Origin of the sequence: Bradyrhizobium sp. 17 (genome assembly GCF_023073515.1) — a bacterium.
Classification (GTDB): domain Bacteria; phylum Pseudomonadota; class Alphaproteobacteria; order Rhizobiales; family Xanthobacteraceae; genus Bradyrhizobium; species Bradyrhizobium canariense_D.
Genome location: NZ_JADPJQ010000124.1, coordinates 58,732 through 114,979, shown reverse-complemented (window position 1 = coordinate 114,979; position 56,248 = coordinate 58,732). Strand labels below are relative to the sequence as shown.

The window sequence follows — 56,248 nt, the reverse complement described above, 5'->3', positions numbered from 1 at the left end:
TGGAAGATTTGGAGGCGCAGATGTTCAAGTCCATCCTCGTGCCCATCGACCTCGCCGACACCGATCTGGCCAAGCCGGCGATCGCGACCGCCGCAACGCTGTCGCAGACCTGGAGCGGCGTCGTGCGCCTGCTCAACGTGCTGCCGATGACGCCGGTGATGCTGGCCGAATACGTGCCGGCCGATTTCGACGAGCAGCAGCGCCAGACCTCGGAAGAAGCCCTCGCCATCGTGGCACGCGAGTCCGGCATCGAGCCTTCCCGCATCTCCAGCGTGGTGCGCCAGGGCGGCATCTATCACGAGATCCTGGAGGAAGCCGTTCACATGAAGGCCGAGCTGATCGTGATGACCTCGCACCGGCCGGCGATGCGCACCTACTTTCTCGGCTCCAATGCCGGGCACGTCGTGCGCTACGCAAAATGCTCCGTGCTGGTGGTCAGGCACTGAGCTCGGAGCAATGTCGTGAAGCAATGGTGGCGGAGATGGACGTACGAGATCCCGCTCGCGATCGGCGATGCTTTGTGGGAGGTGCTGGTCGTGCAACTGGCCGCACTGCTGGACAGGCTGACGGTGCGGAAGGTGATCGCCTTCATCCCCGTCGTGATCCTCGTACTGGCTTACTACCACAGGGTCCCAATCCCGCCGGAATTGATGCTGGTCGGCGACTTCCTCGCCTATATCGACATCTTCTCGGTGCTGATCCTGCTCGGCGCGCTTAGCCGCGTCACGACGATGCTGTTCGTCCTTAAACAGGCCGCCGCACGTATCGCCAAGTTCGCGGGCAACGTCGCTGCACATTTGCCGCGTCGGGATGTCCGGCATCGGCGCCAACGCGGCGCAGCGACACGACCTCACCGCAAGCCCGAGCGCTCTGAAGACGATCGAGCTCTCGGCGGTGTTTGGGACCAGGCCGCTTTCGCCTGAGCCATATACAAGCTCGTAGCCCGGATGAGCGAAGCGATACCCGCGACGACTCGTATCACGATTCCCGGATATCGCTTCGCTCATCCGGGCTACGAGCCCTTGCATTGCCCGTCGGGCAAAACACCCAAGCTGTCGGTCAACGCCCGCCGCTGAAAATATTCCACTTTACCGAAATTCGGAAACGACGTATGTGTCGCCGCAACCCGGCCCAAGGAAGAGGGGCGTATCGCGATCGTCACGAACGCGGGCCGGACAGCGGCGGACGCTGGGCCACACCGGCGCGAATGGTTTCGCAGGGCGGGCAACCGTGAGCGAAGGCGTCGCGCACACGACCGGTGCTGACAGCGTACGGCAAAACCGTGTCGTCCTGACGCCCGGGGTCTGTGCGTCAAGTCTTGTGGTGATGTGGCGGCCCGACCGGGTTCGCGCATCAGCCATCCATGAGGCGACGGGGGCAATAGTGCATCGCTCCCCGGGGAGAGCACGGCATAAGCCGTAAAACCGCTGCGCAGGGAAGGCCGGACGTTTGGGCTTCACCTGTATGCCGCTGTGCAGATTTTTTACTGCAACTTCGCACAGTGGACCGCGGGTGCCAGCCGGCGCCCGGTCTTCCCTGCGCCCTCTTTCATTCGAGGGTGAGGCGATCAAGCAAAGCTCGGGCGAACAAGCCGCGAGAGGGCGAAGGTGTGTCTGCAATGAAAGCGCGAGCTAAAGGAGCGACAGTGCTACCCACAAACGCCGTCATTGCGAGCGCAGCGAAGCAATCCAGGGTCTTTCCGCGGTGGGATTCTGGATTGCTTCGCTGTGCTCGCAATGACGATGTCGAAGCAGGTATGCCAGAAGCTCCAGTCTCGTCGGCTCTGCGCAGCAGCGTCAGAACGCTGCTGCGCGTCCGGGACAAGAGCGAAGCGCTTACAAATACCGCGTCAGCTCTGCTTTGGCCTGACCGTAGACCGCGTCCTCGATCTGGCTGCGCGTGATGCCGATGTCGCGCAAGGCGCGGTCATCGAGGTCGTTCAGCGTCTTGACGGCGGAGCGTTGCTCCAGACTGTCGAACAGCGCATAGGCGCCGTTGGCCAGCTTGCGGAAAAATCCGTTTGACGAGGATGAGCGTAAACTCCGCCCGGCGTTCTGCGAGATCGTGGTCATTGTCCTTCTCCGGCCTGTTGTCCACGCGGCGAAGCGGATGCCGTTGGCGCAAGCGCCTGAACGCATGCACCTCATTTGCCGTCGGATTGCTCTCGCTCTCCTCGGCTCAATCGTGAAGCTTGATGGAACTTAAATGCTCCAGTACACTACTCGGAGCAAGTGAAACATTGCTCTCGGTGCAATAATGTCCAAGTTCGAGTACGTGAAGCTTGCCGATGCCATTGCCTCGGATATCTCTAACGGTACGTTAAGGCCCGGCGACCGGCTGCCGCCGCAGCGCAATTTTGCCTATGACCGCGGCATCGCGGTCTCGACCGCGAGCCGGGTTTATACGGAGTTGCTCCGCCGCGGCCTCGTCGTCGGCGAGGTCGGCCGTGGCACCTTCATCTCCGGCGACATCAGGCGCGAGGTCGAGGCGCTGAGCGAGCCGCGCGACGCGCGGATCGATTTCGAGGTCAATTACCCGCTGCTGCCGCAGCAATGGGCAATGATCGCCAAAAGCCTTGCGGGCCTCGAGCGTGTCGACGCGCTCGAATCCGCATTGCGCGTCTCCACCAGCACCGGCACCAAGAGCGCGCGCAATGCAGCCGCCGCCTATCTCGCGCGCAAGGATTTTGCGCCGCAGGCCGAACAGATCGTCTTCACCGCCAACGGCAAGCAGTCGCTCGCGGCCGCCCTCGCAGCCCTCGTTCCCACCGGCGGTCGCTGCGGCGTCGAGGCGCTGACCTATCCTTACGTCAAGAGCATCGCCGCGCGGCTCGGCGTGACGCTGGTCCCGATACCGATCGACGAATTTGGCGCGCGCCCCGACGCCATCCAGAAGGCGCATCGCGAGGCGCATCTGTCGGCATTGTATCTCCAGCCCATCATCCAGAACCCGCTCGGCGTCACCATGAACGCCACGCGGCGCGCCGACATCATGCGCGTCGCCGAGAAGCTCGATCTCACCATCATCGAGGACGCCGTCTACGGCTTCCTGGCCGATGACACGCCGCTGGCCGCGCTCGGCCCCGACCGCTGCATCGTGATCGACAGCCTGTCCAAGAAGGTCGCCCCTGGCCTCGCGCTCGGCATCCTGGTCGCGCCGCCGCGATTGCGCGAGAACGTGATGAGCGCGGTCCGCACCGGCGGCTGGATCGCGTCCGGTCATGCGCTGGCATCCGGACAGCGACTGATGGCAGACGGCACCGTCGCCGAGCTGACGCGGTTGAAACGCATCGACGCCGCGCGCCGCCAGCAGACCGCGGCAAGGCTGCTCGCCGGCTACCAGCTCGCCGCGGATCCGCGCTCCTATCATCTCTGGCTCACGCTGCCGGCGCACTGGCGCTCGCAGAGCTTCGTCGCCGCGGCAGCCCGGCGCGGCATCGCGCTGACACCGTCCTCGACCTTCGCGATCGCCCATGGCCACGCACCGAACGCAGTGCGGCTCGCGCTCGCCCCGCCTTCGTTCGAGCAGCTCGATTCCGGCCTGCGCACGATCGCATCGCTGCTCGGCACCAAGGAAGAGGATTTCGACTCGACGGAGTAATGCGGCGCTTGCCCCAAGCTCAGGCCTCCGGCCATTCCGCGATGAAGCCCCTCGCCTTGTAAGGCTCGATCTTGTCCCATTCGTGCAGCATGCGGCGGCGAAATTCGGGATCGGTGTGCCAGAGCGCGCGCGGCGTCGCAAAGCTGTCGACTGTGAGCAGCATTTTCTCGACCTCCGGCCAGTGCCGGTGCAGCGTCATCGGATAACGCCGCGCGGTCCAGGTGTTGCCGAGGCAGATCACGCTGCGGACATTGTGCAGCCCGAGCGCCGCGTCAATGATCGGCAGCGAGAGGATCACGTTCTCGCCGGTGTTTTGGGCACGATGTTCCTCGAGAATTCGGTCAGCCGGAATGCCCGCCGCGACCATCGCCGCCTTGATGATCGTGCACTCGGATTGCTCCGAGCCCGCCGTCACGCCGCCGCTGACAATCGACCAGCGGAACAAACCCTCGTGCCACAGCCGGGCTGCTGTGTCGGCCCGCAGCGTGACGTCCTCGCGGGTGCCGAACATGAACAACAGGTCGGCCGGCCGAAGTCGCGTATCGATCAGGTGCGCGCAGTTGATCCTGGCGATCTCATCCGCCGAAGGCCTCCGCGTGCTGCGATCCAGGGTTGACATGGCAGCACGATGCGACACTGCCGCAACGGCGCGAAGTCACGTTTGATTGCGGCCCGTTGCACCTAGGGCAGCAAGGCGCTCGGCACGCGATCGAAGCTGTAGCTCCGCGGCTGGTTACGCCGCACGAAGCCGCCGATCTGCCACGCGAACAGCGCGGCAAAACCGATGATGAACAGCGCGCCGGCGAATTCGCCGATCGCAAGCGCCCGGATCAGGAGCCCCGTCATCGCCACTGCAAGCACCGCAAGAAAAGCCAGCATTGTCGCGTAGGTCCTGCGGCCAAGGCCCGCGGTCAACTCGGCGTGGCTGCCGGCCTGCGCCATGCGCGCATGCAACGCGACGATGAAATTGCGAAAGCCATTGTCCTGCGGCGCCATCAGGGCCGCGGTCTGCCAGCTCGTCGAGAGGATTGCGATACGGCCGCCACCGATGTGGCTGACATCGGCGCGAAAGCGGTGCTGCTGCATCGAGACGGGGCGGAACGACAGCCGGATTGCACTGATCTCGTCATAACGCCACAGCGAGGTGCGGCCGGCGATGTGCCAGGACAGCCCCTCCTCGGTCAGTTCGAAGCGATGCGCCGAGCCGATCAGCGACGCCTTGTAGGCATAGCTCGCACCCGCAGCCGGCTCAACTCCCGAATCCCGCATCTTCACAATCGATCCTATCCGGGCAATCCAGTCTGCGACCCGCTTGCGTGAGCGCCCTGCCCCATCCTACAAGCGAGACATGGCTGAGACGATTTTTTTTCCGCGCCGCCTGATTCTCGGCGCCGCCGTGATCTCCGGCGTGCTGCTCGCGCTCGCCGTGCACATGCTGGGCGCGCGCTACGGGCTCGATCTCGGCGGCCTCTGGCACTCGGACTCGCACGAGTTCATACCGGCGGGCGCGGCGATCGCCTGGTGGCTGATCGCCTCCGTCGGCTTCTCCGGCGGCTATTTCACGGCGACGTTGATGCAGAGCGCCGTCTCGGGCCAGATCCCGCAACGGATGCGGCAATTCCTCATCGCGGTCGGCGTGCTGCTGCTTGCGGGGGCTGGCCAGGTGGCCTCGGCGCCGAGCCCGGTCCCGACGGTCTCAGGCGTGCTGGCCGGGATTGCCGCGCTGGGCCTCGGTGCCGTGATGGCGTTCTGCGGCGCGCATTTCGCACTGCGCCGCGGCTAATTCCTCCGCACAATTCATCCGCGCGACGGCGCGCCGATCCCGATCACGGCGGCGGCGAGCACGAGGACGGCGGCCGATACCACCAGCGATGCGTGCAGGCCGGTCATGAACGTGCCTTCCGAGGCCACCAGCGAACCGAACAGCGCAACGCCGAGCACGCTGCCTGTCTGCCGCGTCGCGTTCAGGACGCCCGCCGCGATGCCGGAGCGTGCCTTCTCGACGCTGCCCAGCAAGGTCGAGGTCAGCGGCGGCACCAGCAGCCCAAGCCCGCTGCTGATCGCGATCATCTGCGCAAAGATCGCCCAATAGCTTGTGCCGGCCTCGATCCACAGCAGGCCGAGACAGCCGAGCGCCGAGACGCAGGCGCCGACGACGATGGTCGGGCACGACCCGATGCGCTCGGCGAGACGCGGCGCCAGCAGATTGACCGGCAGCACCACCGCCATCATCGGCACGAAGGCGAGACCGGTCCACCACGCCGACAGGCCGTTGATCCTCTGGAAGTAAAGGCTGAGCACGAAGATCAGCCCGTAAATCGCGACGTTCACGAGCAGGCCGACGAGCGCGGTCAGGCTGAACAGCCGGTGATCGAACAGGGACAGGGGCAGCATCGGCTGCCTCGCGCGGCTCTCGCGCCAGACGAACAGCACCGCCAGGAAAGCGGCTGAAGCGAACGCCGCGAGCACAGCCGGATGCTGCCAGCCAAGCGCGCCCCCCTCGATGATCGCGCCGGCGAGCGCCCCCAGCGCACCAATTGCCGCGAGCTGGCCGGGCAGATCGATCTCGCGTGAGGGCGCGCGCGTGGTCTCGGTCGCATAGCGCCAACTCAGCCAAAGGCCGATGAGGCCGATCGGAAGGTTGACGAGAAAGATCGCGCGCCAGCCGACCAGCGTGATCAGCGCGCCGCCGACGAAGGGGCCCGCGGTGAGCGCGAGGCTCGCACCGGCGGCCCAGATCGCGACGGCGCGGCCGCGCTCGCGGTCGTCCGGATAGGCATGATTGAGCAGGGCAAGGGAATTCGGCACCAGGATCGCCGCCGCCAGGCCCTGGACCAGGCGCGCCCCAATCAGCACGGTTGCATTGGGCGACAACGCACAGGCGAGCGATGCGGCGGTGAAGATTGCGAAACCCGCCATGAAGACGCGCTTGGCGCCGATGCGGTCGCCGAGCGCGCCCGCCGTCAGGATGAAGGCGGCAAACGCAATGGTGTAGGCGCTGACAACCCATTGCAGCTCGGCGACGCCGCCGCCGAGCGTCCTGCCCATCGCGTCGAGCGCGGTGTTGACGATGGTGACGTCAAGCTGCACCACGCCATAACCAAGGCTCATCGCGGCAAGGGTGAGGGACGTCGCAAGGCGGGAGCCGGAATGCGGCGCGCCGGCTTCGAAGGCTTCGTATCTGGCGGTGCTTACTCGCATGCTGCCATCTCGGTTGCAGCCCCATGCGAACGATACGCTTCCAGCCCCTCGTCATGTTACGACAAGGATCGAATGATGGATGCGGGACGGATGCCTCATGTTCGAGCGTCGCGCGGATGACCGCGCGACGCTCTCTCCTGGCTATGCCTTGCCCTCAGCTGGCCGCGCGCAGATTCACCTTGCTCTCGGCGATCGTGGTCAGCTTCTTGTCGGTCGCCTTCTCTTCTTCCAACGTCTTGGCGAGCACGCTGGCGCAGTCGTTGCGGCCGAGTTGCTTGGCCCAGGCGATCAGGCTGCCGTAGCGGACGATCTCGTAGTGTTCCGCCGCCTGTGCCGCGTTGATCAGCGCGGCGTCGAGCACCGCCTTGTCGGCGACTTCGCCGGCGGTCTCGTCGGCTTCCTCGATGATGCCGTCGATCGCGGGGCAATCGACCGCCTTCACCTGCGCACCGTGCATCTTGAACACTTCCTCGAGGCGCTTGACGTGCTCTCTGGTTTCTTCGAGGTGCGTCAAAAAGCCCTGCTTCAGCTGCGGATCGGTCGCCTTATCCGCCATTTTAGGCAGAGCCTTGGTGAGCTGCTGCTCGGCGTAATAGATGTCCTGGAGCTGATGCACGAACAGGTCGTTCATGGTCTTGATGTCTTTTGTGAACAATCCCATCGGTCCGATCCTCTCGGGTTGTGGGAACACGGAGGCACCGGCTCGCAGGAGAAGCCGGTTATTCCGCCATGTTCGATTGCTGATGGGGCACTAACCAGCGCACGGCATCGTCGTTCCAAAAAAGCCCGCATCCCTTGCGCTGGAACAATGCCGGCCATGCAGGGTCTGAGACTATGTCACGGACGGACGCGACCGGTGCCACGACTCATATGCTTAACGCGCGTCCGATGTGAACCGCGTATGACAAAGTAGCTGGTCCAAGGCAGAACCTATCCTTGTCAAGGGCTGCACAAGTCACTGTTTTTGCCTTAAATGAGCTACATCATGCCTAGCGATCCAAGCCCACATCGGGCACTGATCGCATCCGACCGGCCAATGTCTGGCCTGGTCGGTCTTGCCCCCCGCCGGGAGGATGAATGCACGGACTGCTGACCGCGCTCAAGCGCGGCTTCAAGAGATGGATCGGCTGGCGGCGACTCGGCGTTGCGGCGAGCGTCTTCATCATCGCGTTCGCGATCACCACGCTGGTACGGACGCTCAAGGGCATCGACACCGGGGTCATCCTGACCGCGTTGACCGAGATCCCCCGCGGCAATATCGGGCTGGCGGCGATCTGCGTATGCTTCGCGTTCTGTACGCTGACCTTCTACGACTTTTTTGCACTGCGAACGATCGGCAAGAGGCACGTGCCTTATCGCATCGCAGCGCTCTCCAGCTTCACGTCCTATTCGATCGGCCACAATATCGGCGCCACCGTCTTCACCGGCGGCGCGATCCGCTTCCGGATCTATTCGGATTACGGGCTGAATGCGATCGACGTCGCAAAAATCTGCTTCCTGTCGGGCCTGACCTTCTGGCTCGGTAACATCTTCGTGCTCTCGATCGGCATGGCCATCCATCCGGATGCCGCCTCCTACATGGATCAGCTGCCGTCGTCGATCAACCGGCTGATTGCGATCGGCGGCCTCGCCTCGATCGGCGCCTATCTGGTCTGGCTGTGCATGGGCGAGAAGCGCCGCGAGCTCGGCCAGAAAGGCTGGAAGGTGGTGCTGCCCTCAGCGCCGCTGACGTTGGTGCAGATCCTGATCGGCGTCGTCGATCTCGGATTCTGCGCGCTGGCGATGTACCTTCTGGTGCCGGCCACTCCGCAGATCGACTTCCTGTCGCTCTCCGTGGTGTTCATTTTGGCGACTTTGCTCGGCTTCGCCAGCCATGCTCCCGGCTCGCTCGGCGTGTTCGACGCCGCCATGCTGGTGGCGCTGCCCGAATTCGGCCGCGAGCAGCTTCTGGCCACGCTCCTCGTCTTCCGCATCCTCTATTTCGTGATCCCGTTCGGTCTTGCCATCTCCATCATGGGCGCACGCGAGCTCTGGATGAATGTGGTGGAGCCCTGGCAGGAGCGCCGACGGCTGGCGGAGGCCTGCGCGCAGGCCAACCTGCCCAAGCAGGTGGCAGCGATGGAGCGCGAGCGGTCGCTGCGGCAGGCCAGCAAACGCTGAGCGTGATCCGGAAAAGTGCGAAGTGGTTTTCCGAAAAGATCATGCTCCCACGATAGTCCGCTAGACGCCGGCCGGCAAAACCGTCAGACCAATGTTGCAGGCGGAGAGCAGCTCTCTTATTTCCGCCTCAACTTTGCCGTTGAAGACGCGGGCCATGATCCCTTTCTTCCATCGCCGTTTCCTCGCCGGTGCCCTGCTGCTCGCCGGGCTCCTCACCGCCTTCCCGCCGGAGCGGGCGGCCGCGCAGGACGCGGGCGCCATGCAGATCAGCTGGGAGGTGCGCAACCGCTTCCGGCTGTTCCGCGAGGAGCGCGACTTCCTGCTCCATGTCGAGAACGCGCGTAACCGCAGCATCCTCGCCGCCGAGCAATCGCTGGAGCTCCAGAGCGAGGGCCGCGGCTGGGCCCGCAACATGGTCAACCGGCTCTGCATCGACCTCCAGGGCCGGGTCAACCAGCCCTGCACCCGCGACAACACCAAGGAAAACTACCTCACCCCCATCGACCATCCCGTCACCGTGCGCCTCGCCGGCGCGGTGCCGGTCGGCGCCACCTGCGCCTGGTCGTTCGACGACGGCGACGGGCCGCAACAATCCACCTTCGACTGCGCCGAGCCGATCAATCTGCGGGTCCGCTACGGCAAGCAGACGGTCGCGAGCGTCGATGTCTCCTCCGGTTCCGATCCGACCCAGCGGGTCCAGACCGAGATCCAGGTCCGCGACATCTTCGTCGCTGGCCTCGGAGACAGCATCGCCTCGGGCGAAGGCAATCCGGACCGGCCGCTGGCGCTGTCGGACGAAGGTTTTTGCTTCCGCTCCTATCTCGGCACCGCCGGCGCGCAGTATTACCGGCCGAGCCGGGCCGGCTTCAAGGGCGGCCGCGCCTGCGAAGCGCCGGATACGCTTGCCAACTGGCAGCGCTACAGCGCCCTCTGGTTCAACTCGCCTTGCCACCGATCGCTCTACAGCTACCAGGCCCGCACCGCGCTGGCGCTTGCGGTACGCTACACCCACGTCGCGGTGACCTTTCTGCCGCTCGCCTGCACTGGCGCCAGCATCAGCGACGGGCTGCTCGGCTCGCAGCGTGCCCGTGAATGCCCGCCCGGCAAGACCGGCGTCTGCAACATCAGCGTGAACGCGCAGGTCGCCGAGCTGCGCGAGGCGCTGACCGCCGCCAGGAAACGCCAGCCCGAGCGCACGCTCGACCTCGTGCTGCTCTCGGTCGGCGCCAACGACGTCTATTTCTCCGGCCTCGTTGCCGACGTGATCGTCGAGACCGCAACCGAGCGCGCGATATTCCGCCGCTCCGGCGTGATGGCGAGCGTCGATGATTCCCGCGATGCGCTGGCGCGCGAACTGCCGCAGAATTTCGTCAAGCTGCGCGAGGCGCTGAAGCCGCTGGTCGGCGGCGACCTCTCGCATGTGGTCTACGTCTCCTATGCCAACCCGGCGCTCGCCGATGGCGGCGTGCCCTGCCGCGGCGGCCGCGCCGGCTTCGACATTCATCCGTCCTTCAACGCCGACCCGCAGCGCCTTGCCCGCGTCTCGACCTTCGTCGACACCGAATTCCTGCCGCAACTCAAGGGGCTCGCCACCTGCACCCGTGGCGCGCTGTGCCGCGATCCCGAGGCCGACCGCATGACCTTCGTGGATTCGCATCAGGCGGCGTTCGCCGATCACGGCTTCTGCGCGCATTCGGGCAACGATCCCGAATTCGACCGCACCTGCTTTGCCGAGAACGGCCAGAGCTTCAATCCTGATATCGTGAGTGCGGCGAGCCAGCCGATGCTGTGCGGCCGCGGCGCCTCCGAATTCCGCGCCTATTTGCCGCGCGCGCGGTGGATCCGCGACGCCAACGACAGCTATTTCGCCGCGATGACCTATCCGCAAGGCTTGCCGGCGGCGAGCCAGCCGACCGACATCCACGACGCAACCTGGGGCGTGCTCTCCGCCGTCTATGGCGGCGCCGTGCATCCGAGCGCCGAAGGCCACGCCGCGATGGCGGACGCGGCGCTGCCGGCGGCAAGCGCCGTGCTGGGTCTGGATGCGGCACCGCCGGGCGTGACACGCGGGCTGCTCGCGCCGCTGCTGCCGGCCGCGCGGCAGTAGACGCGCGCAGCCTCTAACCGCACACTTTCATCGCCCGCGCAGGCGGGCGATCCAGTACTCCGTGACAGACGTGATTGAATCGAGACGTCGCGGCGTACTGGATTCCCCGCCTTCGCGGGGAATGACAACGGCGTGCGTGGTGCGATCGGGTTCGCCATCACCTCGATCGTTCCTCCCACCTGCCGTTCCATCAATCCAAAAGCAGCATCGATCGATACTGCCTTGAACTTGGACACTTTGCCGCGCGCGCCTCTAGGAGTCGCAGTGGGGAAACGTTTCGAGTTCTAAGGAGGCGCGCAATGAGCGCAGTGATGTCCGCAGCGGATGTGAGAAGGTCTCGCGTCAGGCTGTTCATCGTGACCATGTTGTTCCTGGTCACGACCGTCAATTATGCCGACCGCGCCACGTTGTCGATCGCGGGCCCCGCGCTCTCCAAGGAGCTGCACCTCGATCCCGTCGCGATGGGCTACATCTTCTCGGCGTTCGGATGGTCCTATGTGATCGCGCAGGTGCCGGGCGGTTGGCTGCTCGACCGCTACGGCTCCCGGCTTGTCTATGCCTTCAGCATCATCGTCTGGTCGCTGTTCACGACGATGCAGGGCTGGGTCGGCTTCTTCAGCGCCGGCACCGCGATCACCGTGCTGTTCGGCCTACGCTTCCTCGTCGGTATCGCCGAAGCGCCGTCTTTCCCCGCCAACGCCCGCATCGTTGCGGCCTGGTTTCCGGGCAATGAGCGCGGCACCGCGTCTGCGTTCTTCAATTCCGGGCAGTATTTCGCCACCGTGATCTTCGCACCCTTGATGGGCTGGATCGCGCACGACTACGGCTGGCGCTACGTATTCTTCGTGATGGGCGCGCTCGGAATCGTCATGGGCCTGGTCTGGATCAAGACCGTCTACGGGCCGAAAGAGCACCCCGGCATCAACGAGGCCGAATTCGATTACATCAAGGCCGGTGGCGCGCTGGTCGACCTCGACGCTCCCAAGGAAGAGCGCGCGCCCGAGCCCGGCTCCGGATGGGACCATATCCGCCAGCTGCTTTCCAACCGCATGATGCTCGGCGTCTATCTCGGCCAGTACTGCATCAACACGCTGACTTATTTCTTCCTGACCTGGTTCCCGGTCTACCTCGTCAAGGAGCGCGGCCTGTCGATCCTGCAAGCCGGCTTCGTCGCGACGCTGCCGGCGCTGTGCGGCTTCATCGGCGGCGTGCTCGGCGGCGTCATCTCCGACGCGATCCTGCGCAAGACCGGCTCGTTGACGATGGCGCGCAAGATCCCGATCGTCGGCGGCATGCTGCTGTCGATGTCGATCATCGCCTGCAACTATGTCGACGGCCAGGCGCTGGTGGTCGGCTTCATGGCGCTCGCCTTCTTCGGCAAGGGCATCGGCGCGCTCGGCTGGGCTGTCGTCTCCGACACCTCGCCGAAGGAAGCCGGCGGCGTCTCGGGCGGCCTGTTCAACACCTTCGGCAATCTCTCCTCGATCAGCACTCCGATCGTGATCGGCTACATCCTGGCCGCGACCGGCTCCTTCAACGGTGCGCTGATATTCGTCGGCGCCAATGCGCTGGTGGCCGCATTCGCCTATCTCGTGGTCGTCGGCAAGATCGAGCGCGTGGTGCTCAAACGTTCCTCCTGAGGGCTCCCCATGGGGGCTTGACCAGGCAACTTAACGGCGGCTTCACGGCCGCCGTCTTTGTTTTGGGAGTAATCGATGCTAGAAGCGCCGGGGAAACGCCTTATCCATCTAAGGCATGTATCGATGTTCGACCTCAACCAGCTCCGCTGTTTCGTCACGGTGGCGGAGGAATTGCATTTCGGCCGCGCCGCCGCGCGGCTGAACATGACCCAGCCGCCGCTGTCCCGGCAGATCCAGGTGCTCGAGCACATCATCGATGCGCCGCTGCTGGAGCGTACCAGCCGCTCGGTGCGCCTGACGCCTGCCGGGCGCAGCTTCCTGCCGGAAGCGCGGCGCATCCTGAAGCTTGCTGAAAGCGCCTCGCAGGTCGCCCGCCGTATCGCGCTCGGCAAGTCCGGCTCGCTGAAGATCGGCTTCACCGCAGCCGCAGCCTACGGCTTCCTCCCGGAGCTCGTCGCCGCCTGCCGCGCCAAGCTGCCCGAGGTGGACTTCTCGCTGAAGGAGATGGTGTCGGGCGACCAGTTCGAGGCGTTGACCTCGGGCCAGATCGATGCCGGCCTGCTCAGGCCGCCGATCGCGCGCCCCGAAATCGCCAGCCGCCGCGTCGTCGCCGAGCCCCTGCTCGCCGCGATCCCGAAAAAGCATCCGCTGGCGAATGCCGAGAGCGTCACGATCAAGGATTTCGACAACCAGCCCTTCGTGATGTATTCGCCCTATGAGAGCCGCTACTTTCACGACGTGCTGGTGGCGCTGTTCACCCGCGCCGACATCCTGCCGCGCTATGTGCAGCACCTGAGCCAGATCCACTCCATCCTCGCCATGGTACGCGCCGGCCTCGGCCTCGCCATCGTGCCGGCGGCGGCCGCGAGCCTGAAGATCGCGGACGTCCGCCTGCGGCCGCTGAAGCTGCGCACCCGCGTCCCGGTCGAGTTGTTCATGGTCTGGCGCCGCGACGACGAGAATCCGCTGCTCTCGGCACTCGTCAAAATCGCGAGCGAATTGTCCTCGGCGGAGGCGATGGAAGATTGATGCTGATTTCGCATTGGTCGATATAGGCTTTGGCTTGGACCCGCATCGAACGGTCTCCTAAACCACGGTCGCATGGACGCGCAGCCTTTGCGTCCTCCACAACACGAGACCAGGGAGCAGCGCCCATGAGCAAGATGACCCCGCAGGAAATGGCCCAGAAGATCGGATCCGGCCTCCTGTCCTTCCCCGTCACGCCGTTCAAGGCGGATTACTCCTTCGACGAGGCGACCTACCGCGCCAACATGGACTGGCTGTGCGGCTATGACGTCGCAGGCCTGTTTGCCGCAGGCGGCACCGGCGAGTTCTTCTCGCTGACGGCGGCCGAGGTTCCGCAGGTCGTCAAGATCGCCGTGGACGAGACCAAGGGCCGCGTGCCCGTCCTCGCCGGCACCGGCTACGGCACCGCCACCGCGCGCGAGATCGCGATCGGCGCGGAGAAGGCCGGCGCCGACGGCCTGTTGCTGCTGCCGCCCTATCTCACCCATGCCGAGCAGGACGGGCTTGCTGCCCACGTGGAAGCGATCTGCGCCTCCGTGAAGATCGGCGTCATCGTCTACAACCGCGACAACGCCATCCTCCAGCCCGATACGCTCGCCCGCCTCGCCGAACGCTGCCCGAACCTCGTCGGCTACAAGGACGGCATCGGCGACATCGAGCTGATGACCCGCGTCTACACCAAGCTCGGCGACCGCCTGACCTATATCGGCGGCCTGCCGACCGCTGAGACCTTCGCACTGCCCTACCTCGACATGGGCGTGACCACCTACTCCTCGGCGGTATTCAACTTCGTTCCGGAATTCGCCACCAATTTCTACGCCGCCGTGCGCAAGCGCGACCACGCGACGATCCACGCCGGCCTGAAGGACTTCATCCTGCCCCTCATCGCGATCCGCAACCGCAAGAAGGGCTATGCGGTCTCGATCATCAAGGCCGGCATGAAAGTGATCGGCCGCGATTCCGGCCCGGTCCGCCCGCCGCTGACCGACCTCACCGAGCAGGAGATCGCGGAAGTCACGGCGCTGGTGAAGAATCTGCCCGCCATCCGATCGTCACAACAGGCTGCAGAATAACAACAACACAGGGAGGAGCCTGCGATGGTCAAGACCGAGATCACTGGCGCACCGGTCGTCACCGCGATGCAGGTGATCCCGGTCGCAGGCCGTGACAGCATGCTCCTCAATTTGAGCGGCGCGCATGCGCCGTTCTTCACCCGCAACATCGTCATCCTCACCGACAATGCCGGTCACACCGGCGTCGGCGAGGTGCCTGGCGGGCAGAAGATCTGGCAGACACTGCAGGACGCCCGTGATCTCGTGATCGGCAAGACCGTCGGCGCGATGAACAACATCCTCGCCGATATCAGGACCGCCTTCGCCGATCGCGATGCCGGCGGCCGCGGCAAGCAGACTTTTGATCTCCGCGTCATGATCCACGCCGTCACGGCCGTGGAGTCCGCGCTGCTCGATTTGCTCGGCCAGCATCTCAACCTGCCGGTCGCAGCCCTGCTCGGCGAGGGCCAGCAGCGCACCAGCGTCGAGACGCTGGGCTATCTCTTCTTCGTCGGCGACCGCCGCAAATCCAAGCTCGACTATGTCGGCGGCGAGACCGGCAAGGCGGAATGGTTCAACCTCCGCCATCAGGAGGCGATGACGCCGGAGACCGTGGTGCGGCTCGCGGAAGCCACCCACGACCATTACGGCTTCGCCGATTTCAAGCTCAAGGGCGGCGTGCTGCGCGGCGAGCAGGAGATCGAGGCCGTCACCGCGATCGCCAGGCGCTTTCCGAATGCGCGCGTGACTCTGGATCCGAACGGCGCATGGTCGCTCGACGAGGCCATCAGCCTCTGCAAGGACATGCACGGCATCCTCGCCTATGCCGAGGACCCCTGCGGCGCCGAAGGCGGCTTCTCCGGCCGTGAGATCATGGCCGAGTTCCGCCGCGCAACGGGCCTGCCGACCGCGACCAACATGATCGCGACCGATTGGCGGCAATTGTCCCATGCGCTGCGCCTCGGCGCGGTGGACATTCCGCTGGCCGATCCCCATTTCTGGACCATGCAAGGCTCGGTGCGCGTGGCCCAGACCTGCCGCGACAACGGCCTGACCTGGGGTTCGCACTCCAACAACCATTTCGACATCTCGCTCGCCATGTTCACCCATGTCGGCGCCGCCGCCCCCGGCAAGGTCACCGCGATCGACACACACTGGATCTGGCAGGACGGTCAGGCCTTGACCAAGGAGCCGCTCCAGATCAAGGCCGGCAAGATCGCCGTGCCCGAACGGCCCGGCCTGGGTATCGAAATCGACAGGGCCGCCATCGACGCCGCGCATGACCTCTACAAGCAGCATGGACTCGGCGCCCGCGATGACGCTATTGCCATGCAGGACCTGATCCCCGGCTGGACCTTCGACGACAAGCGTCCTTGCCTGGTTCGTTAAAAACTCTGGAGGAAGCTATGACTGCGATCCTGAAGAACTTCATCGGCGGCGAATGGGTCGATGGCTCCGCTGTCACCAAGAACATCAACCCCTCCGACACCAACGACGTCGTCGGCGAATACGCCAAGGCCGACAAGGCGCAGACCGAGAAGGCGATCGCAGCCGCCAAGGCCGCCTTCCCCGCTTGGGCGCAGTCGACACCCCAGGCGCGTTATGACGCGCTGAACAAGATCTCTCTCGAAATCATCGCCCGTAAGGAAGATCTCGGCCGCCTGCTCGCCCGCGAGGAAGGCAAGACGCTGCCGGAAGGAATTGGCGAGGTCGCGCGCGCCGGCCAGATCTTCGCATTCTTCGCCGGCGAGGCGCTGCGCATGATCGGCGAGAAGGGCGCTTCCGTCCGTCCCGGCATCGACGTCGAGCTCACCCGTGAGCCGATGGGCGTCGTCGGCATGATCACGCCCTGGAATTTCCCGATCGCGATCCCCGCCTGGAAGATCGCCCCCGCGCTCTGCTATGGCAACACGGTGGTGTTCAAGCCTGCCGAACTGGTGCCGGGCTCGGCGCATGCGCTGTCCGAGATCATCACCCGCTCCGGCATCCCGGCCGGCGTGTTCAACCTCGTTGTCGGCTCGGGCTCCGTGGTCGGCCAGACCCTGATCGAGCATCCCGACGTCGCCGCGATCACCTTCACCGGCTCGGTGCAGACGGGGCGCAAGATCGCGCAGGCTTGCGTGACCTCGAGCAACATGAAGAAATTCCAGCTCGAGATGGGCGGCAAGAACCCGCTGGTCGTGCTCGACGACGCCGATCTCAAGACCGCCGTCGAAGTCGCCGTCAACGGCGCCTATTTCTCCACCGGCCAGCGCTGCACAGCGTCCTCGCGCCTGATCGTCACCGAAGGTATTCACGACCGTTTCGTTGCGGCGGTGACCGAGCGCCTGAAAGGCCTCACGGTGGACGACGCGCTCAAGGCCGGCGTGCATATCGGCCCGGTGGTCGACCAGAGCCAGCTCGACCAGGACCTGCGCTACATCAAGATCGGCCAGGACGAGGGTGCCAAGCTCGCCTGGGGCGGCGAGTTGCTCAAGCGCGAAACGCCCGGCCACTACCTCCAGCCGGCGCTGTTCACCGAGGCCAACAACAACATGCGCATTTCGCGCGAGGAGGTCTTTGGCCCGGTCGCCGCCGTCATTCGCGCCAAGAACTACGAGGAGGCGCTCGCGATCTCCAACGACACCGAGTTCGGCCTCGCCTCCGGCATCTGCACCAGCAGCCTTAAATACGCCTCGCACTACAAGCGCAACAGCGAGTCCGGCATGGTGATGGTCAATCTGCCGACGGCCGGCGTCGACTATCACGTGCCGTTCGGTGGCCGGAAGGGTTCGAGCTACGGCGCCCGCGAACAGGGCTCCTATGCCCGCGAGTTCTACACGACGGTGAAGACCGCCTATACCTATCCCGGCTAACCACGGGCAAGATATCGTAGGGTGGGCAAAGCGAGGCGCGCCCACCGCTTACGTTCGGCACGAAGCATGGTGGGCACGGCGCTTTGCGCCTTTGCCCACCCTACGACTTGAGTTTCCGAGGTAAAGCAGATGGACCAGTCAGTCGCAGCGAAAGAGCAGCCTCGCTACATCAAGCTCAACGAGCGCGACAACGTCGCGATCGTTGTCAATGATTTCGGGCTTCCCGCCGGCTCCCGCTTCGCCAGCGGGCTGACGCTGCGCGCCTTCGTGCCGCAGGGACACAAGACGGCGCTGGTCGACATCCCGCAGGACGCCCCGATCATCCGCTATGGCGAGGTGATCGGCCATGCGCTCGCGCCGATACTGGCCGGCGAATGGGTGGACGAAGCGCGCATCCGCATGCCGGAGGCCCCTGCCCTCGACAAGCTGGAAATCTCGACCGCCGTTCCCGCGCCGCTGCCGCCGCTCGAAGGTTTCACGTTCGAAGGCTTTCGCAATTCCGACGGCTCGGTCGGCACCAAGAACATCCTCGGCATCTCCTCCTCGGTGCAATGCGTCAAGGGCACGATGGAATATGCGGTGAAGCGCATCCGCGCCGAGCTGCTGCCGAAATATCCGAATGTCGACGACGTCGTGCCGCTGACGCATGCCTATGGCTGTGGCGTCGCCATCAACGCGCCTGATGCCGTGATTCCGATCCGCACGCTGCAAAACATCGCACAGAACCCGAATTTCGGCGGCGAGATACTGGTCATCAGCCTCGGCTGCGAGAAGCTTGCGCCCGAGCGTCTGGTGCCGGAAGGCGTCAGCAATGCCATCGTGCGCATGCAGGATGAAGCCTTCGACGGCTTTGGCGCCATCGTCGAGGCAATCATGACCCAGGCAGAGGCCCGCCTCAAGATCCTCAACAAGCGCACCCGCGAGACCTGCCCGGCCGCCGATCTCGTCATCGGCCTGCAATGCGGGGGCAGCGACGCGTTCTCCGGCGTCACCGCGAACCCTGCGGTCGGCTTCGCCGCCGACCTGCTGGTGCGCGCCGGCGCCACCGTGATGTTCTCGGAAGTCACCGAAGTGCGCGACGCGATCCAGTTGCTCACGCGGCGCGCCATCAACGAGGCCGTCGGCCGCGCGCTGGTCCGCGAGATGGCCTGGTACGATTCCTATCTGGCCCGTGGCGGCGCGGACCGCAGCGCCAACACCACGCCCGGCAACAAGAAGGGCGGCCTCGCCAACATCGTCGAGAAGTCGCTCGGCTCGATCGTCAAGTCCGGATCAAGCGCGATCACCGGCGTCCTCTCGCCCGGCGAGAAGGCAACGCAGAAGGGCATGCTGTTTGCGGCAACGCCGGCGTCCGACTTCATCTGCGGCACGCTCCAGCTCGCCTCCGGCATGACCTTGCAGGTGTTCACCACGGGCCGCGGCACGCCTTACGGCCTTGCGGCTGCGCCCGTGATCAAGGTTTCGACCCGCAGCGAGCTGGCGCGACGCTGGAAGGACCTGATCGATTTCGATGCGGGAGGCATCGCCACCGGCGAGAAGACCATCGAGGAAACCGGCTGGGACCTGTTCCGCCTGATCCTCGACGTCGCCAGCGGCCGCACGAAACCCTGGTCGGATCGCTGGGGCATCCACAACGATTTGACGCTGTTCAATCCGGCGCCAGTGACCTGAGCGCCGCGCGCGGACGCTGCCTCGCCGCGTGGATGCATTGGTGCCGTTTCGGCACGTAGGGCACCGACACGTCACCGCGCGACCACTTCCGCGAAACCGCCCGGAAACATTGGCGCGGAAAACTTCCTTCGCGCTTCGTCGCTCGACATCACGCAATCAAATAGATCAGCGACCGCGATCTAATGTTCGCACACAGGCGAACCTGTTGCGGCATCACCGCGACCTAACCTCCGATTGGCACTTCTCACGGAGATTTTCCAATGCGCGTTCTTTCGATGGTTGCCGTTGCCGCAGCGATGATTGCCAACTCGTCAGGCGCGTTCGCCGGCGAGCTTCCCTCTTACGAAGTGACGTCGTTTCCGATCTCGGCGACGCAAGTCCAGGTGCTCGGCGGCCCAGGCATCGAGGAGCAGTCGACTGCGCCCGCGATGATCGTCGCCGGCATGCCCGCCTCGCCCGCGCAGATGTCGGTGCTGTCGCCACGCGTGAAGCGGCTTGCGAGCGTCAGCGCGAACAACGAGGCGCGCTAAGCCTTGACGCCATTCCGGGTTCGACGCTGCGCGTCGCCCGGGATGACGTTTCACTCTACGTCATGCTGCCCGGCATGAAGCAGCGCACCCGCGGATGGCCGTCGATATAGTGCTTCCACACCATGGTGCGGCCGATCTTGTTCGGCTCGGTAATGACGGCGCCGTCGGGCACGACCACCCATTCGCCCTCGAGATGCACGCGATAACGGCCCTTGTCGGATTCCCAGTCGACGTCGGCGACCATATAGCCGTCGGCATCCGAGCAGCATTGGCCGTATTCGCTGTGCAGGCTCTCGAACCAGGGTTTTAATGGCGAGTTGGCGTAGCGCCCGTCGTCGCGCGCCATCATCGGGGCGGTCAGCAGCACCGTCAGGACCAGCAGCATGGCGGCACACGATATTGCACGTCTCATGTCGTCTCCGCGGATCGAGATCATCGCCGCGGGGCGATAACTGCCGTCCGCCTTCCGCGACTCGGCGAAGGCGTCAAGGACGGCGACTCATCCCCCAACAGCTTTGCGGATAGCTATGCAAATCCGGCGCCACCGCGCATTCCGGGGAACTACTGGCGCAAGTCCGGCATGCATTGGTCTTTCGACGGGTATGACCGCTGCTCGCGGGCCAAGATCTCCGCTGTCATAGCTGGCCGCATGCGCGATTGCGCACGGGGGGACACCGCGCAAGAACGCGGGCAGGCTGCGGCGTACTGGATCCCCGCCTTCGCGAGCAATGACGGCGGTGTGTGGAGCTACCGAAGTTCAGGCGGCACAGCGCGCGACGTAGACCTACTGCTTCGGCACCGGCGCCATCATTGCGCCGCCCTTCTTCGCCGGTGCCACAGGCACCGGCTTGGTCGCGGCGGTCGCTTGCGCCGGAAGATATTTCGCGACGATGGCGGGATCGACCTGCGCGATGTTGGCGTCGGGAAGACGCGTCCAGGTCTCGTCCTTGCCGAACAGGGAGATGCCGAGGAAACCGCGCATCGTCAGGGTCTGTCCGTCCGGGCTGACCGTCATCTTGGCCTTCCAGATGTTGCCGTCGCGAGGATTGACCACGTTGCCGCCGTCATACTTCAAGCCGTCGCGCTTCATGTCACGGATGAAGGAGAGCCCGAGCACCGGCGCGTTCTTGCGATCGTCCGTGCATTTGGCGCAGATCTCGTTCGGGTCGTCGCCGGGCCGCGGGAAGGTTTTTGCGATGACGCCTTCGAACACACCGTTGTGGTCGATGAAGAGAAACCATCCCACCGTCTTGCCGTCTTCGACCTTCTGCCAGAGGCCTGCGGCGGTCGGCTGCTGCACTTGCGCCACAACCGGGCTCACCGCACCGAGCGTCATCGCGAGCGCGAGAAGCGAGAACAGCCGAAAGCTGGAAAAGAGAGTCCGCATTATCATCACCTTGCTGAGCCAATCGCCTTGCTAAGCCGCCAACTGCAATGGCCGCAGACTACGGCGATTTCGCGAACTGTTCCAGCACCAGAAACATGGGGCATCGCCCGCCGCCATCAGTTGACGCCGAGCTTCTTTTGCAGGCTGGAGGACGACGTCGTGTACTGGAACACGAGCCGCTTCTCTGGATAGACGTAACGATGGGCTTTTTGCGACATCAGCGCACCCTCGTGGAAGCCGCACAGGATCAGCTTGATCTTGCCGGGATAGGTGTTGATGTCGCCGATCGCGAAGATGCCTGGCACGTTGGTCTCGAACGCGGATGTCTCGACCGGCACCAGATTGTTCTCCAGCGCGATGCCCCAGTTCGCGACCGGACCGAGCTTCATGGTCAGCCCGAAGAACGGCAGCATGGTGTCGCAAGTAATTTCGTTCACGCTGTTGTCGTTGCCCTTCACGGTGGCGCCGCTCAGCTTGCCCTCATTGCCTGACAGCGCAGTGACCTGGCCGAGCCGCAGATCCATCTTGCCGGCCGCGACCAGCGCGCGCATCTGCTCGACGCTGTGGGGCGCGGCGCGAAAATCGTCGCGACGGTGCAGAAGCGTGATGCGCTTGGCGATCGGATGCAGATTGAGCGTCCAATCGAGCGCGGAATCGCCGCCGCCCACGATCAGCACGTTCTTGTCGCGGAACGTCTCCATCTTGCGCACGGCGTAGTGCACCGAGCTTCCTTCATAGGCTTCGATCCCCGGCACCGGTGGACGCTTGGGCTGGAACGAGCCGCCGCCGGCAGCGATCACCAGCACCTTGCATTCGAACACCTTGCCGGCGTCCGTGGTGCAGCGGAACAGCGGATCGCCGATTTTCTCGACGGTCTCGATCATCTCGCCGAGATGGAAGGTCGGATGGAACGGCTTGATCTGCTCCATCAGCGCGTCGGTGAGGCCCTGCCCAGAAACCTGCGGAATGCCGGGAATGTCGTAGATCGGCTTTTCCGGATAGAGTTCTGCGCACTGGCCGCCGACCTTGTCGAGGATGTCGACGAAATGCGTCTTCATGTCGAGAAGGCCCAGCTCGAAGGCGGCGAACAGACCGCAGGGGCCGGCACCAATAATCAGCACATCGGTTTTGATCGCGTCGCTCATGTCGTCTCTTTATCGGTCGTTCGTGGGACGGCGCCCTTTGGGCCGAGGTGACCCTGCCTGTCTAGCCAACGGGGATGGATCAGGGAAGGCATAAAAGCGGGAGCGCCCCGCAGCGGGGCCCACTTGCCGGGTCAGGATAACTGGGCTGTAACGAGGAACGATATGACGGAGATCAATCGGTGAACGCACCAAGCCGCCTCGATACGACGCCGCGCCTGGAGGACTATCCTTTTCGCCTCAGCGACAACGTCCGCTTCGGCGATCTCGACCCTAACCAGCACGTCAACAACGCGGTTTACGCCACCTATTTCGAGACCGGCCGCGTCACGCTGATGAAGCTCCCGGAATACGGCCTGACGCCGCCGGGGCTTGCCTGGATCATGGTGCGGCTCGACATCCATTTTCGCGCGGAGCTGCACTGGCCGAATACGATCGAGCTCGGTCTCGGCGTGGTGAAACTGGGGCGAACGTCGGTGACGTTCGAGCAGGTGGTGTTTTCGGAAGGGAAGTGCATTGCATCGGCGACATCGGTCGCCGTGATGATCGACGAAACGTCGCGCCGGCCAACGCCGCTGACTGCGGAAGTGCTCGAGAAGCTCAGCCCCTGGCATAAGCGCGGCATCCAGGTCGCGCAGCCCAGCACATGATAGCTAAGAGAGTTAGGCCTGCCGTTCCGGCGTCGCCACCACGAGGCCGTCGAGATCGTCGGAGACCTTGATTTGGCAGGACAGGCGCGAGTTCGGGCGCACGTCGAAGCCGAAGTCGAGCATGTCCTCTTCCATCGGCGTCGGGCTGCCGACCTTCTCGCGCCACGCTTCGTCGACATAGACATGGCAGGTGGCGCAGGCGCAGGCGCCGCCGCATTCGGCCTCGATGCCGGGAATGCTGTTGCGGATGGCGGCTTCCATCACAGTCGCGCCGTTCTCGACGTCCACCGTACGGGTTTCGCCCTTGTGATCGACAAAGTGGATTTTGGCCATGTGTGCTCGTGCTGCCGCGATCTAGGGAATGAAGGAGGGTCCGGGCTGTCCTATAACGGGTCGGTCAGCCCGGCGCCATAGCGTTTTGATGAAGTCGCGAATACCGCTTCGCGGGAAGAAGACCCGTCAAAACAAAAGACTACAGCACGGTTCGGGCCCTGTTGGCCTAAGGATTCAGGATCGCCTCGATGGCGGCGCGAGCCTCGGTCACCGCCTCTTTCAGCGCGGCGAAGGCGTGAGGCCGGCCCTGGCCGGTCTGGATCGCAGTCTCCAGGCTGGCTGCGGCATCCGCCACTGCAAAGGCGCCGATCCCGCGCGCCGAGCCCTTGAGCTTGTGGGCGAGTGCGCCGGCTTCGGCCGGCAGCGCTGCCATCGTCGCGATCAGGCGCACCGTCTGCTCGGCAAACATCGCCAGCACTTCCTGCTCCAGCTCGGAATCGCCGAGCGTCATGCGTGAGAGATGATCGAGGTCGAGCGGGCTGTCGATGGGTGCAAGCGGGGGCGAGGGCATCCAGTCCATCCGTTGCAGTTCAGGCGTCATGGCGCAGGCCCCGGCATCGCGCGATGTCCGCCGGTCCGGCGGTCAAGTTCCCTCCACCCAAGCATGGAAATGGTTAACGAAATGTTCTGGCCGTTTTGCGCAAATCTGCCTGCTTATTGACGAAAAGTTGCCGCAATCCGGCGAGTCCGGTGGAGAATTGCATTTATTGCTAAGGCGTTACGGCACGATCCTGTTAACGATGATTAAGATTGTCTTAATCGCGGGCATTTCATTCGCGACGCTCTGCCAATAGGATGTTGGAGAAATTGGCGGACAAGCCGTCCGGGTGGGGATGGCTCGGAGATCCGCGCAAGCGGCATGATCCGGACTGTGGGCTTGCGTAGCGCGCAGAGCTCGCGGGGGGACGCGTACAAGTAACGAGGGCTCGGACTGAACATGGCAAACACTCCGAAAAAGGTCAAAGACCCCACAGAAGATGCGCTTTCTGCAATCCAGGAAGCCCTGAACATCAGCGACACGGCCGCGGACACCAGCCGCAACGCCTCGATGCGCAGCGAAACGTCGCCCCCGGTCGCGCCACCAGCTCCCCCGATGTTCGACGAACCGAGCTTCGACGCGCGCCCTGCCGCGAACGAACGCGCGGTGTTCGACCAGATCGAGGAGCCGCGCTCCTCGCGCCGCGCCGCCAATGACGACCGTGCGACCATCGGCCAGCTCTTGCAGACGTTGCAGACGGGACGCCCGACCCGCAACATCTACACGGGCGCGACAATCTTCACCGTCATCTGGCTGGCCGCCTGCGCCGCACTGACGGTCGGCTTCCTGCCATCGATCCAGGCCGCGATGGGCCAGAGCGGCGGCGTCTTGGCCATTGCCGGCCTCGTCACGATGTTCTTCGCGCCGATCATGCTGTTCTTCTTCCTGGCGAGCCTCGTCTGGCGCGGCCAGCAAATGAGCTCGGTCGCGCAGGCTATGGCCCAGGTTGCGATCCGCTTCTCCGAGCCGGAAGGCTCGGCTTCGGATTCCATGGTGACCGTCGGCCAGGCCATCCGCCGCGAGGTTGCGGCGATGGGCGACGGCATCGAGCGCGCCATCGCGCGCGCCGGCGAGCTCGAGACGCTGGTCGCCAACGAGGTCGCGGCGCTCGAACGCGCCTATTCCGACAACGAAGTGCGCATCCGCGCCCTGCTCCAGGACATCGCGCATCAGCGCGACAATCTGGTCGGCCAGGCCGAGCAGGTCCGCAGCGCCATCTCCGGCGTGCAGATCGATTTGCGCCATGACATCGCGCTGATCTCGGACGCGATCGCCTCGCGCGTCGACGAGGTCGCCAAGTCCATCACCGGCGCACTCGAAGAGCGCGGCGCCCACATCACCGGTGCGCTGAGCAACGCCGGCGACAACATGATCCTCGCGCTCGGCGAGCGCGGCGGCGACCTGCTCGACCGCCTCGAGGAGGCCAGCAACGAGACCACCCGCGCCGTGCTCGACGCCAGCGAGCGGCTGACCACCAGCCTCAATTTCAAGACCGGCCACGTTCACGACGAGTTCGTCGACCTGGCCGACCGCGTCCACGAGATGCTGAACGAGCGCATCGACCGCATCACCGGCGAGTTCGAGCAGCGCTCCGCCGCGATCGTCGACGGCATCTCCGAGCGCACCGAGCAGGTCCACGACAGCCTGAAGAATTCGTCGGACTCGCTGCTGCTCGAGCTCGAGCTGCGCTCCAACGACCTCTCCGCCAAGATCGACGACGCCGGCAACCGCCTCGCCGGCCAAATCATGACCTCCGGCGACAAGGCGAGCGAAGCACTCGACGCCACCGTCAACACGCTGGTCGCCAAGGTCGTCAGCCAGACCGAGACCGCGCACGACTCGCTGTCGCTCCAGATGAGCGCCTTCGACGAGCTGGTGAAGAACCAGGGCACCGAGCTGGTCGAGAAGTTCGCCCGCGACTCCGGCACGCTGGGCGCGCTGATCACCCGCCACATCTCCGAGTTCGACCGCACCGTGAAGACCTTCGGCGGCGAGATCGTCGATCGGATGGGCCAGCGCACGCAGGACATCCATGAGTCGCTGAAGAGCTATGTCGACAATTTCGACACCCGCTTCACCGCCAATGGCGGCGCGATCACGGCTGTGCTCGACCAGCGCCTGGTGCAGTTCGAGACCACGATCGGCGAACGTGTCAGCAACCTCGATGCCTCGCTGAACGGCAAGATCTCGAGCCTCGACTCCACGATCGACGGTCACATCAAGACCTTCGACGAACAGCTCGTCGGCCGCGTCGCCGCGCTCGAACAGTCGTTCGATACCCGTGCGAAGTCGGTCACCGAGACCATCGACGGACGGCTCAACACCCTCGCCTCGTCGCTGACCGACGGCGCCGCGCAGGCGATCCAGTCGATCGACTCCCGCCTCACCCATCTCACGACGTCGCTGACCGACGGCGCGTCTCAGGCTGTCGAGACCATCGACAACCGCCTCAACCACCTCGCGACCTCGCTGACCGATGGCGCGTCGCAGACCATCCAGACGATCGACACGCGCCTCACGCATCTGACGACCACCCTCACCGGCGGCGCGTCGCAGGCGCTCGAATCCATCGACACCCGCCTCACCTACCTGACCAGCGCGGTGACGAACGGCGCCTCCCAGGCCGTGCAGTCGATCGATTCCCGCCTCACCCTGCTGACCTCGACACTCACGGACGGCACCGCGCAGGCGATCGAGGCGGTCGATCGCCGCATCACCGGCGTTGCCGAGATCATCGATGGCCGCAGCATGCACCTGACCGACACGGTCACGGCGCGCTTCCAGGACATCCAGCAGGCCATCGAGACCAAGGTCGGCGCGGTCGCCAGCGACATCGACGTGCGCGTGGCGCAGTTCGAGGACCTGCTCGGCTCGCGCGTCGAGGCCGTCGCCGGCCGCATCGAGAGCAGCGGACGCCAGGCCAGCGAGGACATGATGTCCCGCGCCGAGATGATATCGACCGCGATCCGCTCGCATGTCGAGGACGCCGAGCGCTCGCTCACCAACCTCGTGGTCAACACCAGCGAGACCATCCAGACCGGTGCGCGCACCGCGCAGCAGTCGCTGATGACGGTCTCCTCCGACGTCAACGCCCAGCTCAAGATGACCTCCGCCGAGGTCGAGCGTGCGCTGACCGCCGTCGGCACCGGTGCCGCGAACTCGATCCTGACCAGCGCCCGCGAAGCCCAGTCGACCCTGGTCGCCGCGTCGGGCGATGCCTCCAACCAGATCAAGGGGCTCGCGGCCGACGTCGAACGCACGCTGTCGTCGGCAGGCTCGGCGACCGCCGCCTCGATCCTGGCCGGTGCCCGCGAGGTGCAGACCACGCTCGTGACGGCGTCCTCGGATGCGGCCAACCACGTCAAGACTCTCACCGCCGACGTCGAACGCACGCTGTCGTCGGCAGGCTCGGCGACCGCCGCCTCGATCCTGGCCGGTGCCCGCGAGGTACAGACCACGCTCGTCACGGCGTCCTCGGACGCCGCCAACCACGTCAAGACCCTCACCGCCGACGTGCAGCGCTCGCTGTCGATGGCCGGCACCACAACGGCGGAATCGATCACCGCCGGCGCCCGCGATGCGCAGAGCGCGCTGATCGCGGCCTCGAGCGAGACCGCCAACCAGATCAAGGCGCTGTCCTCGGACGTGCAGCGCTCGCTCTCGATGGCGGGAACCGCGACGGCAGAGACCATCATGAGCGGCGCCCGCGAAGCCCAGAGCACGCTCGTCAGCGCGTCCTCGGATGCGGCGAGCCAGGTCAAGTCTCTCGCCGCCGAAGTGCATCGCTCGCTCTCGCAGGTCGGCCAGTCGACCGCCGAGACGATCACGACCAGCGCCCGCGATGCCCAGAGCACCCTGCTGGCGGTCTCCGCCGAACAGACCGGCCAGGTTCGTTCGCTGGCGGCCGAGATGCAGCGCGCGCTGGCGACCGCCGGCGGGGCCACCATCGAGGCGCTCACCAGCGGCGTACGCGAGGCCCAGGGCACGCTGATCTCCGCCTCGACGGACGCTGCGAGCCAGATCAAGTCGCTGACCATAGACATCGAGCGCACGCTGACCTCGGTCGGCGCCGACACCGCCTCGACCATCCTCAACAGCGCGCGTGAGGCGCAGACCTCGCTGACCTCGACCTCGGCGGATGCCGCAAGCCAGATCCGCACGATCTCGAGCGAGATCGAGCGTACGCTGAGCACGGCCACCGCGAACGCGACCAACGACATCCAGACCAGCGCGCTCAACGCCCAGAACGCGTTGATCAACGCCTCCAACGAGGCGAGCTCGCGGGTCAAGTCGAGTTCGGCCGACGTCGAGCGCTCGGTGCTCGCCGCCAGCAGCAGCTTCGGCCAGGCCATGACCGGCAAGACCGACGAGATCGTCACCTACGTGCAGCAGCAGTCCGACCGTCTCGCCAACATGATCGACGCCAAGCGCGGCTCGCTCGTGGACGCGATCGGCTCCAAGACCAGCCAGCTCACGCTCGACATCGACCGCGTCACATCCGACGCGCTGAAGTCGATCGAGACGCGCGGACATGCGTTCTCGCAGACCATGATGGGCAACGGCTCCGAGGTGGCGCGAACCATCAACTCGGCGAGCGAGATGGCGACGGGTGCCGTCAACAAGTCGCTCAAGGACCTCGAGCAGGCCTCCCGCGCGGCAATCGACCAGTCGCGCCAGGTCTCGATCGCGGCCGTCACCGAGATGCAGGAGACCAGCAAGATCCTGCGCACCGACACGGTCGCCCTGTTCGAGCGCCTGCGCGAAGGCAACATCCTGCTCCAGGAGGTGCTGACCGGTGCGCACGATAACCTCAACTCGCTCGAGCGGGCGCTGGTGACGCGCGTCGCCGACTTCGTCTCGGCGATGAACGACGTCACCTCGCGCAACGGCGCTGCGACGCAGAACCTGGAAGACCAGCTCAACGTCTTCAACAGCAAGACCACCCGGGCGCTCCAGGATCTCGGCGAGCTGTCGACCCAGTTCGACGCGCACGGCAAGGCACTCGTCGAGGCCGCGCAGGTGGTGGAACAGAGCAACAAGAACACCACCGCCTCGCTCGCCGAACGCAAGGAGGCGCTGGAATCGCTCGTCACCACGATCGACCTGCGCACGGCCGATCTCGACCAGCGCCTGTCGCGCTTCACCGGCCTGCTCGACGAATCGCTGGCGGCCGCCGAAGAGCGTGCCCGCGACATCGCCCGCGTCGTCGCGGAGACCGCCGGCGCCGGTTCCGCCGCGATCACCCGCCAGTTCGAAGCGGTGCGGTCGGCCTCCGAAGAGGAGCACCGGCAGACCGTCGAGGCCATGCACGACATCTACCGCCAGACCACCGACGAGGCGGACGCGATGTTCAAGCAGTCGACCGAGAAGTTCACCAATCTCGTCTCCAGCATGAAGCAGATGGCGTTCGAGATGCACAACGAGCTCGAAGCCACCCGCAACGAGCTGCGCCGCGGCGTGCTCGAGATGCCGCAGGAGGCCGCCGAGAGCACTGCGCAGATGCGCAAGGTGATCGTCGACCAGATCGAGGCGCTCGCCGAGCTCAACCGCATCGTGGCCCAGCACGGCCGCGGCCTCGACGTCTCCACGACGGTCCGCGCCAGCGTGCAACGCCAGGAAGAGCCGATGCTGGCGGCCGTCGGCGCGCGCAGCACCGAGACGCGCATGCGCGAGAGCGCCAGCGCCTCGACGCTGCCGCCGCCGGACCTCGGCATGCCCGCCTCCTCGCGCCGCACCGAAGCTCCCCCGGTGGCGCCGGCCGGCAATGACCAGGGCCGTGACGGCTGGTTGTCCGACCTGCTGAGCCGCACGGACGCCAACCAGGGCGCGCCCACCGGACGTGAGCCCCAGCGCGGCCGCCAGGCTGCACCGGCTCCGCAGCCGCAGGCTCCGCAAGGTGGCGGCAATCCGCTGGAATCCTTGTCGCTCGACATCGGCCGGCTGATGGACCGCAACCTCGCGTCCGAGATGTGGGACCGCTATCAGCGCGGCGAGAACAAGGCCTTCACCAAGCGGCTCTACACGCCCGCCGGCCAGAAGGCCTTTGATGAGGTCGCCCGCAAGTATCGATCCGACCGCAACTTCAAGGCTACTGTCGACCGCTATGTCGCCGAGTTCGAACGCCTGCTCGACGAAGTCGCCCGCGACGGCCGCGGCCCGCAGGAGCTGCGCAACCACCTGACCTCGGAGACGGGCCTGGTGTACACGCTGCTCGCTCACGCAGCGGGCCGGCTGGGATAAGCGGTCAGTCGCCAAGACGCATGACAAATGAAAACGGAGGCCTCACGGCCTCGGTTTTGTTTTGGGGAGGTTGTTGCGCCTCCACAAACTCGTCATTGCGAGGAGCTCTTGCGACGACGCAATCCAGACTGCTTATGCGGAGACGGTCTGGATTGCTTCGCTTCGCTCGCAATGACGAGGTGAGAGACGAGTGCAACGTCGCTACTGCCGCCTGCGCTCGGGCACGGCGGGTTTCGGCGGCTCTGGCGGCGGTGGCGGCGCGGCTGGCGGCGCGTTGTTGCTGGCGCCGAACAGGACGCGGGTCGGGTTGCGATCGAAATTGTTGACGGCGCGGCTGATGTCGCTGAGCGTGCGGCGGCCGTCCGCCATCAATGCGCCGGAGCGCTTGTCGAAATCGTCGGCCAGTTCGCGGATCGACTTCACCGCCAGAAACAGCTCGCCGCCGTCCTTGCCGCCGGCGAGCGTGTTGAGGCCGAGCATGAGGCTATCGGCCTTGAGCATCACGCCGTCGACCTTGGCCATCACGCCGTCGATCTTCTCGGCGTTGCGGGCGAGCGAGTTGGTGAAGGTCTCGAGATTCTTCAGCGAGTTCTTCACCGACTCCTGATTGTCGGCGACGATCTTGTTGATGTTCTGGAGCGTGCCGCGGATCGCCTCGGTGACGTCCTGGAGCTTGTTGGGATCGGCCGTCAGCGTCGGAATGCCGTCCTCGTCCAGCGGCGGCGCAGGCGCTGCCTCCTCCCCTCCCTTGAGCGAGATCGCGGCGACGCCGGTCAGGCCCTGGAATTCGAGGCCGACCAGGGTGTCCTTGCGGATCGGGGCGTTGTTCTCGACCATGGCAAGTGCGACAACCCGCCGCGGGTTGTCGAGCTTCACCGAGACCACCTCGCCCACCCGGATACCGTTGAAATTGACGCTGCCGCCGTTGCGCAGGCCCGCGGCCGGGCCCTCGAACACGACGCGCAGGGGGCTGCGCTGCTTGGTCGTGTGCAGCGACTGAAACCACAGCACGAAGCCGATCGCGGCGGCGATCACCGCCAGCGTGAACGACCCGATCAGCACGTAATTTGCGCGCGTTTCCATCAGCTACTCCGGCATCTCAGCCCATCACCGCGCGAGCGCGCTTGCCATGGAAATATTGCCTCAGCCAGGGATGCTGCGAGGCCTGCATGTCGGCGATCGACCCTGCCGCAATGATCTTACCGTTGCCTAAAACGGCGATGCGGTCACATGCTGTGTAAAGGCTATCGAGGTCGTGGGTTACCATGAAAACGGTCAGCCCCAAAGTACGCTGCAAGGTCCTGACCAGCTCGTCGAAGTCGCCGGCGCCGATCGGGTCCAGGCCCGAGGTCGGCTCGTCCAGGAAGACGAGATCCGGGTCGAGCGACAGCGCGCGCGCCAGCGCCACGCGCTTGATCATGCCGCCCGACAGTTCCGAGGGAAAGCGATCGGCGACTTCAGGCTTGAGACCCACCATGGTGAGCTTGGCGATGGTGATCTCGTCCATCAGCCGCTGCGACACCCGCAGATATTCGCGCATCGGAAACTGGATGTTCTGCCGCACCGTGAGCGAGGAGAACAGCGCGCCCTGCTGGAACAGCACGCCCCAGCGCCGCTCCACGGCGCGCCGCTGCGAGGTATTGGAGGCATCCAGGTCGACGCCGAACACCTCGATGCTCCCTGCGAGCTTCGGCACGAGGCCGATGATCGTGCGTGTCAGCACGGACTTGCCCGCGCCGGAAGGGCCAACGAAGCCCAAAATCTCGCCGCGCTTGACGTCGAGGTCGAGCCCGTCGAGCACGCGCGTCGCGCCGAACTGCACGGTGATGTCGCGGACGCGGATGATGGGGTTCTGGATCTCGCCTGCCATCCTCACATCCCGATCGAGGCGAAGAAGATGGCGAACACGCCGTCCATGACGATGACGAAGAAGATGCCCTTCACCACCGACGCGGTCGTGTGCTGGCCGAGCGATTCCGCACTGCCCTGCACGGCGAGGCCCTCGACGCAGGCAACGATGCCGATCACCGCAGCCATCACCGGCGCCTTGACGATGCCGACGATGAAATGGTCGATCGAGATGGCGTCGCGCAGGCGCAGCAGGAAGGCTTCGGGATCGACGCCGCCGTAGAGCCAGGCGACAAGACCACCGCCATAGAGTGCGGCCATCGCGCCGAGGAAGGCCAGGATCGGCAGCGCCAGCACCAGCGCCAGCATGCGCGGCAGCACCAGCACCTCGATCGGATCGAAGCCCATGGTGCGCAGCGCGTCGATCTCCTCGCGCATCTTCATCGAGCCGAGCTCGGCCGTATAGGCGCTGCCCGAGCGGCCGGCGACCATGATCGCGACCAGCAGCACGCCGATTTCGCGCAACACCAGCACGCCGAGCATGTCGACGACGAAGATGTCGGCGCCGAACCTGCGGAAATGGAAGATGCCCTGCTGGGCAATGATGCAGCCGATCAGGAAGGTGATCAGCACCACGATCGGCACCGCGCGCCAGCAGACCTGCTCGAGATGATGCACGGTCGAGGTCAGGCGGAACGAGCGCGGATGAATCAGGGTACGCGCGCCCGCTGCGAGCACCGCGCCGAGCATGTCGATCAGGCCTGCCACGGTGCCGGCAACGCCGGCCACGGTCTGGCCGATCTGCTCCAGCATGCCGGTGATGGTGATCGTGCTGGTGTCGATGACGGGCGTTGCCCTGACCCGCCGCACCTCGTCCACGAGGCTCGAATAATTGGCGGAGAGGCCGGCGATCTGCGCCTCGACGGCGCCCTGCGTCAGGCTGCGGCGCAGCCGCTCGATCAGCCAGGCACCAAAGGTGTCGAGCTTGGAGACCTCGGACACGTCGATGAAGATGCTTTGTGGGCCGCCGGCGAGCTTCTCGGCGTCAGCCACCATCCGCTCCAGGACCGGCGCGAAGCTCGCGGTCCAGGTTCCAGTGGCGCAGAGTGCCAGCGCATTGCCCTTCGCAATCCGTTCCAGCTTCGGATCGCCGTTCAAGATGTCCGCTCCCGTGCCGGGGCGCGAGAAACGGTTGAAATCAGATGGTTGCGCACGCGCCCTTACCCGGAGAAGGTATCCCCAACTGGTTAACCTTAGTTGCTAGAGGTAACCAGCAGGTTCAGATTTCGCCAGAGTTCAAAATGACTTCCAGCAAAGTTCCTGCCCTCGCCGCGCGAATCGAGCGCTTTCCCATCGCAGGCAGTTTCACCATCAGCCGGGGCGCCAAGACCGAGGCCGTCACCGTTGTGGCCGAGGTCCGCCGGAAGGGCCTGACCGGCCGCGGCGAATGCGTGCCCTATCCCCGCTATGGCGAGACGCCGGAGGCGACCCTTGCCGCCATCCAGGCCATGCAGGACGCCGTGGCCCGCGGTCTCACCCGTCAGGCCCTGCAAGCCGCCATGCCGCCCGGGGCGGCCCGCAATGCCCTGGATTGTGCCCTGATCGATCTGGAAGCCAAGGCGGCCGGATTGCGGGCCTGGAGCCTGCTCGACCGCCCGGCGCCGGGCGAGCGCACCACGGCCTACACGATCTCGCTGGACACGCCCGAGGCCATGGCGGCGGCGACCGCCAAGGCGACGCACCGGCCGCTGCTCAAGATCAAGCTCGGCGGCGACGGCGATCCGGAGCGGATCACGGCGGTGCGCGAGGCGGCGCCCGAATCCGAGCTGATCGTGGATGCCAACGAAGCCTGGACCGAAGCCAATCTGGAGCAGAATCTTGCGGCCTGCGAGGCCGTCGGCGTCACCTTGGTCGAGCAGCCGCTGCCCGCGGGCCAAGACGACGCGCTGGCGCGGATCAAGCGGCCGCTGGTGGTTTGCGCCGACGAGAGCGTGCACGACCGCACTTCGCTGGCGTCACTCCGAGAGCGCTACGACGCCGTGAACATCAAGCTCGACAAGACCGGCGGCCTGACCGAGGCGCTGGCCATGGCGGACGCCGCGCAAGCGCTCGGCTTCGAGATCATGATCGGCTGCATGGTCGCGACCTCGCTGTCGATGGCGCCTGCGATGCTGGTGACGCCGCAGGCGCGCTTCGTCGATCTCGACGGCCCGCTGCTGCTGACGCGCGACCGCGATCATGGCCTGCGTTATGATGACAGCCTGGTCTACCCGCCGGACTCGTCGCTCTGGGGATGAGCTTTCAGCCGGTGCCGCGCCGACCAGATCACAAGCGCACCCACACCGGCCATCGCGGCCATGACGTAATACAGGCCGTCGCCGATGCGGGCGTAGATCGCGCCCGACGCGATCGAGGTGGTCGCACCCAGCAGCCCGTTGCACGCGGCGTAATAGCCCTGCCCCCGCGCGATTTGATGCGACGGCACGCGCTGCACCAGCAGACTCATCGTGCCGAGAATGGTCATCCCGAAGGTGAGGCCGTGGCCGAGCTGCACGACCGCGAGCAGCGCGAGCGGCGGGTCGTACGCGGTGACGACCCAGCGCACGACCGCGCTCGCGCCCCCGATCGCCATGAGCGAGGACGGGTGCAGCGAGAAGCGCGGCGACAGCGCGAACACGACGATCTCGGCGATCACCCCTAACGTCCAGAGGCCCGCGATCGTCAGCCCGCCGAGGCCGTGGGCCTGCCAGTTGATGGCCGAGAACGTATAATACGCGACGTGACTGCCCTGGATCAGCGCGGCCGAAACGATGATGGCCCAGAAGCCGGCATCGCGCAGCAGAGCCTTGCTCGCGTGCGCCGTTGTCGTCCGGCGCCTGACATCGTCGAGCGGCTGCAGCAGCGTGCCGGCGGCGACCGCAACCACGGCCCAGGCGACGATGACCCAGATCAGATCGCGCGCCGCGATGTGGTCTACAAGATAGCCGCAGGCAAGCGAGCCGGCCGCGAAGGCTGCCGAACCCCACAGCCGCACCGGCCCGTAATCGAGCCCGTAGCGGGCGACGCCACGCAGCGCATAGGCGTCGGTCAGCGGCATGGTCGGCGTCCACATCATGCAGGTCAGCGCATAGATCAGGAACAGCGCCAGCGGCTGCTGCTGCAAGCCGACCGCCGTGAACCCGATCGCCGTCGCCAGCACGGAGATCATCATGCCGGCGCGAATCGCATGTCGCTTTTCAGCAAAGGCGGTGATCTGCGGCAGCGTGGTGAAGCGTGTGATCGCCGGCAGCGCGTTGATGAGGCCGATCCAGGCCGCGTCGATGCCGATCGCCTTCAGCCAGAGCGGAAAGAACGGCAGATGCGTTCCCGACACCGCGAACACGGCCGAGTAGAACAGCGCGAGGCTCACGGCGAATCGCCGCTTCTGAGATGCTGCGATGGGGATTTGTGATTCGGGTGCCATCAAACCAATTGCGATTCGGTCGATATCGTGATGATCGTTACTGTAACGCGCGGTGATTTGCGCGACGAGATTGACATGGCCAACGAAGCATTCGCCCTCTCGCCTATGTCTGCCCGTGCGGCCGAGCCGAACGAGCAGGATTACGACGCGATCCGCGAAGCCTTCATGGAGACCGCGCGCGGCCGCTGGTTCCTCGGCGAATACGCCAAGCGCAACCGCAATGCCGATACCCGCATGGTGCTCGACGCGGTCGCGAAAATCGAAGAAGCCCTTGCGGCACAGCGCCAACCCGTCGTCGAGGACCGCCTCCCCGAAGCCTTGGTCGCCATCCGGCACGCGATTCGTGAAGCCGAGACGATCGCAATCGCGGCGTTCGATCCTGCTGCGATCGAGGCGAGCCTCGCACCGATCCCGCGCGGCCTGCGCATCATCAAGGAGATCTCCTGGCGCTGGCGCGAGATCGGTGCCGACGGCCGAATCTGCGACCTGATTGATTCGCAGCTCGCCTCGATCGAGGCGGCCTGCGCGCAGGTTTCGACCATCGACCCTCGCTCCGACCTCAAGGCCGCATTCGATCTGCTCAAGGACCGGATCGACCAAACCGACGCTGACGCAACACCGCAGGCCGCGCGCCCCTCGCCGGCTCCGGTGCAGGAGACACCGTCGTCCGCTGCGGAAGCTCCGCTGGCGGAGGCCGCGCCTGCGGCGATGGCCAGCGAAGCACCCGTGGCTTTTACGGAGGCGCCGCAGGACATCGCAGAGGCGATCGAGCCCGAAGCCGCCACGGACGCGGCCGGAATCGTCTCCGAGGCCTTCTCCGTTGCCGAGCAGGCGACGGACGCCGCGCTCGAGCCGGAGACCATCGCCGAGAGCCGGATCGCGCCTGAAGACATCGCTTTTGAAGAGCCGGCCACTGAGGCTTTCGCGGAGGTGACGGACGAATTTTCGCTCGATGCCGCCGCCGAAGCCGAGGACGAAGCCATCCTCGAGGCCATCGCGCTGGAGATGGCCGCGCCCGACCCCGAATTCGACGAGATCATCGAACCGGTCGAGATGGAAGCGACGGTTCCGGAGCCGGTGGTTGCGGAGGCCGCAGCGCCCATCGCAGCCGAGATACCGGAGCCGATCGCACCCGAGCCGTCCGCACCAGAGCCAGTCGCCGCCGCAGCGGTCGTGGAGGAGCCCGTAGAGGAAGCGCCGATCGCGATGGAATCGCTGGCGCGCCTCACCAACGCCATTGCGGAAGCCGCCGCCGAAGTGATGGAGCAGCCGGCGCCCGTCATGGCAGCATCCGCGACATTCGGCGCGGCGCAGGCCACGACGCTCCCGATGACGTCGCCGGTTCCGGAAGCTTCGCTTGGCGCCACCATCCTCGCCAGCGGCATCCTGCAAAAGCCCCGCGCCGCCGCCAACGATCCCATGGCGCCCATCCGCCGCATGACCCAGGCCGAGAAGATCGCGTTCTTCTCGTAAGGGGATGCGGCCTGCTCCGTCTCGTGTCCCGGACAAGCGAAGCGCAGATCCGGGACCCTCGAGCCACAGCTTCGTCGCCACATGGCCCCGGCTCTGCAGCGCACTGTCGAAGCACGCCGCGCTGCGTCCGCGGCACGAGAGCGGAATGAGGAAACACTCTCTCCCCAACGTCATTGCGAGCGCAGCGCGCTCCGCTCGCAATGACGGATGCTTAGCCGATCACCCGCAATTCCACACCGCACCGATCGGCGTCCGCGTCCAGCACGGCCCAAAACTGCCGCCATTGTAGCGGCCGCCGCCGAAGCCGGGCCGGCCGAAATAGCGCCACTCACCATCCCAGCCGTAATATTGGGGGACCGGATCGATGTACCAATGGCGCCGGTCGCTAGGCGACATCCGCCGCATCGCTTCCTTCTGCTTGTAGAGGGGAATGCTGTTGCTCAGCGGCTGGCGATAGCCCGGCAGGAAGCCGTAGCCATGCCAAGCTTGCTTGGGACGCTTTTGGATTGAAGCAGCCGGCGCGACAGCCGGCAGCAGCGATAGGACGATAGCGACAGATAGACATAAAAAGCGTGACATGGATGGACGATAGACGGCCGCCTGCGGAATGACCATTCAATTTCGAGTGCCAAGTAACAAAGCCCTCACGAAACCGAATAGCAGATCGAGCGGCAGGAATCCTATCGATTAAGGTGTAGAAATATGATTGGTGAAGTGATTGTCATTGGCGATCTACAATTGCGTAACGGCGCCTCTGTCGACGAACACGACCGACTCGGCGCGCGCATGTACGACATCGTCAGCCGTCTTCCCGGCTTTGTATCGGTCAAGTCGTTCAAGGCCGACGACGGCGAGGAGCTCACCGTGTTCCGTTTTGCCTCTGAGGAAGCGCTCGAAGCCTGGCGCACCCATCCCGAACATGTCGAGACGATGAAGCGAGGACATGCCGAATTCTACGCCAGCGGCTTCCTGCAGATCTGCAAGGTGATCCGCGAGGTCGGACCATTCGAGCACGCGTGACGCCGTCCCGCATCGTTCGATCGTGCGCTGCTAGCTGATCACACCCTTCCTGATCAGGAAGCATCCGTAACTGCTGCTGTCGCCGACCTGTACGACGCCAAAGCTCGCCGCCGCCGCGCGATAAAAATCCGGCCGCGAGAGTTTTCCGGGCGTGACGGGCCGGCCGGCGGCACGCTCGATCTCCGCGAGCACCGCGCGCTGCACGTCGGGGACGCGGTCGGGATCGTCGACCGGCATCATCACGCGGACCGGATCGGGATCGAAATCGTCGAGCGGATAGACCGACATGATGGCGCGAATCGCGGTCTCCATGCTCATGCCCGGCAACTGGATCAGGCGCTGCGAATGCGTGCTCTGCGCGATGCGCGCCGAGGGGTGATTGGCATCGACGAAAGCAAGATCGTCGCCGTGGCCCATGGAAGCCAGTAGCCAAAGCAGGTCGGGCGTGAGGATCGGATCGATCGATTTCAGCATGTGACGGACTGTCCTCCCATTGGGCGCCCACCTTGGCAGGTTCCAAGCGTGATTCAGATCACGCAGCCTACCATGGTGATGGGGATCACGGACATCAAACTCGAACGCGGCCAAGTTTGCCGGCAACCAATACCGTATCGAGATCAGTGCCAAGGGAGCACGCCATGTTCCGCCTAAAACCTTTCCTGATGACGGCTAGCCTGCTGGGGAGCCTGTTCGGCTTTGCCTGCGGCCCAGTTTCCGCGCAAGTCGCCCCGGTCGAGCCGGCCCCCACCGCGCTGCAAGGCCCGGAACAGCGTGTCGCGCTGGTGATCGGCAATTCGAACTATCAGAACGCGCCGCAGCTCGCCAATCCGGACAACGACGCGGAGTCCATGGCGAAGTTCCTGAACTCCGCCGGGTTCGAAGTGGTCGCCGCGACCGACCTGACCCAGAACGACATGCTCCGCGTCGTTCAGGACTTCTCCGCCAAAGTGTCAGCGCGCGGTCCGAACACGGTGGCGATGGTCTACTATGCCGGTCACGGCGTGCAGCTCGCCGGCGAGAACTACCTCGTTCCTGTCGACGCCAAGGTCTCGAGCCAGACCGAACTCGTCAACAACTCCGTCCGCCTGGTCGACGTGATGTCGACGCTGGAGACGATCCCGAGCCGTATGCGCATCGTCATCCTCGATGCCTGCCGCAATAACCCGTTCCCGAACGTGAACGATGCCGGCCGCGGCCTGGCCATCGTCGATGCCCCGAACGGCTCGATCGTCGGCTACTCGACCGCGCCGGGCGCCGAAGCGCAGGACGGCACCGGCGGCCACAGCCCCTACACGCAGGCCTTCCTGAACGTCGCGCGCGAGCCCAACGTGCCAATCGAGCAGCTGTTCAAGCGCGTGCGCCTCGAAGTGAACCAGACCACCAGCGGCGCGCAGATCCCGTGGGAGAGCTCGTCGCTGACGTCTGACTTCACCTTCTTCGGCGACACCGCCGTTGCCGCCAGCCGCGCACCGGTGAATGCGCCTGTGGTGCAGATGGCCGCCAATCTGCCGAGCCGCTCGACCCGCCAAGCCTATGACTACGTCGTGTCCGAAGCACGGCCGGAGTACTATCAGGAATTCATCACAATGTATCCGCACGATCCGCTGTGCGATCACGTCCGCTGGCTGCTCAACAATCTGCTGCTCACGCAGGCCTGGCACAAGGCGGTGCTCGCGAACTCGCCGCTCGGCTACAAGAACTTCTACGACAACTACGGCAACACGCCCTATGCTCAGGTCGCGCTGAAGCTCCAGATGCAGCCGAAGCAGATCCCCTTGATGCAGGCGACCAAGATCCTGGCGCCGCAGAATATCGCCCCGACCTTCAAGATCGGCAATCTCGGCCAGCCCAAATACATGCCGCTGCAGCAGGGCAATGGCGGTGCGCAAGTGAACGGCAATTTGCCGATCGTGCAGAAGTCGGGCGACAACAACGGCATCGGCAAGCTCGACAATGGCAGCCAGATCGTCAACCTGCCCGCGGGCAACAACCAGCCCAACCAGCAGAACGGCACGCCGTCGCAGACCCCGGGCAAGATCGTGACCCTGCCTGCGCCGACCAACACCACCAACAACAATGGCGGCATCGGCAAGATCGTGACGCTGCCTGCGACCAACAAGACGCAGAACGGCGGCGGCAATACCGGCACTGCCAACGGCACAAGCAACGGCACAACCAGTGGCAATCCCGGCAAGATCGTGAGCATGCCGGTCAATGTCGGCAAGGGCGGCACGACCATCGACACGATGCCCGTCAACGTTCAGACGCAGAACAACCCGATCCGCATCAACAACGGGGCGAAGATCAGCAACAACCCCGTGAACAAGGTGCAGGTGCAGAACAACAACCACCCGCAGTTCAATGAGACCAACCGGATCGTCAACAACGGCAGCAACAACTTCCGGCAGTCGATGAACCAGAGCCAGGGTGGCAACGGCGGCAACAACCACCGCGGCTTCATGCACTGATCGCGGTCGGCCACACACGACAAAGGGCAGAGCGGAGACGCTCTGCCCTTCTTGATGTCAGAAGATTGATTATCAGGCCACCAGCTCGGCAAACAAATCAGCGTCGACATTGCCGCCGGAAAGCACGATGACGACATTCTTGCCGGCAACATCAAGTCGTCCCGCAAGCAGCGCGGCCAGGCCGACCGCTCCGCCCGGTTCGACCACAAGCTTCAGCTCGCGATAGGCAAACGCGACGGCCGCGCCGACTTCCTTGTCCGAGGCGGTGACGCCGCGCGCGAGCAGCTTGCTGTTGATCGCAAACGTCATCTCGCCGGGGATCAGGGCCATCAGCGCATCGCAGATGGTGCGGCCGGCGGGTGCGTGCGGCTCGCGATGGCCCGCGGTCAGCGAAAGGCCGTGATCGTCGAACGCGTCGGGCTCGGCCACCACGATCTCGGCCAGCGGAAAACGCGCCTTCACAGCCGTTGCAACGCCGGCGATCAGGCCGCCGCCGGAGGCCGGGGCGACCACGATGTCCGGGCTGAGGCCGAGCGCCGCCATGTCCTCGGCGATCTCGCGGCCGGCGGTGCCTTGGCCCGCGATCACGAAGGGATCGTCATAGGGCCTGACCAGCGTCGCGCCGCGCTTCTCGGCGATGCCGCGCGAGATCGCCTCGCGGTCGTCACGGTCGCGGTCGTACAGCACGACCTCGGCACCGTAGGATTTGGTACGCTCGCGCTTTGACAACGGCGCATCCGCGGGCATCACGATGGTCGCCTGCATGTCGAGGATCTTTGCCGCCGCCGCCACGCCCTGGGCGTGGTTGCCGGAGGAGAACGCAACCACGCCGCCGGCGCGCTTGTCCTGCGGGATCGAGGCGACCTTGTTGAAGGCACCGCGAAACTTGAACGACCCGGTGCGCTGGAGCATCTCCGGCTTGAGATAGACCTTTGCACCGACACGCTCGTTGAGCACGGGAAAGGACAACAGCGGGGTGCGGACGGCGAAGGGTGCGATCACGCGTGCTGCGGCGTCGATATCGGCAGGGCCGATCGGGAGAAGCTGTTCTGTCATGCCTGAATGTTATCGCGCCGGATGAGGCGCGGGCAAGGCATCTCCGCGCGAGGCTTTGGGCTCTCAGGCGACGAATCGCGCCGGCTCTGCCCCGTTTCGGCCGGGCATTACCGCGCCGACGGCCAAAATGCTGTCGATAAAAGCCCGGGCCGAGGCCTCCCAGGTGTAGTTGGCGGCGAATTCCACGCAGTCCTGCCGGGAGATGTCGAGCGCGGCAAAGCAGGCGCTGCGCAGATCGTGATCGAGCGCGCCAACCGGCGCATCGCCGATCACGTCGCGGGGGCCCTTCACCGGGAAAGCCGCGACCGGCAGGCCGCTCGCCAGCGCTTCGAGCAGGACCAGGCCGAACGTGTCGGTCTTGCTCGGAAATACGAAGACGTCGGCGGCCGCGTAGATGTCCGCCAGCTCCTCGCCGTGCTTTTCGCCGAGGAAGATCGCGTCCGGATAGGCCTCCTCCAGCGCGACACGCGCCGGGCCGTCACCGACGATCACCTTGGTGCCGGGCAGCTCGAGGTCGAGGAACGCCTCGAGATTCTTCTCCACGGCAACGCGGCCGACCGAGAGGAACACCGGCGCCGGCAGGCAGAGATCAATCGCGCGGGGATGGAACAGATGGGGGTCGACGCCGCGCGGCCACAGCACGACATTGTCGAAGCCGCGCTCGGTCAGCTCACTGGCGAGCGCCGGCGTCGCCGCCATCACGGCGCGGCTGGGGCTATGGAATCGGCGCAGCGCCCGCCAGATCAGCGAGCCCGGCACCGGCACGCGGGCGCGGACATATTCGGGAAAGCGGGTGTGGAAGCTGGTCGTGAAGGGCAGCTTGCGCTGCCGGCAATAGCGGCGGACCATCAGGCCGATCGGCCCCTCCGTCGCGATGTGGATGCTGTCCGGGCGCGCCTCTTCGATCAGCTTCGCGATTCTGCCCGGGCGCGGCATGGCCACCCGCACGTCCCGATAGCTCGGCATCGCAAAGGTGCGGAACGATTGTGGCGTCAGGAACGAGAATTCGACGTCGAGACTTTTGGCGGCGTCGGCAAGTTTGGTCAGCGTCCGAACCACACCGTTGACTTGCGGGTGCCAGGCGTCGGTCGCGACCAGGATGCGCATCAGGCTGCCTTTGTCATGCAGCTCTGGCTGCGACCTGCGGGACCTGTGCCGGCTTCTCGGCCTGGTCCGCCCAGGTGATGATCTCGAAATGGCCGTCGTCGTGCTCGACCAGCGCCGTACAGCTCTCGACCCAGTCGCCGCAATTCATGTAGCGGATGCCGCCCTCGTCGCGGATCACCGCGTAATGGATGTGGCCGCAGATCACCCCGTCGGCATCGTGGCGTCGCGCCTCGGCGGCGAGCGCCTGCTCGAACGCGCCAATATAGTTGACGGCGTTCTTGACCTTCTGCTTGGCCCATTGCGACAGCGACCAATACGGCACCTTGAACATGCGCCGGAAGAAGTTGACGAAGCGATTGAGCTGAATCGCGAAATCGTAGGCCTTGTCGCCGAGATGGGCGAGCCAGCGTGCGTTCTGCACCACGAGGTCGAAGATGTCGCCATGGATGACGAGATACCGCTTGCCGTCCGCGCCGGTGTGGACGGTGTTCTCGACCACGTCGATGCCGCCGAAATGCGTGCCGTAATAGTTGCGCAGGAACTCGTCGTGATTGCCGGGGATGTAGATGACCTTGGCGCCCTTGCGCGCCTTGCGCAAAAGCTTCTGGACGAGGTCGTTATGCGATTGCGGCCAATGCCAGCTCGATTTCAGCGCCCAGCCGTCGACGATATCGCCGACGAGATAGATCGTGTCGGCATCATGGAAACGCAGGAAATCGAGCAGAAGATCGGCTTGAGAACCGCGGGCTCCGAGATGAACGTCGGAGATGAACAACGTGCGAAAGCGCCGCTCCGGGCTCTCGTCACTCACATCGTAACTTCCCATGCGCCAGCCTGTAACAATGTCCCGTGACAGGGGGATGACCAATCGAACCTTTGAGGCACCCTCAGATACGAATCGCGCTTGCCTCGCCCACCCTGCGAATATCAGTCGCATGCGACAATCAGGCGACATGGCGTCGCGGCAGCCTCCGCAAGAACCCGGAGCTGCATGGCGGGAGGGACTAGCGGTGGCGCGCTCGCGACCGGCGTTCAGTAAAATTTATGGAAATGATGGATCGGGCCGTGTCCGTGGCCGACGCTGAAGCGGTCGGCGGCGGCGATCGCCGCGCTGATCCAGGTCTTGGCGTTGCGCACGGCGCGCTCGAGATCTTCGCCTCTGGCGAGCCCTGCGGCGACCGCCGAGGACAGCGAGCAGCCGGTGCCATGGGTGTTGCTTGTGGCAACGCGCGGCGCGGCGAGCGCGATCGTGGTGCTGGCATCGACGAGATAATCGATACTCTCGGCGCCCTCGCCGTGGCCGCCCTTGATCAGGACCGCACGACTGCCGAGCGCCAGCAGCCGGCGCCCCTGGCTTTCGATCTCGGCCTCGCTGGCCGCGACCGGCTCGTCGAGCAGAGCCGCGGCCTCGGGCAGATTGGGTGTGATCACCGAGGCCAGCGGCATCAGCTTGATGCGCAGGGCATCGACGGCATCGGACGCGAGCAGGCGATCGCCCGACGTCGCCACCATCACGGGATCGAGCACGATATGCCCGGGCGCCCAGCGCGACAGCGCGGCCGCGATCGCATCGATGCTGGCGGCTTGCGCCACCATGCCGATCTTGACCGCGCCGACCTCGAGATCGGAAAACACCGCGTCGATCTGCGCGGTGACGAATTCGGCGGGCACGGCGTGAATGCCGGTGACGCCGCGGGTGTTCTGCGCCGTCAGCGCCGTGATGGCGGAAGCGCCAAAAACGCCGAGCGCGGCAAAGGTCTTCAGGTCGGCCTGGATGCCGGCGCCTCCGCTCGAATCGGAGCCGGCAATGGTCAGCGCTACGGGTGTCGTCATGGGGCGCTCTTCAGCGTTTTCGAAGCCATGGCCCGTCCTAGCGCGCCTCTCCCAGCCCAGCAAGTTCGCTTGCTAAATCCGGCCGGGTTTGGCCTATTAGCCGTCAGATATGCTTTCGGAGTGACCGCGATGGTTCCCTTTTTCGTCCAGATCAAATGCAAGCTCGGCCAATCCTATGTGGTCGCCAATGCGCTTGCCGAAGCCGAGATCGCCTCCGAGATCTATTCCACGGCCGGGCAATACGACCTGCTGGTGAAGTTTTACGTCGACAACGACACCGATATCGGCCACTTCGTCAACGAGAAGGTGCAGGTGCTGCCCGGCATCCAGGACACCCTCACCATCATCACCTTCAAGGCGTTTGGCGCGAGTTGACCGTCCGAAAAAGGGCAGGCCCGATCAGGTGCCGCCCTCCTTGCGCTTGGGACGCGGCGGACCGTCCACCGGCGGCAGCGATTTGAGATAGTCCGCCATCGCCGCGAGATCGTCGTCCGGCAGTTGCGAGGTGTTCTTGATCACCCGCGTCATCGCGCCGCCGACGCTGTCGCCGTCGGGCAATTCGCCGGTCTTCAGGAAATAGGCAATATCCTTCGCGCTCCACTCGCCAAGGCCCTTCTGGGTGATGTTGGGAACCCATCCCTCGCCTTCCGGATTGGGGCCTCCAGCGAAGCGTTGTGCGGCGGTGATGCCGCCAAGCGCGTTGCGCGGGCTGTGGCATTCCGCGCAATGGCCAAAACTGTCGACGAGATAGGCGCCGCGATTCCACTGCGGTGACTTCGCGCTGTCGGGGACGAAGGGCTTGTCGTCCAGAAATAAGAATTTCCAGATGCCGACGTTGCGCCGGATGTTGAACGGAAAGGGCACGTCGTGGTCGCGCACCTTGCCTGCGACGGCCGGCAGCGTTTTCAGGTACGCAAAGAGATCGAGCACGTCCTCGCGCCTGGCGTGCTGATAAGACGTGTAAGGAAAGGCCGGAAAATAATGCTGTCCGTCGGGCGAGACTCCGTGCATCACCGCGTTGACGAATTCGGCCTCGCTCCATTTGCCGATGCCATCGGTCGGATCGGACGAGATGTTCGGCGCATAGAACGTTCCGAACGGCGACTTGATCGCGACGCCGCCGCCAAGCCTGAGACGATCGGGCTGGTCGGGGACGGCATGGCATGAGGCGCAGCCGCCGGCGTTGAACATCACCTGGCCATTGGCAAGATCAGGGACGCGGGCAGGCGCGGTGCCGGCGGCCGCCCCCACCGGCGCGCTGAGCCACCAATAGACGCCGGCCGCGGCGAGTGCGGCGAGCAGCGCCACGGGGATTGTTCGTCGCAACATGCGGTCCCTTCGTCGTCGCGGCGAAGCTTATGACCGATGTCCTCGCGGCTCCAGCCACGAAGAATTTAGCCCACCGCGGCTTGAAACGGGAATAAACTGCAATGCCGGCTGTTGGAAGTTTGGCAGCCCAAACGGGTTCAGCAGGGAGAAAAATCATGAACAAGATCGTCATCGCCATGTCAGTGCTTGGCGCCGTTGCTTTTGCGGGTTCGGCCAGCGCGGAAAAGCTGAAAGCAACGCTCGACGCCAAATCCGAGGTCCCCGCAACGACCAGCAGCGGCACCGGAACGGCCGATCTGGATTACGACGCCGCCAGCAAGAAGCTGTCCTGGAAGGTCACCTATTCCGGCCTGTCCGGCCCCGCCACCGCCGCCCATTTCCATGGACCTGCCGAGCCCGGCAAGAACGCCGGCGTTGCGATCCCGATCCCAGGCGCTGCCACCAGCCCGGCCGAGGGCTCGGCGACACTGACCGACGCGCAGGCCGCCGATCTGCTCGGCGGCAAGCTCTACGTCAACATCCACACCGCGGCCAATCCGGGCGGCGAGATCCGCGGTCAGGTGACGAAGTAAGCTTCGCACAGACCAACAAAAAGGGCGGCTGCCATCGCAGCCACCCTTTTCGATTCCGCGTAGCGCTGGCGCAGGCGTCACACCTCAGGTTCGGCTGCGTTCAGCGCCTGCGCGAGGTCGGCGATCAAATCCGACGGGTGTTCGATGCCGATCGACAGCCGGATCGTGGAATCGAGCACGCCGATCTTCCGGCGGATGTCGGCGGGAACGCCGGAATGAGTCATGGTGGCAGGCAGGCTCGCAAGCGACTCCGTTCCACCAAGGCTCACCGCCAGCTTGAGGATCTGCAGCGCGTTGAGGAACTTCATCGCCGCGGCCTTGCCGCCGACGATGTCGAACGAGAACGTGGACCCTGCCCCCGAGCATTGCCGCGCAAATACAAGTCCATCCGGCGACGCCGCGTCGTGATGACCGAGATAGTGCACCTTGGCCACTTTGGGATGATCGCGCAGATAGTCCGCCACGAGGCGCGCATTCGCATCCGCCTTTTCCATGCGCAGGCTCAGCGTCTCGAGCGAGCGGTTGATCATCCAGCAGGAATGCGGATCGAGCTGGGTGCCGATGGCGCCCCGCAGCGCCTTGATCCCTTTCACCACCGCCTTCGCGCCGAGCGCGGCGCCCGCGATCAGATCTGAATGACCGCCGACATATTTCGTGAGCGAGTACAGGGAAATATCGGCGCCGTGCTCGATCGGTCGCTGAAACACCGGTCCGAGCAGCGTATTGTCGCAGGCGATGATCGGAACGTGTCCTTGGGTCTTTCCGATGCTCTCAGCGACACGCCGCATCATCGCGATGTCGACCAGCCCGTTGGTCGGGTTGGCCGGGGTCTCGATCAGGATCATCGAAACCCGGCCCTTGCGCATGGCCTCCTCCGCGGCCTGGCTGACCACGGCTTCATCGACGCCATCGGCGAAGCCGACGGCGCCGATCGACAGACGCGCAAGCGTATTCGTCAGCAGCGTTTCCGTGCCGCCGTAGAGCGGCTGGGAGTGCAGAATGACGTCGCCGGGGCGGACGAACGCCAGGATCGTGGTCGCGATGGCCGCCATGCCGGATGAGAACAGCGCACAGCTCTCGGTGCGCTCATAGATCGCGAGCCTGTCCTCGACGATTTCGCTGTTGGGGTGATTGAAGCGTGAATAGACCAGGCCCGCGCCCATCCCTTCCGGCGGCTCGCGCCGGCCGGAGACGAAATCGAAAAAGTCCTGTCCGTCCTCGGCCGTCTTGAACACGAAGGTCGAGGTCAGGAACACCGGCGGCTTGACGGCGCCTTCCGACAATTGCGGATCGTAGCCATAGGTCAGCATCAGCGTTTCCGGATGCAGCATATGGTTGCCGATGTGCGTCTTCGACGGGAACGGTTTTACCATGGCTTGTCTCGCTGTTGCTGAATGAGGCACTCGCCGTGGGTTGGAACTCCTGATGTCGTGACGCAGTCAGGAGCGAGATGCGTCAGCGTCAAAGCTCACGCCAATGCCGCGGCGGCTGGAGCAAAGATAGCTGCTCCGGCAGCGATCCGTCAGGCCTTGCGGATAGAATTTCCCGAAAAGGCGGCTGCTTTCGCAACCGCCCTTTCTCGACTCAACAGTAGCGCGGATGGAGCGAAGCGCAATCCGACCGCTACTTCAACTTGACCCGATAAGTCTCATGGCAGTCGTTGCAGCGCTCGTTGATAGCCGTGTAGGCGGCCTTCAGGCTCGCCACATCGCTGATCTTGCCCTTGACGTCGGCGATCGCCTTCTGCACCGGCGGAATCTTGGAGTCGAAATCGGCCTTGTTCTGCCAGACTTTTGCTGAAGCACCGTAGGTGGCGTTCACCACGTCCTGCTTGGGATTGACCTCGAAGGTCTTTGCGATCTTGGCGACGTCGGCCTCGATGCTGGCAATGGCCTGATCGACGGCCTTCTGATCGTAGGGGATATCGCCCTTCGTCATCTTCTGGATGATGCCATACTGGTTCTTGGCGATCGAGCGCATGAGATTGTCCTGCTGCACGGCAATCTCCTGCTGCGCCATCACGGCGCCCGCACCCAGCGAGAGGATGCCCACAACAATCATCATCCGTTTCATCGGTTTGTTTCTCCGCTCGTAGAGTTTGGGGTGCGCCATCATGGATAGAACCCGGCGACGGGCGTTTATTCCCGCCGTGGGAGGTCGCAGCTTAGAGGCTGTGACGGCGATGGTGCTCGTTGATGGCGATCCACACCCGTTCCGGAGTCGCCGGCATGTCGATGTGGTCGATTTTGTATTCGCGCCAGAGCCCGTCGACGATGGCGTTGACGACGGCCGGGCAGGATCCGATCGCGCCGGCCTCGCCCGCCCCCTTCACCCCCAGCGGATTGGTCTTGCAGGGAACGTTGGCGGTCTCGAACACGAAGGCCGGCCCGTCCGCCGCGCGCGGCAGCGCGTAGTCCATGAAGGTCGCGGTGACGAGCTGGCCGTCGCCCGCGCCATAGACCACCTGCTCCATCAGCGCCTGGCCGATGCCCTGCATGGCGCCGCCATGGACCTGGCCGGCCAGCAGCAGCGGATTGAGCGTCATGCCGAAATCGTCGACGATCACGTAGTTGACGATTTTGATGATGCCGGTGGCCGGATCGATCTCGACCTCCGCGACATGGGTGCCGTTGGGATAGGTGCCGTCGGCGCTGGCGAAGGTCGCGCTCGCGTTCAGCTTCGAGGGATCCGCGCCGGGTCGCTTGGCGAGATCGGCGAATGAGATCGAGCGGTCGGTGCCGGCGATGCGCACAATGCCGTCGGTGATCTCGAGGTCGCCGGCGCTGGCTTCCAGCGCCTGGGCCGCGATTTCCTTCAGCTTCTGCCCGAGCTCGCGGGTCGCGCGCTCGACGCTGACACCGCCCGACGGGATCGAAGCCGAGCCGCCGGTGCCGAGGCCCGTGGCGATCATCTCGGTGTCGCCCTGGTGGACGTGCAGGCGCTCGGGCGCCACGCCGAACTGCTCGGCAACGATCTGCGCATAGGCCGTCTGATGGCCCTGCCCGCTCGACTGGGTGCCGATCAGGACCGTGATATCGCCATTGGGGTCCATCCGCACATTGGCGGTCTCCTCGCCCATGGTGCCGCAGACCTCGACATAGCTCGCAAGTCCGATGCCGCGGATCAGGCCGTTCTTCTTGGCCGCCTTGGCACGCTTGCCAAAATCCTTCCACTCGGCGATCTCCATCGCGCGCTTCAGATGCGCGGCAAAGTCGCCGGAATCGTAGACCTTGCCGGTCGCGGTCTTGTAGGGCAGCGCCTTCGGCTGGATGAAATTCTTGCGGCGGACGGCATCCACCGTCATGTCGAGTTTTCGCGCGCAGGCGTCCACGAGGCGTTCGATGACGTAAGCAGCCTCAGGCCGCCCGGCGCCGCGATAGGCATCGACCGGCACGCTGTTGGTGAAGATGGTGCGCACCCGGCAGTGGAACGCCTGGATGTCGTAGAGGCCCGGCAGCATGCCGGCGCCGCCATGCGGGATATAGGGCCCGAAGGTCGACAGATACGCGCCCATGTCGCCCATCAGGTCGCAATCCATCGCGAGGAACTTGCCGTCCTCGGCCAACGCCATCTTCGCGGTGGTGACGTTGTCGCGGCCCTGCGCGTCGCCCATGAAATGCTCGGTGCGGTCGGCCGCCCATTTCACCGCCTTCTTCAGCTTTCGCGCGGCGACTGCCAACAGGGCGTATTCCCGATAGGGAAACAGCTTGGTGCCGAAGCCGCCGCCGACGTCGGGGCAGATCACCCGCATCTTGTCGGTCGGAATGTTGAGCACGTTCTGGCAGAGGATATCGCGCAGGCGATGGCTGCCCTGGCTGCCGACCGTCAGCGTCAGATGGTCGCGCTTGGCGTCGTATTCGCACACCGCCGCGCGCGTCTCCATGAAGTTCGCGACCACGCGCGGATTGACGATCGAGATCTCGGCCACCGCATGCGCTTTGGCAAAGGCAGCTTCGGTCGCTTTCTTGTCACCGATCGAGACGTCGAACAGCACGTTGCCGGGCTTGTCCGGCCAGACCTGCGGCGCGCCCTTCTTCACGGCATTGACGACACCGGTCACCGCCGGCAGCGGGCTCCATTTGACCTCGATCGCCTCAATCGCGTCGCGGGCCTGGTCGATGGTCTCGGCGACCACGAAGGCGATGGAATCGCCGACATGGCGCACTTCGTCCTTGGCGAGGATCGGGTAAGGCGGCCCGGTGAAGGGATCGGTCTCGAGATTGAACAGGCAGGGCAGATTGCCGAGATCCCCAACGTCATCGGCGGTCAGGATCAGCGCGACGCCGGGAAGGGTGCGGGCGCGGCTCGCATCGATGGTGTATTTGGCATGCGCATGCGGCGAGCGCAGCATCAGGGCGTGAAGCACGGCCTGCGGCGCATAATCGTCGGTATAGCGGCCCTTGCCGCGGATGAGCGCGTCATCCTCCTTGCGCAACACGCTTTGGCCAACGCCAAACTTGATGGGAGCCGCCATTTTTCTCGTCCCGTTTCTCATGGTTGTTTTGCCGGCATATTGCCGTGGAAAAACTGGCAAGGCAAACGGGTTTAGGCATGCGAAAACCGTCCAGCGCCCTCACCTGCCAGAGCAGGATGGAACGGGAGCGCCGCAACTCGGTCATTTGGCCGTGAGGAACGGTCCGCTTGATGGCATGATAGTTGCCGAACCCGCCCGCAGTGCACGCCTGAGAACAAGCAGCCGTGCTGACGGCTGCTTGCTCACAAAGCGCATGTCCGCTTCGGATGGCTCATCATTTACATCACACCACGGCCCCACGGCTGCGACGCGCGATCTCTCAGCGCATCGATAGCCCGTTCCGGCGTAAAGTAGTCGATCTCGCCGCGCGTCAGGCCGATATCCATCAGCTCCCGGTCACTCAGGTCCCGCAAGGCGATTTGTGGGCCGTGCCGCCAGCGCCAGTCCTGGAGCGCACGCCAGTATCGCGCGAGCAAGCCTGGGATGCTCCACGTCGAGGCAAGCTCGAGGGGGAGCCTCTCCGTCTCGGATGTCATGATCGTCTGTTGGGGTGGCATCGGACGCTCCTGCTGTTGTGCCGGCAGGGAAGCGTGGCCAAAACAAAAGGCCCCATCCGATGCCGGCGGGGCCTGGTGAAAAGATGTCGTCGTCGAATTTCTAGCGCGCGACTCCTTCCACGGCCCGGCCGAAGCGGGTCATGTGGTTGCGGTTGAGTTTGCGCACTGATTTGATCATGCGCTGCGATTACCATAGCAATCGCGCAAAATCAAGAGATGTGTGGAGGTCGGTTGCACCCTGGAAGCGAGCCCCTTATTCTGGCGCTTTCTTGCCTCTACACACGCCTCAGGACTTCGTCTGCTTCGCTTCCACGTATCGTGCGAAGTTGTCGAGGATTGCCTGCCAACCGCCTTGCTGCTGCTCGACCGAGTGCGTCGATTCGCCATCGAAGACCACGCGAACCAGAATGCCCTTCGGGCCGGGCACAAACTCGACTTCGGCATTTCGCTCGCCGAACGCGTATTCGATACGCTTGTGCTCGACGATTTTCGTGTAGGTACCGGCGAAGTCAAAGCCCATGCTGCCGTCCTTGGCCTCCATGCGCGATGAGAAGACACCGCCTTCTCGCAGGTCGACGGTCGCCTTGGTCGTATGCCAGTCGTCGGACGCGGCGTTCCACTTCATGATGTCGGCAGGCGTCGTATAAGCGCGCCAGACCTGATCGATGGGGGCTGCTACGTTGGTTTCGACGGTGATCCTCATAAACAGTGCTCCTGGTTCGAATTTTGCCGGCTCGAGGTGACGGCATCACGTCAATTGTGCAGGGTCCATCCGCCGCACTTCCGAGATGTGTCCATCCAAGGACGATCGAGACTGGCCCGTGCCGACAAGGTCGAGCCGTCAATGCGTTGAAAACATGAAAAAGTTAACCTCGCACCAGTGAGACCAGCCAGCGGCGCCCGAACAGCGCAAGGATGGCGAGCGCATAGACGATCGTGCCCCCGACGGCCAGCAGAAGCAGCGTCAATTCGTCCCGGAAGTGCATCGAGCCCAACGAAGGACTGCTGAAGCGCGCGATGAGCCAGAAGGCGGCGGCCAGGATAATCCCGGTCAGCAGGAATTTGACGAGCGACAACAGCCAGGCGCGGTCCGGCACGAGAAAGCCTCGCCGCACCGCGAAGAACAGCACCAGTAGCAGGTTGGTCCAGACGCCGACGGCAGTAGCCAGCGCAAGCCCGATCTGGGCCAGCGATCCCATCAAGGCAATTTTCAAGGCGACGTTGACCGCGATGCCGGTCAGCGACGCCCGCACCGGCGTCGCCGTGTCCTTGCGCGCGTAGAAGGTCGCGACCGCGCTGCGGATCAGTACGAAAGGAATGAGGCCGATGGCATAGGCCGCGAGCGTGGCGCCGGCGGCGGCGGCATCGGCTTTCGAGAACGCACCGCGGGCGAACAGCGCGCGCATAATCGCGTCGGGCACGGTGAGGAAGGCGGCGACGAACGGCACCGAGAACAGCAGCGTGAAATCGAACGCGCGGCGCTGCGCCTTCATCGCGCCGTCATGATCGTTGGCCGTGATCCGCCGCGACATCTCCGGCAGCAGCACCGTGCCGATGGCAATGCCGATCACGCCGATCGGGAGCTGGTTGAGACGGTCGGCGTAATACAGCGCCGACAGCGCGCCCGCCGGCAGGAAAGTCGCGATGATGGTGTCGGCAAACAGCGCGAGCTGCGTGCCCATCGAGCCCAGCGTCGCCGGCCCGAGTGCTTTAAAGAATGCGCGGACGTCTTCGTCGAGCTTGAGCGGCGCAAAGCGCGGCAGGCCGCCATGGCGGGCGAGATCGCCGGCGAGCAGGAAATACTGCAAAAAACCCGAGATCAGGACGCCCCAGGCGGCAGCGTGGCCCGCGCTGGGAAACCATGCGGCGAGCGCCAGCGTCATCATCATCGAGATGTTGAGGAAGATCGACGCCGCTGCGGCGCTCGCAAAGCGCTGCATCACGTTGAGCATGCCGCCGTAGAGCGTCACCAGCGTGATCAGCAGCAGATAGGGAAAGGTGATCCGGGTCAGCTCGATAGCGAGCTTGCGCTGTTCGGCGTCCTCGGAAAAGCCGGGCGCCAAAATGCTCATGGCCTGCGGCATGAACAGCCAGGCGACGATCAGCAACACCGCCTGCGAGGCCAGCAGCAGCGTGAAGATGCGGTCGGCGAACAATCTTGCCGCCCCCTCGCCGCGCTCGCCATGGACGTGCGCATAGGCCGGCACCCAGGCGGCGTTGAAGGCCCCCTCGGCAAAGATCGCACGGAAATGGTTGGGCAGCCGCAGCGCCACGAAAAAGGCGTCGGCCACGGGGCCGGCGCCGAGAATCGCCGCAAGCATGATGTCGCGGGCAAACCCCGTCAGCCGCGAGAGCAGCGTGTAACCACCAACCGTGAAGATACGTCCGAGCATCGTTCCCTTCTAAAGGAAGAGCTCGCGCAGCAAAACGGCGAATTCAGGTTGAAAGCGCGCCGCGCACGGCCGCGATGATTCGCTCCTGATCGGCTTCGGTCAAATAGGCATGCATCGGCAGGCTGATGACGTCCTGCGACAGGCTCTCGCAGCCCGGCAGACCGCCCTCTGCGACCGGGTACTGCTTGTAGGCCGTCTGCTGATGCATCGACTTGCCATAATAGATCGCCGTCGGCACGCCCTGGGCCTTCAGCGCGGCGGCAAAGCCGTCGCGGTCGGTGCCCTCAGGAAGGCGGATCGTGTACTGCGCCCAGACCGACGTATTGCCGGGCGCCACGCGCGGCACGGTGACCACATTACCGAGACCGCGCGCGTAGCGCTCGGCGACCTTGTTGCGGGCGGCGATCTCGTCGTCGAAGATCTTCAGCTTCTCGATCAGGATCGCGGCCTGCATGGTGTCGAGCCGGCCGGTCAGGCCGAGGCGGACGTTGTCGTATTTGTCGACGCCCTGCCCGTGCACACGGATGCTGCGCAGCGTCGCCGCGAGCTCGTCGTCATCGGTGAAGATCGCGCCGCCGTCACCGAAGCAGCCGAGCGGCTTTGCCGGGAAGAAGCTGGTCGCGGTGGCGAGTGCCAACGTGCCGAGCTTGCGGCCCTTGTAGCTCGCGCCAAAGCCTTGGGCTGCGTCATCGAGCACGAACAGGCCTTCGGCCTTGGTGATCTCCGCGATGGCATCGTGATCGGCGGGCTGGCCGAACAAATCGACCGGAACGACCGCGACCGGCTTGAGGCCGGCTTTGCGGGCGGTCGCGATGCCGCGCTTGAGCGATTCCGGACTCATGTTGAAGGTCGCTTCGTCAACATCGACATAAACCGGCGTCGCGCCGGTCCGCGCCACCGGCGAAGCGGTCGCGATGAAGGTGAAGGACGGACACAGCACGGCGTCGCCAGGCCCGACATTCTTCGCCATCATCACCATCAGGATCGCGTCGGTGCCGCTGGCGCAGCCGATGACGTGTTTGGCGCCGCAATAGGCCGCAAGCTGCTTCTCGAGCTCGGCGACTTCAGGGCCGTTGACGAACTGACAATGATCGAGAACGCGCTTCACGGCGGCATCGAGCGAGTCGCCGAGCCGGCGGCGCTGCGAAGCGACGTCGATGAAGGAAATGGGTTCGGAACGCAGATGCTGGTTCATGGCGCCTTGCGGGTTTTGATCGGTCAACATGGAATGGGATCAGCCGGCGACGCGGCGCGGGCCCTTGAGGGCGGACGACTTGGCGGCGGGCCGCGACGGCGTTTCCAGGCACTGCGTCGCGATCTCGAGGCTGGCGACGCCCTCGTCGCCGGTGACCGCCGGCGTCTCGCCGTTGCGCACGGCCTTGAGGAACGCGATCAATTCGGCGCGGAGCGGCTCGTCATGGCCGACAGGCAGATGCCGCATCGAATAGCTGCCGTCAGGCTTGAAGCCGAAACATTCGGTGACCTGGCGCGTCAGGAGATCGCCCATCACGTATTTGCCGCGGGTCGCGACCGTGACGCTGCGCGCCTTGAACGGCGTCAGCCAGTTGGTGTTGATGTGCGCGAGCACGCCGTTGGCGGTGCGGAACTGCAAGAGCGCGATGTCCTCGCGCTCGGCGACCGCACTCGACAATTGCGGCTGCACCTCGACGATGTCGGATTCGGTGAACCAGCGGATCAGATCGATGTCGTGCACGGCAAGATCGATGACGACGCCGACATTGGACATGCGCGGCGGGAATGGGCCGACGCGCGTGATCGCGATCGACAGAATATCCTCGCCCGCGATCGCCTGCTTGACGGCGGCAACGGCTGGATTGAACCGCTCGACATGGCCGACCATCAGCGTCACGCCGGCCTTTTGCGCAGCCGTGACGATCTCGCGGCCTTCCGCGACCGTGGAAGCAATCGGCTTCTCGACCATCACGTGGATGTTCTTGGCGATGCAGGCGAGCGAGACCTCATGATGCAGATGGGTCGGCGCCGCAATGGTGACGGCATCGACGCCTTCGGCCAGCAGCTGGTCGAGCGTCTCAAAGCTCGCGCAATTGGCAAGCTCCATCGCCCGCGTGCGATGTGCCGGCGAAGGATCGACGACGCCGACGAGGCTGACGCCGGGAAGACCCGCGAGCACGCGCGCGTGGTTGCTGCCCATCACGCCGGCGCCAATGACGCCGACGCGCAAGCCGGCCTTTGCCGGTGCAGATCCTGTGGAACTCATTTGAGCAAACCCCGATTCAACGCAAATCCCCGGGGCGCTTCTAGCACGGACGCCACATTTGTGGCGAATGCGGAGCTAGCGGTCCGGACACGATTTGATTCAAACAGTTACACGTTCCCCGGGCCTTAAGCCTCTGGAAGAGACCACTCTTTTGGCCCGGGTCGCGTGATTCGGAGTGTGGTGGTTACGACCTTTGATAGTCGTCTTCAATCCGGATGATGTCGTCTTCCCCGAGATAGCTTCCCGTCTGGACCTCGATCAGCTCCAGCATGATTTTACCGGGA

The 56,248-nt window shown here is 64.9% G+C and carries 51 protein-coding genes; 22 read left to right on the top strand and 29 right to left on the bottom strand.

Translation table 11 applies throughout. The annotated features are described in order from the left end of the window. Positions 1–20 precede the first annotated feature (20 nt). Positions 21–446: a universal stress protein gene (locus IVB13_RS30610; protein ID WP_007602088.1), complete on the top strand. Its 426-nt coding sequence runs from the start codon at positions 21–23 to the stop codon at positions 444–446. Between the two features lie 15 nt (positions 447–461). Beyond that, positions 462–923 carry a hypothetical protein gene (locus IVB13_RS30605; RefSeq protein WP_018459561.1) on the top strand — a complete coding sequence of 154 codons (462 nt, stop codon included), beginning with the start codon at positions 462–464 and terminating at the stop codon, positions 921–923. A 912-nt stretch (positions 924–1,835) separates the two neighbouring features. Here the strand turns inward: IVB13_RS30605 and IVB13_RS30600 are convergent. After that, on the bottom strand, positions 1,836–2,072 hold the full coding sequence (locus IVB13_RS30600; protein ID WP_018457553.1) for a DUF1127 domain-containing protein: 237 nt from the start codon (positions 2,070–2,072) through the stop codon (positions 1,836–1,838). A gap of 184 nt (positions 2,073–2,256) precedes the next feature. Here IVB13_RS30600 and IVB13_RS30595 point away from each other — a divergent pair, with 184 nt between their 5' ends. Beyond that, positions 2,257–3,600, top strand: coding sequence for a PLP-dependent aminotransferase family protein (locus IVB13_RS30595; RefSeq protein WP_018457552.1), 1,344 nt, complete (start codon positions 2,257–2,259; stop codon positions 3,598–3,600). Between the two features lie 19 nt (positions 3,601–3,619). Here IVB13_RS30595 and IVB13_RS30590 read toward each other — a convergent pair whose 3' ends face one another. Together IVB13_RS30590 and IVB13_RS30585 are read right to left on the bottom strand one after the other, a co-directional pair. Continuing rightward, positions 3,620–4,219, bottom strand: a complete 600-nt coding sequence (locus IVB13_RS30590) for a YdcF family protein (protein WP_018457551.1) — start codon at positions 4,217–4,219, stop codon at positions 3,620–3,622. Positions 4,220–4,281: 62 nt separating this feature from the next. After that, positions 4,282–4,869: a hypothetical protein gene (locus IVB13_RS30585; protein WP_026233394.1), complete on the bottom strand. Its 588-nt coding sequence runs from the start codon at positions 4,867–4,869 to the stop codon at positions 4,282–4,284. Positions 4,870–4,948: 79 nt separating this feature from the next. On the opposite strand from IVB13_RS30585, the gene IVB13_RS30580 reads away from it, so the two are divergent. Continuing rightward, the gene (locus IVB13_RS30580) at positions 4,949–5,383 is read left to right on the top strand and encodes a hypothetical protein (RefSeq protein WP_018457549.1); all 435 of its coding nucleotides are present in this window, start codon (positions 4,949–4,951) and stop codon (positions 5,381–5,383) included. Positions 5,384–5,397: 14 nt separating this feature from the next. Here IVB13_RS30580 and IVB13_RS30575 read toward each other — a convergent pair whose 3' ends face one another. Together IVB13_RS30575 and IVB13_RS30570 are read right to left on the bottom strand one after the other, a co-directional pair. Then, positions 5,398–6,801: an MFS transporter gene (locus tag IVB13_RS30575; RefSeq protein WP_247491120.1), complete on the bottom strand. Its 1,404-nt coding sequence runs from the start codon at positions 6,799–6,801 to the stop codon at positions 5,398–5,400. A gap of 154 nt (positions 6,802–6,955) precedes the next feature. Beyond that, entirely contained in the window at positions 6,956–7,462 is a 507-nt protein-coding gene (locus IVB13_RS30570) for a ferritin-like domain-containing protein (protein ID WP_007612365.1), read from the bottom strand. Between the two features lie 416 nt (positions 7,463–7,878). Between IVB13_RS30570 and IVB13_RS30565 the strand changes: the two genes are divergently transcribed. The 9 genes from IVB13_RS30565 to IVB13_RS30525 all read left to right on the top strand — a co-directional run bounded on the left by IVB13_RS30565 (position 7,879) and on the right by IVB13_RS30525 (position 19,842). Then, entirely contained in the window at positions 7,879–8,961 is a 1,083-nt protein-coding gene (locus IVB13_RS30565) for a YbhN family protein (protein WP_247297161.1), read from the top strand. Positions 8,962–9,115: 154 nt separating this feature from the next. Then, positions 9,116–11,068: a hypothetical protein gene (locus tag IVB13_RS30560; RefSeq protein WP_247491119.1), complete on the top strand. Its 1,953-nt coding sequence runs from the start codon at positions 9,116–9,118 to the stop codon at positions 11,066–11,068. Between the two features lie 299 nt (positions 11,069–11,367). Continuing rightward, positions 11,368–12,708: an MFS transporter gene (locus IVB13_RS30555; RefSeq protein WP_018457544.1), complete on the top strand. Its 1,341-nt coding sequence runs from the start codon at positions 11,368–11,370 to the stop codon at positions 12,706–12,708. A 123-nt stretch (positions 12,709–12,831) separates the two neighbouring features. After that, positions 12,832–13,737 (top strand): LysR substrate-binding domain-containing protein, encoded by a 906-nt coding sequence (locus tag IVB13_RS30550; RefSeq protein ID WP_018457543.1) that lies wholly within the window; start codon positions 12,832–12,834, stop codon positions 13,735–13,737. Between the two features lie 125 nt (positions 13,738–13,862). Beyond that, positions 13,863–14,807 (top strand): 5-dehydro-4-deoxyglucarate dehydratase, encoded by a 945-nt coding sequence (gene kdgD, locus IVB13_RS30545; RefSeq protein ID WP_007602056.1) that lies wholly within the window; start codon positions 13,863–13,865, stop codon positions 14,805–14,807. Between the two features lie 24 nt (positions 14,808–14,831). Further along, positions 14,832–16,175 (top strand): glucarate dehydratase, encoded by a 1,344-nt coding sequence (gudD, locus tag IVB13_RS30540; protein ID WP_247491117.1) that lies wholly within the window; start codon positions 14,832–14,834, stop codon positions 16,173–16,175. 17 nt (positions 16,176–16,192) lie between these two features. Continuing rightward, entirely contained in the window at positions 16,193–17,641 is a 1,449-nt protein-coding gene (locus IVB13_RS30535) for an aldehyde dehydrogenase family protein (protein ID WP_247491114.1), read from the top strand. A 129-nt stretch (positions 17,642–17,770) separates the two neighbouring features. After that, positions 17,771–19,312, top strand: coding sequence for a galactarate dehydratase (gene garD / locus IVB13_RS30530; protein ID WP_247491112.1), 1,542 nt, complete (start codon positions 17,771–17,773; stop codon positions 19,310–19,312). A 260-nt stretch (positions 19,313–19,572) separates the two neighbouring features. Further along, complete coding sequence (locus tag IVB13_RS30525) at positions 19,573–19,842, top strand: hypothetical protein (protein ID WP_018457539.1); 270 nt, start codon at positions 19,573–19,575, stop codon at positions 19,840–19,842. 55 nt (positions 19,843–19,897) lie between these two features. Here the strand turns inward: IVB13_RS30525 and IVB13_RS30520 are convergent, their stop codons facing one another. The 3 genes from IVB13_RS30520 to IVB13_RS30510 all read right to left on the bottom strand — a co-directional run bounded on the left by IVB13_RS30520 (position 19,898) and on the right by IVB13_RS30510 (position 22,374). Next, positions 19,898–20,254: a hypothetical protein gene (locus IVB13_RS30520; protein WP_026233393.1), complete on the bottom strand. Its 357-nt coding sequence runs from the start codon at positions 20,252–20,254 to the stop codon at positions 19,898–19,900. 372 nt (positions 20,255–20,626) lie between these two features. Continuing rightward, positions 20,627–21,229 carry a DUF2147 domain-containing protein gene (locus tag IVB13_RS30515; protein WP_247491110.1) on the bottom strand — a complete coding sequence of 201 codons (603 nt, stop codon included), beginning with the start codon at positions 21,227–21,229 and terminating at the stop codon, positions 20,627–20,629. A gap of 116 nt (positions 21,230–21,345) precedes the next feature. After that, positions 21,346–22,374: an NAD(P)/FAD-dependent oxidoreductase gene (locus tag IVB13_RS30510; RefSeq protein ID WP_085357944.1), complete on the bottom strand. Its 1,029-nt coding sequence runs from the start codon at positions 22,372–22,374 to the stop codon at positions 21,346–21,348. A gap of 179 nt (positions 22,375–22,553) precedes the next feature. Between IVB13_RS30510 and IVB13_RS30505 the strand changes: the two genes are divergently transcribed. Then, complete coding sequence (locus tag IVB13_RS30505; RefSeq protein ID WP_247297155.1) at positions 22,554–23,021, top strand: thioesterase family protein; 468 nt, start codon at positions 22,554–22,556, stop codon at positions 23,019–23,021. A gap of 12 nt (positions 23,022–23,033) precedes the next feature. On the opposite strand, the gene IVB13_RS30500 is transcribed toward IVB13_RS30505, so the two are convergent. Further along, positions 23,034–23,354: a 2Fe-2S iron-sulfur cluster-binding protein gene (locus IVB13_RS30500; RefSeq protein WP_007602043.1), complete on the bottom strand. Its 321-nt coding sequence runs from the start codon at positions 23,352–23,354 to the stop codon at positions 23,034–23,036. A gap of 166 nt (positions 23,355–23,520) precedes the next feature. Further along, a complete protein-coding gene (locus tag IVB13_RS30495) occupies positions 23,521–23,895 on the bottom strand; it encodes an Hpt domain-containing protein (protein ID WP_247491108.1) in 375 nt (124 codons plus the stop codon). On the opposite strand from IVB13_RS30495, the gene IVB13_RS30490 reads away from it, so the two are divergent. Beyond that, positions 23,894–24,148 (top strand): hypothetical protein, encoded by a 255-nt coding sequence (locus IVB13_RS30490; RefSeq protein WP_247409834.1) that lies wholly within the window; start codon positions 23,894–23,896, stop codon positions 24,146–24,148. The two genes, IVB13_RS30495 and IVB13_RS30490, sit on opposite strands and share 2 nt — an antisense overlap. Positions 24,149–24,291: 143 nt before the next feature. Next, positions 24,292–30,132 carry a negative regulator of septation ring formation gene (locus IVB13_RS30485; RefSeq protein ID WP_247491106.1) on the top strand — a complete coding sequence of 1,947 codons (5,841 nt, stop codon included), beginning with the start codon at positions 24,292–24,294 and terminating at the stop codon, positions 30,130–30,132. A gap of 201 nt (positions 30,133–30,333) precedes the next feature. Here IVB13_RS30485 and IVB13_RS30480 read toward each other — a convergent pair whose 3' ends face one another. Genes IVB13_RS30480 through IVB13_RS30470 form a run of 3 tightly spaced genes read right to left on the bottom strand, consistent with a single transcriptional unit; the run spans position 30,334 to position 33,138 of the window. Beyond that, the gene (locus IVB13_RS30480; RefSeq protein ID WP_247491104.1) at positions 30,334–31,215 is read right to left on the bottom strand and encodes an MlaD family protein; all 882 of its coding nucleotides are present in this window, start codon (positions 31,213–31,215) and stop codon (positions 30,334–30,336) included. Positions 31,216–31,231: 16 nt separating this feature from the next. After that, on the bottom strand, positions 31,232–32,002 hold the full coding sequence (locus IVB13_RS30475; protein ID WP_247470791.1) for an ABC transporter ATP-binding protein: 771 nt from the start codon (positions 32,000–32,002) through the stop codon (positions 31,232–31,234). A 2-nt stretch (positions 32,003–32,004) separates the two neighbouring features. Then, positions 32,005–33,138 carry an ABC transporter permease gene (locus IVB13_RS30470; RefSeq protein WP_085394489.1) on the bottom strand — a complete coding sequence of 378 codons (1,134 nt, stop codon included), beginning with the start codon at positions 33,136–33,138 and terminating at the stop codon, positions 32,005–32,007. 143 nt (positions 33,139–33,281) lie between these two features. Between IVB13_RS30470 and dgcA the strand changes: the two genes are divergently transcribed. After that, positions 33,282–34,277: an N-acetyl-D-Glu racemase DgcA gene (gene dgcA / locus IVB13_RS30465; RefSeq protein WP_247491101.1), complete on the top strand. Its 996-nt coding sequence runs from the start codon at positions 33,282–33,284 to the stop codon at positions 34,275–34,277. Here dgcA and IVB13_RS30460 read toward each other — a convergent pair. Next, positions 34,247–35,443, bottom strand: coding sequence for a major facilitator superfamily domain-containing protein 6 (locus tag IVB13_RS30460; protein ID WP_247491099.1), 1,197 nt, complete (start codon positions 35,441–35,443; stop codon positions 34,247–34,249). The genes dgcA and IVB13_RS30460 overlap by 31 nt on opposite strands. A 75-nt stretch (positions 35,444–35,518) precedes the next feature. Here IVB13_RS30460 and IVB13_RS30455 point away from each other — a divergent pair, with 75 nt between their 5' ends. Further along, positions 35,519–36,916, top strand: coding sequence for a hypothetical protein (locus tag IVB13_RS30455; RefSeq protein ID WP_247491097.1), 1,398 nt, complete (start codon positions 35,519–35,521; stop codon positions 36,914–36,916). Between the two features lie 219 nt (positions 36,917–37,135). Here IVB13_RS30455 and IVB13_RS30450 read toward each other — a convergent pair whose 3' ends face one another. Beyond that, complete coding sequence (locus IVB13_RS30450; protein ID WP_039800124.1) at positions 37,136–37,495, bottom strand: hypothetical protein; 360 nt, start codon at positions 37,493–37,495, stop codon at positions 37,136–37,138. 123 nt (positions 37,496–37,618) lie between these two features. Here IVB13_RS30450 and IVB13_RS30445 point away from each other — a divergent pair, with 123 nt between their 5' ends. Next, positions 37,619–37,936 (top strand): antibiotic biosynthesis monooxygenase, encoded by a 318-nt coding sequence (locus tag IVB13_RS30445; protein WP_018457526.1) that lies wholly within the window; start codon positions 37,619–37,621, stop codon positions 37,934–37,936. A gap of 30 nt (positions 37,937–37,966) precedes the next feature. Here IVB13_RS30445 and IVB13_RS30440 read toward each other — a convergent pair whose 3' ends face one another. Further along, positions 37,967–38,410 carry an RbsD/FucU domain-containing protein gene (locus IVB13_RS30440; protein ID WP_018457525.1) on the bottom strand — a complete coding sequence of 148 codons (444 nt, stop codon included), beginning with the start codon at positions 38,408–38,410 and terminating at the stop codon, positions 37,967–37,969. Between the two features lie 164 nt (positions 38,411–38,574). Between IVB13_RS30440 and IVB13_RS30435 the strand changes: the two genes are divergently transcribed. Continuing rightward, positions 38,575–40,404 (top strand): caspase family protein, encoded by a 1,830-nt coding sequence (locus IVB13_RS30435; protein ID WP_247491094.1) that lies wholly within the window; start codon positions 38,575–38,577, stop codon positions 40,402–40,404. Between the two features lie 72 nt (positions 40,405–40,476). On the opposite strand, the gene IVB13_RS30430 is transcribed toward IVB13_RS30435, so the two are convergent. From IVB13_RS30430 to thiD, 4 genes are all read right to left on the bottom strand, one after another. Beyond that, positions 40,477–41,460: a threonine/serine dehydratase gene (locus IVB13_RS30430; RefSeq protein WP_018457523.1), complete on the bottom strand. Its 984-nt coding sequence runs from the start codon at positions 41,458–41,460 to the stop codon at positions 40,477–40,479. A gap of 63 nt (positions 41,461–41,523) precedes the next feature. Then, positions 41,524–42,567: a glycosyltransferase family 1 protein gene (locus IVB13_RS30425; protein WP_247491091.1), complete on the bottom strand. Its 1,044-nt coding sequence runs from the start codon at positions 42,565–42,567 to the stop codon at positions 41,524–41,526. Between the two features lie 13 nt (positions 42,568–42,580). Further along, positions 42,581–43,393, bottom strand: coding sequence for a UDP-2,3-diacylglucosamine diphosphatase (locus IVB13_RS30420; RefSeq protein ID WP_007602023.1), 813 nt, complete (start codon positions 43,391–43,393; stop codon positions 42,581–42,583). Between the two features lie 206 nt (positions 43,394–43,599). Further along, positions 43,600–44,400: a bifunctional hydroxymethylpyrimidine kinase/phosphomethylpyrimidine kinase gene (gene thiD, locus IVB13_RS30415; protein WP_247361715.1), complete on the bottom strand. Its 801-nt coding sequence runs from the start codon at positions 44,398–44,400 to the stop codon at positions 43,600–43,602. A 129-nt stretch (positions 44,401–44,529) separates the two neighbouring features. On the opposite strand from thiD, the gene IVB13_RS30410 reads away from it, so the two are divergent. Further along, a complete protein-coding gene (locus IVB13_RS30410; protein WP_007602021.1) occupies positions 44,530–44,775 on the top strand; it encodes an Lrp/AsnC family transcriptional regulator in 246 nt (81 codons plus the stop codon). 24 nt (positions 44,776–44,799) lie between these two features. Here IVB13_RS30410 and IVB13_RS30405 read toward each other — a convergent pair whose 3' ends face one another. Further along, positions 44,800–45,729 carry a cytochrome c gene (locus IVB13_RS30405; RefSeq protein WP_247361712.1) on the bottom strand — a complete coding sequence of 310 codons (930 nt, stop codon included), beginning with the start codon at positions 45,727–45,729 and terminating at the stop codon, positions 44,800–44,802. Between the two features lie 155 nt (positions 45,730–45,884). On the opposite strand from IVB13_RS30405, the gene IVB13_RS30400 reads away from it, so the two are divergent. Further along, the gene (locus tag IVB13_RS30400; RefSeq protein WP_007602019.1) at positions 45,885–46,301 is read left to right on the top strand and encodes a CHRD domain-containing protein; all 417 of its coding nucleotides are present in this window, start codon (positions 45,885–45,887) and stop codon (positions 46,299–46,301) included. A gap of 77 nt (positions 46,302–46,378) precedes the next feature. Here IVB13_RS30400 and IVB13_RS30395 read toward each other — a convergent pair whose 3' ends face one another. The 8 genes from IVB13_RS30395 to IVB13_RS30360 form a co-directional block, all read right to left on the bottom strand. Then, on the bottom strand, positions 46,379–47,674 hold the full coding sequence (locus tag IVB13_RS30395; protein WP_247361710.1) for a cystathionine gamma-synthase family protein: 1,296 nt from the start codon (positions 47,672–47,674) through the stop codon (positions 46,379–46,381). A 250-nt stretch (positions 47,675–47,924) separates the two neighbouring features. Beyond that, positions 47,925–48,374, bottom strand: coding sequence for a cytochrome c (locus IVB13_RS30390; protein ID WP_247409817.1), 450 nt, complete (start codon positions 48,372–48,374; stop codon positions 47,925–47,927). 91 nt (positions 48,375–48,465) lie between these two features. Continuing rightward, positions 48,466–50,775 (bottom strand): xanthine dehydrogenase family protein molybdopterin-binding subunit, encoded by a 2,310-nt coding sequence (locus IVB13_RS30385; protein ID WP_247361706.1) that lies wholly within the window; start codon positions 50,773–50,775, stop codon positions 48,466–48,468. 278 nt (positions 50,776–51,053) lie between these two features. Further along, positions 51,054–51,332, bottom strand: a complete 279-nt coding sequence (locus IVB13_RS30380) for a DUF1127 domain-containing protein (protein WP_247338268.1) — start codon at positions 51,330–51,332, stop codon at positions 51,054–51,056. 286 nt (positions 51,333–51,618) lie between these two features. Then, positions 51,619–52,035 (bottom strand): SRPBCC family protein, encoded by a 417-nt coding sequence (locus IVB13_RS30375; protein ID WP_085348818.1) that lies wholly within the window; start codon positions 52,033–52,035, stop codon positions 51,619–51,621. Between the two features lie 163 nt (positions 52,036–52,198). Then, complete coding sequence (gene murJ, locus IVB13_RS30370; RefSeq protein ID WP_247456795.1) at positions 52,199–53,725, bottom strand: murein biosynthesis integral membrane protein MurJ; 1,527 nt, start codon at positions 53,723–53,725, stop codon at positions 52,199–52,201. 43 nt (positions 53,726–53,768) lie between these two features. Next, complete coding sequence (locus IVB13_RS30365; RefSeq protein WP_247456869.1) at positions 53,769–54,920, bottom strand: DegT/DnrJ/EryC1/StrS family aminotransferase; 1,152 nt, start codon at positions 54,918–54,920, stop codon at positions 53,769–53,771. 39 nt (positions 54,921–54,959) lie between these two features. Continuing rightward, positions 54,960–55,964 (bottom strand): Gfo/Idh/MocA family oxidoreductase, encoded by a 1,005-nt coding sequence (locus IVB13_RS30360; protein WP_026233387.1) that lies wholly within the window; start codon positions 55,962–55,964, stop codon positions 54,960–54,962. Positions 55,965–56,248: the final 284 nt, after the last annotated feature.

What these genes read in the sequence shown, in the direction of transcription:
- IVB13_RS30610 (WP_007602088.1), top strand. Translation starts at nt 21, where the DNA reads ATGTTCAAGTCCATCCTCGTGCCCATCGACCTCGCCGACACCGATCTG.
- IVB13_RS30600 (WP_018457553.1), bottom strand. Translation starts at nt 2,072, where the DNA reads ATGACCACGATCTCGCAGAACGCCGGGCGGAGTTTACGCTCATCCTCG.
- IVB13_RS30595 (WP_018457552.1), top strand. Translation starts at nt 2,257, where the DNA reads ATGTCCAAGTTCGAGTACGTGAAGCTTGCCGATGCCATTGCCTCGGAT.
- IVB13_RS30590 (WP_018457551.1), bottom strand. Translation starts at nt 4,219, where the DNA reads ATGTCAACCCTGGATCGCAGCACGCGGAGGCCTTCGGCGGATGAGATC.
- IVB13_RS30585 (WP_026233394.1), bottom strand. Translation starts at nt 4,869, where the DNA reads ATGCGGGATTCGGGAGTTGAGCCGGCTGCGGGTGCGAGCTATGCCTAC.
- IVB13_RS30580 (WP_018457549.1), top strand. Translation starts at nt 4,949, where the DNA reads ATGGCTGAGACGATTTTTTTTCCGCGCCGCCTGATTCTCGGCGCCGCC.
- IVB13_RS30575 (WP_247491120.1), bottom strand. Translation starts at nt 6,801, where the DNA reads ATGCGAGTAAGCACCGCCAGATACGAAGCCTTCGAAGCCGGCGCGCCG.
- IVB13_RS30570 (WP_007612365.1), bottom strand. Translation starts at nt 7,462, where the DNA reads ATGGGATTGTTCACAAAAGACATCAAGACCATGAACGACCTGTTCGTG.
- IVB13_RS30565 (WP_247297161.1), top strand. Translation starts at nt 7,879, where the DNA reads ATGCACGGACTGCTGACCGCGCTCAAGCGCGGCTTCAAGAGATGGATC.
- IVB13_RS30560 (WP_247491119.1), top strand. Translation starts at nt 9,116, where the DNA reads ATGATCCCTTTCTTCCATCGCCGTTTCCTCGCCGGTGCCCTGCTGCTC.
- IVB13_RS30555 (WP_018457544.1), top strand. Translation starts at nt 11,368, where the DNA reads ATGAGCGCAGTGATGTCCGCAGCGGATGTGAGAAGGTCTCGCGTCAGG.
- IVB13_RS30550 (WP_018457543.1), top strand. Translation starts at nt 12,832, where the DNA reads ATGTTCGACCTCAACCAGCTCCGCTGTTTCGTCACGGTGGCGGAGGAA.
- kdgD (WP_007602056.1), top strand. Translation starts at nt 13,863, where the DNA reads ATGAGCAAGATGACCCCGCAGGAAATGGCCCAGAAGATCGGATCCGGC.
- gudD (WP_247491117.1), top strand. Translation starts at nt 14,832, where the DNA reads ATGGTCAAGACCGAGATCACTGGCGCACCGGTCGTCACCGCGATGCAG.
- IVB13_RS30535 (WP_247491114.1), top strand. Translation starts at nt 16,193, where the DNA reads ATGACTGCGATCCTGAAGAACTTCATCGGCGGCGAATGGGTCGATGGC.
- garD (WP_247491112.1), top strand. Translation starts at nt 17,771, where the DNA reads ATGGACCAGTCAGTCGCAGCGAAAGAGCAGCCTCGCTACATCAAGCTC.
- IVB13_RS30525 (WP_018457539.1), top strand. Translation starts at nt 19,573, where the DNA reads ATGCGCGTTCTTTCGATGGTTGCCGTTGCCGCAGCGATGATTGCCAAC.
- IVB13_RS30520 (WP_026233393.1), bottom strand. Translation starts at nt 20,254, where the DNA reads ATGAGACGTGCAATATCGTGTGCCGCCATGCTGCTGGTCCTGACGGTG.
- IVB13_RS30515 (WP_247491110.1), bottom strand. Translation starts at nt 21,229, where the DNA reads ATGCGGACTCTCTTTTCCAGCTTTCGGCTGTTCTCGCTTCTCGCGCTC.
- IVB13_RS30510 (WP_085357944.1), bottom strand. Translation starts at nt 22,374, where the DNA reads ATGAGCGACGCGATCAAAACCGATGTGCTGATTATTGGTGCCGGCCCC.
- IVB13_RS30500 (WP_007602043.1), bottom strand. Translation starts at nt 23,354, where the DNA reads ATGGCCAAAATCCACTTTGTCGATCACAAGGGCGAAACCCGTACGGTG.
- IVB13_RS30490 (WP_247409834.1), top strand. Translation starts at nt 23,894, where the DNA reads ATGGCGCAGGCCCCGGCATCGCGCGATGTCCGCCGGTCCGGCGGTCAA.
- IVB13_RS30495 (WP_247491108.1), bottom strand. Translation starts at nt 23,895, where the DNA reads ATGACGCCTGAACTGCAACGGATGGACTGGATGCCCTCGCCCCCGCTT.
- IVB13_RS30485 (WP_247491106.1), top strand. Translation starts at nt 24,292, where the DNA reads ATGGCAAACACTCCGAAAAAGGTCAAAGACCCCACAGAAGATGCGCTT.
- IVB13_RS30480 (WP_247491104.1), bottom strand. Translation starts at nt 31,215, where the DNA reads ATGGAAACGCGCGCAAATTACGTGCTGATCGGGTCGTTCACGCTGGCG.
- IVB13_RS30475 (WP_247470791.1), bottom strand. Translation starts at nt 32,002, where the DNA reads ATGGCAGGCGAGATCCAGAACCCCATCATCCGCGTCCGCGACATCACC.
- dgcA (WP_247491101.1), top strand. Translation starts at nt 33,282, where the DNA reads ATGACTTCCAGCAAAGTTCCTGCCCTCGCCGCGCGAATCGAGCGCTTT.
- IVB13_RS30460 (WP_247491099.1), bottom strand. Translation starts at nt 35,443, where the DNA reads ATGGCACCCGAATCACAAATCCCCATCGCAGCATCTCAGAAGCGGCGA.
- IVB13_RS30455 (WP_247491097.1), top strand. Translation starts at nt 35,519, where the DNA reads ATGGCCAACGAAGCATTCGCCCTCTCGCCTATGTCTGCCCGTGCGGCC.
- IVB13_RS30450 (WP_039800124.1), bottom strand. Translation starts at nt 37,495, where the DNA reads ATGTCACGCTTTTTATGTCTATCTGTCGCTATCGTCCTATCGCTGCTG.
- IVB13_RS30445 (WP_018457526.1), top strand. Translation starts at nt 37,619, where the DNA reads ATGATTGGTGAAGTGATTGTCATTGGCGATCTACAATTGCGTAACGGC.
- IVB13_RS30440 (WP_018457525.1), bottom strand. Translation starts at nt 38,410, where the DNA reads ATGCTGAAATCGATCGATCCGATCCTCACGCCCGACCTGCTTTGGCTA.
- IVB13_RS30435 (WP_247491094.1), top strand. Translation starts at nt 38,575, where the DNA reads ATGTTCCGCCTAAAACCTTTCCTGATGACGGCTAGCCTGCTGGGGAGC.
- IVB13_RS30430 (WP_018457523.1), bottom strand. Translation starts at nt 41,460, where the DNA reads ATGACAGAACAGCTTCTCCCGATCGGCCCTGCCGATATCGACGCCGCA.
- IVB13_RS30425 (WP_247491091.1), bottom strand. Translation starts at nt 42,567, where the DNA reads ATGCGCATCCTGGTCGCGACCGACGCCTGGCACCCGCAAGTCAACGGT.
- IVB13_RS30420 (WP_007602023.1), bottom strand. Translation starts at nt 43,393, where the DNA reads ATGGGAAGTTACGATGTGAGTGACGAGAGCCCGGAGCGGCGCTTTCGC.
- thiD (WP_247361715.1), bottom strand. Translation starts at nt 44,400, where the DNA reads ATGACGACACCCGTAGCGCTGACCATTGCCGGCTCCGATTCGAGCGGA.
- IVB13_RS30410 (WP_007602021.1), top strand. Translation starts at nt 44,530, where the DNA reads ATGGTTCCCTTTTTCGTCCAGATCAAATGCAAGCTCGGCCAATCCTAT.
- IVB13_RS30405 (WP_247361712.1), bottom strand. Translation starts at nt 45,729, where the DNA reads ATGTTGCGACGAACAATCCCCGTGGCGCTGCTCGCCGCACTCGCCGCG.
- IVB13_RS30400 (WP_007602019.1), top strand. Translation starts at nt 45,885, where the DNA reads ATGAACAAGATCGTCATCGCCATGTCAGTGCTTGGCGCCGTTGCTTTT.
- IVB13_RS30395 (WP_247361710.1), bottom strand. Translation starts at nt 47,674, where the DNA reads ATGGTAAAACCGTTCCCGTCGAAGACGCACATCGGCAACCATATGCTG.
- IVB13_RS30390 (WP_247409817.1), bottom strand. Translation starts at nt 48,374, where the DNA reads ATGAAACGGATGATGATTGTTGTGGGCATCCTCTCGCTGGGTGCGGGC.
- IVB13_RS30385 (WP_247361706.1), bottom strand. Translation starts at nt 50,775, where the DNA reads ATGGCGGCTCCCATCAAGTTTGGCGTTGGCCAAAGCGTGTTGCGCAAG.
- IVB13_RS30380 (WP_247338268.1), bottom strand. Translation starts at nt 51,332, where the DNA reads ATGCCACCCCAACAGACGATCATGACATCCGAGACGGAGAGGCTCCCC.
- IVB13_RS30375 (WP_085348818.1), bottom strand. Translation starts at nt 52,035, where the DNA reads ATGAGGATCACCGTCGAAACCAACGTAGCAGCCCCCATCGATCAGGTC.
- murJ (WP_247456795.1), bottom strand. Translation starts at nt 53,725, where the DNA reads ATGCTCGGACGTATCTTCACGGTTGGTGGTTACACGCTGCTCTCGCGG.
- IVB13_RS30365 (WP_247456869.1), bottom strand. Translation starts at nt 54,920, where the DNA reads ATGAACCAGCATCTGCGTTCCGAACCCATTTCCTTCATCGACGTCGCT.
- IVB13_RS30360 (WP_026233387.1), bottom strand. Translation starts at nt 55,964, where the DNA reads ATGAGTTCCACAGGATCTGCACCGGCAAAGGCCGGCTTGCGCGTCGGC.